Here is a 55,286-nt window from a genome sequence, read left to right on the forward strand (position 1 = left end):
TCGTCTACGTCTCCAACGCCCCCTTCACCGAGGTCCAGAAGGTCCTCTCCGTCTTCTCCACCGTCACCGCACCGGTCTCGGCGGCGGCATCGGTCTACAGCGTCTCGCGCTGACACGAAAAAGGGGGCGCTCGCTGCGCCCCCTCCCTTCGTTCGCCGACGTACCCGATCCTAGAAGTAGGACTTCAGCGTGCCGCGGCGGCGGACGTCCAGCGTGGCGCAGTGGAACGAACCACCGAACGGGCCGTAGGACAAGAACGGCGCCGGGATCGGATCGAACCCCCAATCCTTGAGCGCCTTGATCAGTGTCGGCTGGCTCGCGTCGACAACGATCTTCTTTTCGTCGAGCGCCAAGACGTTGATCGACGTCCAGGGCGAGCACATCGAGATCTTGCTCATGAAGCCCTCGACGGGATCGGGCCGGGGCGCGATCAGCACGTCCCACTTCTTCAGGACGGCGGGCAGCTTCTCGACGTCGATGTAGTCCGGGTTGACCAGCACCTTGCCGGGCGCCAGCGGCATGAACGACGAGTCGATGTGCATCGGCTGCGGGCAGCGGCTCTCGATCTCATGGACCCGGAAGCCGGAGCCGAGGTGGCGGCGCAGCCACTCGATGCCCATCAGGTTGGTCACGTTGGAGCGCGTCACGAAGATGTCGCGGCCGCAGCGCACGAAATCGGCGGCGTCGAAGACCGGCTCGAACTCATTGACGGTGAACTGCATCGGTTCGCCGGCCTTCAGGTTCGGCACCCGGTAGTCGTAGTTGTAGAGTTCGTCCGTGAGCTGCGGCCGGGGCGCCGAGGTCCAGCGCGCACCGTTCCGGAAGTACTCCTTGAACAGCGAGCGGTAGGCATCACCCTCGAAGTAGCGCGAGCGCCAGCACATCGGGCTCTCGATGATCTCGTCGCCGATCACGAGGTACGGATCGCGTGGGCAGGCGACGCAGAAGCCGCGGGAGGACCAGCGCGGCGCCTTGTACTTCCGCGAGAAGTCGAGCGAGTCAGGACGGCGGATCCTCACGCCCTCGCCGGCCAGGATCGAGATGAAGTTGTCGAGCTCCTTCTGCGCGAGCGTCTTCATGAACTTCGGGTACCGGAACCCGGACGCGAAGCGATAGAACGGCTGGGCCGCTCGCGGAAGGTTGAAGATGACCGTCAGGTGGTGTGTCGGAATGGTCGCACCGTCGAGACTTCCGACGATGACCTCCTCCAGCGGGTCCCACTCGTTCCAGGCCATCACCGGAGAGCTCGGCGCGGGATCGCGGGTCGCCCCGTAGGCGCTTCCGGCGTAGCGCTCCATCTGCGCGTCGTCGTGCACGACCTCACCGGTCGTGATGTGTGATTCGCGGTCCATCGAATTCCGTTCCCCTGTCCGCCCCGACGGCTGATTCTCGGGCCTTCCGCCCTGTGCCGCTTTGGTTCTGACTGTGTCTCCGGGGTGATAGACAACGGTTCCCAAAGCTGCAACTTCCGGAGACGTTCACCGTTTCCGACGGTTTTTTCCGGTCGGAAACACGGCGGATCTAAGCTGCGATTCGCTGTGCTGCTGGCCGAAAGGGGCCCATGAAACGTCTCACGACATTGGCCCTGATCGTCGGTCTCTGCACGGTCGTCGGCCTGTTCCTGTCCTCGGGACTGGAAGACGTCGCGGCTGCTGTGGTCAGCGCCGGTTGGGGTGCCCTGATCGTGGTCGTCGCACGCGCCGTCGCGGTGGCCTGGGCCGGCCTCGGCTGGTTCGTGATCTTTCCGGCAGCGGCGCGCCCGACGCTCTGGGACTGCATGACCCTGCGCTTCGTGCGTGAGGGCATCAACACGCTCCTCCCCGTGGCCCAGGTCGGCGGCGATTTCGTCGGTGCCCGGCTCCTGACCAAGCGCGGTGTGCCCGGCGGAATCGCGGGCGCCAGCATGTTCGTCGACCTGATGACCCAGGCGGTCACCCAGTTCCTGTTCACCGTCGCGGGCGTCCTGCTCCTGGTCTGGATCGCCGGCGATGGTCCGATCGTCCGGACGGTGGCGGGCGGTCTCGCCCTCGCGGCGCCCGCTCTCGGCGCTTTCTACCTGATCCAGCGCCGGAGCGGCCATCAGGTCATCCAGGCCCTGGTCAGCCGCTTCGCCGGCTCGCGCGAATGGCGGGCCCTCGGCGCCATCGACGTACTCTACGACAGCCTGAAGCGTCTCTACGGCAACCGCGGCCGCGTCGCCGGTGGCCTCGGCATCCATCTGATCGGCTGGTTCATCGGCACGGTCGAGGTCTATGTCGCCCTGCATTTCATGGGCTATCCGGTCAGCATCGTCGAGGCGGTGGTGATCGAGAGCCTCGCCCAGGCGGTTCGCGGCGCGGCCTTCGCGGTCCCGGGCGCCCTCGGCGCCCAGGAGGGCGGCCTCATCGCGCTCTGCGCCATCTTCGGCATCCCCGCTGAGGCGGCCCTGGCGCTGTCCCTGGTCAAGCGTCTCGCCGACCTTCTGGTGGGTGTTCCCGGCCTCTTCGCCTGGCATGCGCTGGAGGGCACCCAGGCCGTCGAGCCGGTGGCGGCGGAGGCGCGGGCCGAACCCGCCCTGCGGCACGACCTTCTCGTCCCGGTGCTCGCCAATGACTTCGGCAGCCGCGCTCGCGCCGAGGCCGATCTGGGAGATCTCAAGAAGTGCGCCTGAATCGCGTCGTTCTCGCAGCCCTCCTCTTCGGCCTGCTGCACCTGAGCCCGACCGCGCGCGCGGCGGACGATGCCGCGGTGGAGTCGATCAGCAAGGTCTATACGACCTTCGAAGCGGCCCTGAAGGAGGCTCCGAAGGATGTCGGGGCGCGTGCGGCCAGCATTGGTCCCACCCTGAGCGAGACCTTCGATTTCCCGGCCATGATCCGCCTGGCCGCCGGACCGAAGTGGAAGACGTTCACGCCGGAGCAGCAGGGCGCGCTGACCGAGGCCTTCGGCCGATACTTCACCGCGACCTATGCCACACGACTCGCGCAGGCGGCCGGCGGCAAGTTCACGGTGAAACCGCAGAGCGAAGCGCGGGGTGCCAACCGCGTCGTCCAGACCGAAGTCGCCAACAAGGACGGCGACACCTCCCAGGTCGATTTCCTGGTCGGTTCCGGTAACCGGGTGCAGGACGTCTATCTCAACGGGAACGTCAGCGAAGTGGCGAGCCTGCGCGGCAGTTTCGCCGAGCCGCTGAAGACCGGCGGTGCGGACGGCCTCCTCACATTCATGCGCGATCGCACCACGGGAATGCTCGCCGTCAAACCAGCGCCTTAGAGTCGGGTGAAACACGCCGGACTTTGTTCCTCTCCCCGCCTTCGACGATTCGCGCCGCTCGCTACCGCGGCACTCTCACGAGACCCGTGACCGAGCGATGCCCTTCATGGACCTGACCTGGCTCTCGCACCTTCTGCCGCTGATCGCCCTGGTCGGCTGCTTCTACGGCCTGACGGCGGCTGCCCTGGCCACGCGGTTCGCGCGGAAGCCCGAGCCGAAGCTCGGATCCACGGTCCCGACGGTCACGATCCTCAAGCCCCTCTGCGGGATCGAGCCGAACCTCTACGAGAATCTCGAGACGTTCTGCCAACAGGCCTATCCGGCGCCGGTCCAGATCGTGTTCGGTGTCCAGAACGCCGCCGATCCGGCGATCCCGGTGGTCCGCCGGCTGCAGGCCACCTATCCGGCGGCTCGCCTGGATCTTGTGATCGACGCCCGCCAACACGGTTCGAACCGCAAGGTCTCGAATCTGATCAACATGTCGGCCCGCATCGCCCATGACGTCGTCGTCCTCGCCGACAGCGACATGGTGGTGAAGCCGGATTACCTCGCCCGCATCGTCGCTGCGCTGGGCCAGCCGGGCGTCAACGGCGTCACCTGCCTCTATCACGGTGTACCGGCGCATCGGGGCATCTGGGCCCACCTCTCTGCGCTCGCCATCGATGTCCAGTTCCTCCCCAACGTGGTGATGGGGACGTCCCTCGGCCTCGCCAACCCGTGCTTCGGCTCGACCATCGCCTTCAGCACGAAGGCGCTGGCGGCGATCGGCGGCTTCGAGGCGTTTCGGGACGATCTCGCGGACGATTATGCCATCGGCGAGGCCTTGCGCGCGCAGGGTGGCCTCGTGGCGATCCCGAGCTTCAGCATCGGGCACACCTGCGTCGATACCGACTTGGCGAGCCTGTGGAGCCACGAGCTGCGTTGGAACCGCACCATCCGAAACGTCGATCCGGCCGGATACGCCGGTTCGTTCGTCACGCACGCCTTTCCGCTGGCCCTGATCGGCGCGCTGATTCCCGGGGCTGGCACCACTGCCCTCGCGGTCGCCGCCTTTGCACTCGCCTGCCGCATCGTCCTCTGCGTCCGGTTGGAACGTGCCTTCGGCCTCGCCGCGCACCCCTACTGGCTGTTGCCGATACGTGACATCCTCTCCTTCATGAACTTCACCTGGAGCTTCGTCTCAGGTGCGGTGACATGGAAGGGCCACGATTATCGCGTGGTTGCAGACGGTACCTTGATCCCGGAGACGACGCTCGGCCGCGATGCTGGTGCATCGTCGCTCTGATCTTCGCCTCGACCCTCGTTTCATCTTTCCCCTGATCTCGCTGAGGCCTTGAACCCCATGCGCACCCTCTTCCTGCAGGCCCCCACCTTCGACGGCTTCGATGGCGGCGCCGGCTCCCGCTACCAGGCCAAGCGCGAGATCAAGTCGTTCTGGTATCCGACCTGGCTCGCTCAGCCGGCCGCTCTGGTGCCGAACTCGAAGCTGATCGACGCCCCGCCACACAACATCAAACTCGACGAAATCGTCGCGCAGGCGCACGATTTCGATCTCGTGGTGCTTCACACCTCGGTTCCGTCGTTCAAGTCGGATGTGAAGACCGTCGAGGCGCTGAAGGCCGCCAACCCGAAGCTCATCGCCGGCCTGATCGGCGCGAAGGTGGCGGTGGACGCCGCCGGCTCCATGGCGCAGGCCCCCTGCATCGATTTCTGTGCCCGCAACGAGTTCGACTTCACCGTCAAGGAAGTCGCTGATGGCACCCCGATGTCCGAGATCAAGGGCTTGTCCTATCGTGATGCCAATGGCGTCGTGGTCCATAACGAGGACCGCGAGATCATGACGGACATGGATCAGCTGCCGTTCGTGACGTCGGTCTACAAGCGCGACCTCGAGATGGAGAAGTACTTCATCGGTTACCTGAAGCACCCCTACATTTCGTTCTATTCGGGCCGTGGCTGCAAGTCGCGCTGCACCTTCTGCCTCTGGCCGCAGACGGTCGGCGGCCACACCTATCGGACCCGCTCGGTCGCGCACGTGATCGAAGAGATCAAGTACTGCCTGAAGGAATTCCCGCAGACGAAGGAGTTCTTCTTCGACGACGACACCTTCACGGACAACCTGCCCCGCGCCGAGGAGATCGCTCGCGAGCTCGGCAAGCTCGGCGTGACCTGGTCGTGCAACGCCAAGGCGAACGTGCCCCGCGAGACCCTGAAGGTCCTGAAGGATAACGGCCTGCGCCTGCTGCTGGTCGGCTACGAGTCCGGCAACCAGAAAATCCTGAACAACATCAAGAAGGGCATGCGCGTCGAGGTGGCCGAGAAGTTCACGAAGGACTGCCACGAACTCGGTATCGCCATCCACGGCACCTTCATCGTCGGCCTCCCGGGCGAGACGAAGGAGACGATCCAGGAGACGATTGCCTTCGCCAAGCGCATCAACCCGCACACGATCCAGGTCTCGCTGGCCGCGCCCTATCCCGGTACGTTCCTCTACAAGCAGGCCGTCGAGAACGGCTGGCTCGACGTCGAGAATGCTGAACTGGTGGATGAGAACGGCGTTCAGATCGCGCCGCTTCACTATCCGCACCTGTCGCATACGGAAATCTTCGCGGCCGTCGAGGAATTCTACAAGAAGTTCTATTTCCGTGCGCCGAAGATCGCCTCGATCGTCTCCGAGATGGTTCGGTCCCCCGACATGATGAAGCGTCGCCTGCGCGAGGGCGTGGAGTTCTACCGCTTCCTCAAGGAGCGTCAGACCAGCGCCGCCGCCTGAGCGCGACGCCAGTTCGATGTGAGACGGCCGGGCTGGAAAGCCCGGCCGTTTCGCGTTTCGGGGTTCAGGTCCCCAGCCGCGGACGGGGATCTCGTCCGCCAACCGGAGCCGCTGTATGAAGCGATTGGTTGTCACGGCCGATGACTTCGGCCTCAGCCTTCAGGTCAATGAGGCGGTGGAGCAGGCCCACCGCGACGGTATCCTCACTGCCGCGAGTCTGATGGTCTCGGCGCCGGCCGCCGCTGATGCAGTGGAACGGGCCAAGCGCCTGCCGTCCCTGCGGGTCGGTCTGCATCTCGTGATGGTGGAGGCTTGGCCGACTCTGCCGCCGGCCGAACTGCCGGATCTCGTCGGGCCGGACGGGCAGATTCGCAGCGATATGGGCCGGCTGGGTCTGGATCTCGCGCTGAAGGCATCGGCGCGCCGACAGCTCGCTGCAGAGATCGAGGCGCAGTTCCGCGCCTATGCGGCGACGGGCCTGTCCCTCGACCACGTCAACGCCCACAAGCACTTCCACGTGCACCCGCTGATCGCCGGGCTCGTCCTGGCGGCCGGCGCTCGGCACGGCATGCGGGCGATCCGCGTCCCGCGGGAGACCCGGGCGGTCCTGCGGGCGGCCGAGCCGGGGACGCAGGCGAAGGCGGCCCTGGACACGGCACCCTGGGCCGCGCTCCTCGCGGTCCGCGCACGCCAGGCCGGCCTCCTGATCCCCGATCGGACGCTTGGTCTCGCTTGGTCGGGAGCAATGACGCCGGCCCGTGTGGCGGGCCTTCTGACACATCTGCCGGACGGTCTCACCGAACTTTATACCCACCCGGCGACCGGGGGCGGGTTCCCGGGCGAGGCTCCGGGTTATGCCTACGCGGCCGAGCGCGACGCGCTCATCGCTCCGGAAAGTTCGGCGGCCGTCGCCGGGATCCCGCGTGGCGGGTTCTCGGACTTTCTGACGTGAGGGTTCGAACGGCCCGTCGCCGATCGCGCTTCCGGATCGGAAACGGGCGCGGATTCGATCCGCGCCCGTTTTTCGTTTTGCTTTGAAAGTAGCGGCCTACTTCGCGGGAACGGCTTCCGCCGTCTGAGCCCGTGCGGTCGGCGGCAGGGCTGCGTCGCCTTCGGGGCGCTTCGGATCGGGGTGCTTGGGCGGTGGGCCAAGGAAGGCCGGGACCACGAAGAACGCGGCTACCAGGGTGAAGAACAGCGACAGGGCAAGGAGCTTGCCCATGCTGGCCGTGCCCGGATGGCTGGAAAGCACCAGCGAGCCGAAGGCGGTGCCGGTGGTCAGGGCCGAGAAGAAGATCGCCCGCGTCAGGCTGGAGGCCAGCATGTCGGTGACGCCGGCCCGCCAGGCGATGACGTAGTAGATGTGGAAGGCCACGCCGACGGCGAGCATCAACGGCATCGCAATGATGTTGGCGAAGTTCAGCGGCATCCCGACGATGTGCAGCGCCATCAGCGTCCACAGGGTCGCCAGCACCAGGGGCCCCAGGGTCATCGCCACGTCCCACGGCTTCCGGAGCGCCACCGACAGGATGATGAAGATCAGGACCAGGGCGGTGATCGCGGCCTGCAGGAACGCGCCGAGGATGGTGTAGCTCGACGAGGTCGTCGCGACGGGAGCCCCGGTCGCGTGCGGCGCGACGCTCTGGACCTCCTTGGCGAAGTTCCGCAGGACGCGGTTGTCGTTGGCGTCACCGCTCGGGTGGACCTCGATCCGCGAGCGTCCGTCGGCGGCGACCCACTCGGCCTTGAGCTTCGGCGGCAGGTTGTCCAGCGTAACTTTCTCGGGGTTCAGGAGCCCTGAGAGGCGGGTCAGCAGCGTCTTCAGGTCGGTGGTGAGCGCGACGCTGGCGGCCTCGCGGGTGCCGACCGGTGCGGCGGCGAGCTTGTCGAGGTCGGTGGCGAGGTCGCCCGCCGCCTTCGCGCCTGGTGCATCGGAACCTGACGCGATGCCCCGCAGGGCCGTGACCGCCTCCTTGATCGCCTTGACGTTGTCCGCATCCGTGGGCGGCGGCGGCTTGCGGCCCGGATTCAGCACGGGACCGAGGAGCTGCGCCGTCTCGGCGATGGTCGCGAGCTTCTGGTCCTGATCCGGCGGCACGAAGGTGTTGATGTCGATCACCTTGGCCACCGACTTCAGCTTCGTGAGCTTGTCGGCCAGGGCCGGGACAGCCTCCACGGAGGGCGCCATCACGTCGATGATGTTCGGGCTGGTCGCCGGATCTTTAATCAGGTCGAGATAGGTCGAGATCGACTCCACCTTCGGGCTGCGCAGGTGCATCGGGTTGGAGTCGAAAGGCAGCTTGAAGAGAAGCGGAGTGCCCGCCAGCGTGATCACGCCGACGCCGATCAGGATCGGCTTGCGGTTGCGGATGATCCACGGGTCGACGCCGGCGAGCCAGGTGGTCTCGACGGCCTCGCGCTCGCCCTTCGGCTTGAACACCGCGATGAGCGCGGGCAGCAGCGTGAGGGCAAACAGATAGGCCACGATCATGCCGACACCGGCGATGAGGCCGAGCTCGGAGACGCCGCGGAACGCGGTGGGCAGGAACGCGAAGAAGCCGGCGATCAAGGAGATCGCCGCCAGGGTCAGCGACCAGCCGACTCCGTGCGCCGCGGCCCGCATGGCCGAGAGGAGGTCGGGCTGCTCGAAGCGGTCGGCACGGTAGCGGACCGCGAACTGGATGCCGAAATCGATGCCGAGGCCGACGAAGAGCGCCGCGAACGCCACCGAGATCGGGTTCAATTCGCCCACCATCAGCAGGCCGAGGCCGGCGGTGACGATGAGGCCCGCAAAGGTGGTGATCAGCACGGCGCCGATCAGTGGCGCGGAGCGCAGGGCGAGCCAGAGGAACAGGACGATCGCCCCGACCGTGACGCTATAGTTCAGGAGCGCATCTTCGGAGAGGGTGGCGAATTCGTCATCCGCCACCGCCACGGGACCGGTCAGCCGCATGCGTGGCGCACCGGCGAATTCAGGACCACCCAGGGTGTTGATCTTGAGATCGGAAGCGACCTTGCGCACCACCTCGGTGGCGTTCGCGCCGGGCTGCAGAGCGTTGTAGTCCAGCACCGGCTGGATCATCACGAACTTGCGCAGGTCAGTGCTCTGCGTCTGCCCGTTCGACAGGAGCATCTGCCAGGACATCCGCGCCGGCTCGCCGGCCAGCACCTTGCGCACGGTCGCGTCGATCTGCGTCATCGGCCGCTCGAGATCCTCGAGCTTGGCATCGCCGCTCTTGATGCCGCGTGCGCCGAGACCCAGCACCCGCATGATACCGCGCAGGGACGGATCGGCGGCCAGCGGACCCAGCAGACCCTGCTGCTGCACGAGCTGCTCGGTGGTCTTGGTCAGCTCCTCCTGCGACATCAGGAGGAAGCCGTTCTTCTCGTAGAAGGCACCGCCGTCCGGACGGTAGACCGACTCGATCATGTCCTTGTGGCTGACGAGGGCCGCCGAGAACTCGGCCGCCGCTTCCTCCGCCTCCTCGGGCGTCTTGCCGTCGATGACCGCGACGAGGGTGCCCGTGCGTTGCGGAAAGGCCTTCTCGTAGTTGATCTCGTCCTGTCGCCAGGGCACATCCTTGTCGATCAACCGCTCGACGTCGGTATTGATCTTGAAGAGGTGAGCCGCCACACCGGCACTTGCCACGGTGACGAGTGCGACGAGAGCTATGACCAACCAGCGACGCTGGACGGAAAACGCGACGAGCCGTTCGATCACGAGTATCCTACCTGCCTGAGCGATCCGATTGCCGCCCGGCCGCGCCACATGTGGGCGCCGAGGCCAGTACGGCCACGGGACGGGAATCGATCTGTCTTGTGACGCCGGTTATCACCTGTTGGTGCAAAACCCGAATCCGGCGCGCGATCGGCCGGAGAGCGACGGTCCTCGGATCATCGAACGAATCGCATCGCTCACACGAATTTGCTTCACCGTGGCGCTCACCTAGCGAGCAAATGTCTGTAATGCAACGCGAACGGATCGATCAGTCTCCGGTTCGTCCAGGCGTGCGCTTTCGCACCGCACTTCTCCACGACCCAAGCTTTGCTGGATCGAAGAAGCGGTGGCGAACAGCCAAGCTGCGGCCCAGGCATGCAGCCAAGGACTAGGAATAAGCGCTTCCGGCGGAGCTATATGCCGCCGGAGCGTTCCGGCTGACCGAAGGGTCCGGGTCACCGTCTGTGGCCGGATTGTTGCAGCACCCGGAGAACTTGCGCGAACGGCATCCATTCGGAGCCTTTCGGATTGGTTCCAGTCTAGCTCGCTGGAATTTGGCCTTTTTTCACGCTAAGCAGCCCGATACATCGGGGCCAACAACAAGGAGCCGCGTCTTGGGCATCCCTATCCGGTACGTCGCGAAGATTGGCGGCTACATCCTGAAGCAGCACCTCACCGGTCGCAAGCGCTACCCGCTCGTGATGATGATGGAGCCGCTGTTCCGCTGCAATCTTGCCTGCGCCGGCTGCGGGAAGATCGATTACCCCGACGAGATCCTGAACAAGCGGCTGCCGGTCGCCGACGCGCTGGAATCCGTGCGCGAGTGCGGTGCGCCCGTGGTGGTGATCGCCGGCGGCGAGCCTCTGCTGCACAAGGATCTGCCCCAGATCGTCGAGGGCATCATCGCGCAGAAGAAGTTCGCCATCGTCTGCACGAACGCGCTTCTGCTCGAGAAGAAGATCAAGGAGTACAAGCCCAGCCCGTACTTTACCTGGTCGATCCATCTCGATGGCGACAAGGAGATGCACGACCAGTCGGTGTGTCAGCGCGGCGTCTACGACAAGGCGGTGGCGGCGATTGCGAAGGCCAAGGAGATGGGCTTCCGCGTCACCATCAACTGCACCTTCTTCAACAACTCGTCCGCCGACAAGATCGCCGATTTCTTCGACAGCGTGACGAAGATGGGCATCGACGGCATCACCGTCTCGCCGGGCTATGCCTACGAGCGGGCGCCCGATCAGAAGCACTTCCTGAACCGCAAGGCGACGAAGGAGCTCTTCCGCGGCGTGTTCCGGCACGGCAAGGAGAAGGGTCGCGAGAAGTGGACCTTCCAGCAGTCGGGCCTGTTCCTGGACTTCCTGGCCGGCAACCAGACCTACCACTGCACGCCCTGGGGCAACCCGACCCGCACCGTGTTCGGCTGGCAGAAGCCCTGCTACCTCCTCGGCGAGGGCTACGCGGCGACCTTCAAGGAGCTGATGGAGGAGACCGACTGGGACTCCTACGGCACCGGCAACTACGAGAAGTGCGCCGACTGCATGGTCCATTCGGGCTATGAGGCCTCTTCGGTCGTCGACTCCGTGAAGAAGCCCTGGAAGCCCCTGGTGCACGCCCTCCGCGGCATCAAGACCGAGGGCGAGATGGCCCCCGAGGTCAGCCTGGAGAACCAGCGTCCGGCCGAGTTCGTGTTCTCGCGCAACGTCGCCCAGAAGCTGTCCGAGATCAAAGCCTCGGGTGTCGACACCAAGCGCGAAGCCCGCAACCGCAGCGCCGCCTGACCCAGGTTCGGCGCCGCCATCCGCGAACAGCGAAAGCCCCGCTCTGCTTCGGCAGGGCGGGGTTTTTCGTTGTCGTCCGGGTGCTGGCTGCGCGGGGAATCTCGCGGCAGGCGCCTTAAAAGGCCGAGATGCCGCGCTTCCGGGACGGGACGCCGATTCCGCCGCTGGCGATCTCCTCCGGGGTGGGGATGTCTGTCTGGGCCGCCGGCACAGGCACGGCCGCTGTCGTGACGGATGTGGGTTGCGGCAGCTTGCCCACGCGCTCGATGCGCACGCCGACATAGTCGCCGCGCCGCCAGGCGATCCGGACGAGGCAGAGGAAGTCCCGCCCGATGATCCGGAGCAGGAAGACGGGCGGGAGCGCCTGGCTCGCACCGACGCAGATTCGTGCGCCCGATTTCGAGACGTCCTTCACGCTGCACGGAATCTCGGTGCCGTCCCGAAACCGGATCGTCGCGATCCAGTTTGTCGGGCTGCGCTCCTCGCGCCGCGGGATCGGCGCCGCTGATTCGGGTTGCTCCATGCGGGTCGTCACGGGGTTCCGTCTTTGCGCACCGTGCGCGTCGGCGCATGCTAGCAGCAGAAGTCTTTACAGACGGATATCGCCCGCCGCACGCTCCGCTTGGCGATAAGTCGGCGGCGCGTCGCGGGCGGTCACGGCCGGGGAGGGCGGCGACGGTGCGCGGAGCGCAACCCGACCACGATCGGGCCTCCACGCGGCCTGAACGGCCCATTCCCGCGAAGCTTCGATCCGAATAGGGCGGGACGCCTTGCCTTGCCGGCGCGAATCCTGATAAGGCAACCGCCTTTCCGCGATGCATCGACACATCGCCGAGGCCGCCGTCAGGTGCCTCGTTCCCGAGACCCTATGGACAGGCGGCGGGCTCGTTCCCGACCGACGTGAGACCGATGAAGATTCGCAACTCCCTCAAGTCCCTCCGTGGCCGTCACCGCGACAACCAGATCGTGCGTCGCAAGGGCCGCGTCTACGTCATCAACAAGACCCAGAAGCGCTTCAAGGCCCGCCAGGGCTGAGGCCACGGGGTGCTTGGCCGCCAGACGCGGCAAGCGCGCACGTTGACGTCGCGATCCGGGGCGAGGAAGCTCCGACCATGTCGCGACCCTCTCCGCATCGATCCTGCCTGAAAGCCGCGCTCGTCGCGGCTTTCTGTGTTTTCCTCGCTGTCCCCGCCGGAGCCCGGCCGACGCCGGAGGCGCCGCCGCCGAAGAAGGCGCAGCCGCTGACCCTCGACGACCTCTACGCGCGCCTGAAGGCGGCGGGCGACGAGGCCGAGGCGAAGGGCATCGCGCGGCTGATCGAGCAGCGCCTGGGCCGATCCGGCAGCGCCACGGCCGACCTGCTCACCGAGCGGGCGCGGCAGGCGATGTCCAGTCAGGATCTCCCCCTGGCGATCGAGCTGATGGACCGGGCGACGACCCTGGAGCCCGGATGGTCGGAGGGCTGGAACCGGCGCGCGACGGTGTTCTGGATGCTGTCGGACCCCTCCGCGGCGATCGCGGACCTGCAGCGCACCCTCGTGCTGGAGCCGCGTCACTACGAGGCCTGGGCGGCCCTGGGGCGGATCTACCAGACCCTCGACGACAAGCGCCGCGCCCTGGAGGCCTTCCGCCGGGCGGCGGCGCTGTATCCCCGGATGGACCGGCTGCAACAGGCCATCGACCGGCTGTCGCCGGACGTCGACGGCCGCGACCTGTAGCCGATCATGCTCCTGCTCAAGCTGATCGCCGGCCTCCTGGCCGGCGGGGTCGTCCTCGCGCTCGTCGCCGCGGGCGTCACCCTGCTGATCGCAGCGCGGATCGACGCGCGCTATCCCCCGGCCGGACCGTTCGCGTCGGTGACCGGCGGGCGCATCGCCACGATCCAGGCCGGTCCGAACCCGTCCACCCTGGGCACGGTCGTCCTGCTGCACGGGGCCTCGGCCAACGCGGCCGACCCGATGGCGGATCTCGGCCGCCGCCTCGCCGCGGAGGGGTTCCGCGTCGTCGCCCTCGACCGGCCGGGCTTCGGCTGGAGCGACCGCCTGACCGGCGGCGCCATGGCGACGCCGAAGGCCCAGGCCGCGGCGATCGCCAAGGCCCTGACGAACCTCGGTGTCGGGCCCGCCCTCATCGTCGGCCATTCCTGGGCCGGTGCCCTGGCGACCGCGCTTGCCCTGGATCATCCCGATCGGGTCGCGGGCCTCGTCCTCCTCGCGCCGGCGGTGATGCCGCTGCCCGCGCTCGGACCGATCCCCTGGTATTACCGGCTGGCCCTGCTGCCGCCGGTGACCTGGCTCCTCAGCCGGACGGTGGCGACGCCGATCGGGCTCTACTACCTGGCGCCGGCGGGCCGGTCGGTGTTCCGGCCCCAGGAGGCGCCGGCCGGCTACCTGGAAGCGAGCCGGGCCGCCCTGGTCCTGCGTCCGGCCACGATGCTCGCCAATGTCCAGGACCTAATGGCGCTGCCGGAGGCCCTGACGCGCCAGAGCGCCGCCTACGACCGCATCACCGCGCCGACCGTCATCATCACGGGCGACCGCGACGGCATCGTCCCGGCGGACCGGCACGCGAGGCCGCTGGCGCACCTGATCCCGGGGGCCCGGCTCGTGGTCCTGCCCGGGATCGGCCACATGGTCCACGTCGTCGCCACGCAGGCCGTGGTCGACGAGGTCGTGCGCCTCGCCGAATCGCTGCCCGCTCCCTGAGGCGCGTCGGGCCCGGAGCCCGGCGCGCCCCCGGCCGGGTCAGGCCTTCGCGGCGTGCTCGCGGGTGACGAAGGCGATGCGCACGAGGTTCGTCGCGCCGGGCGTCCCGAACGGCACGCCGGCCACCACGATGATCCGGCCGCCGATCTCGGCGAAGTTTTCGCGCACGGCGAACTTCGCCGCCCGGAACGCCATGTCGTCCACGTCGCTCGCATCCTTGGTGACGATGGGGTGCGTACCCCAGCACAGGGCGAGGCGGCGCGCCGTCTCGCGCTTGGGCGTCAGCGCGATGATGGTCGCGTTGGGCCGAGAGCGGGCGAGGCGCAGGGCGGTGGAGCCGGAATGCGTCCAGGCCATGATGGCCGTGAGGTTCAGGGCGTCGACCATCTGGTGCGCCGCCGCCGCGATGGCGTCGGAGGCGGTGGCGTCGGGCTCGGAGCGCTGGGCCGTGAGGATGGTCCAGTAGAGGGCATCCCGCTCCACCTGCTCGGCGATCCGGCTCATCATCGAGATGGCCTCGATCGGGAAGGTGCCGGAGGCGCTCTCGGCCGAGAGCATCACCGCATCCGCGCCCTCGTAGACGGCGGTGGCGACGTCGGAGACCTCGGCGCGGGTCGGCACCGGGGCGGTGATCATCGATTCGAGCATCTGGGTCGCGACCACGACCGGCTTGCCCATGCGGCGCGAGGCGCGGGTGATGCGCTTCTGCACGCCGGGCACCTGCTCGAGCGGCATCTCGACGCCGAGATCGCCGCGGGCCACCATCAGGCCGTCGGAGATCTCGATGATCTCCTCCAGGCGGGTCAGGGCCTGCGGCTTCTCGATCTTGGCCATCACCAGCGCCCGGCCGGCCGCGACCTTCTTCACCTCGGCCACGTCCTCGGGACGCTGCACGAAGGAGACGGCGATCCAGTCGGCGCCTGCCGCGAGGCCGGCTTCGAGGTCGCCCCGATCCTTCTCGGTCATGGCGGCGACGGGAATCACCGTGTCGGGCAGGGAGACGCCCTTGCGATTCGAGATGCGGCCGCCGATCTCGACGCGGGTCACGGCACGGCCCTCGGACACCTCGGTCACCGTCAGCCGCAGCTTGCCGTCGTCGATGATGACGACGTGGCCGGGCTCCAGGGCCGAGAGGATCTCCGGATGGGGCAGGTAGACCCGCGAGACGTCGCCGGGCGTCGGGTCGCTGTCGAGCACGAAGGTGGCGCCGTTCTGCAGGATGGCGGCGCCCTCGGCGAAGGCGGCCACGCGCAGCTTCGGCCCCTGGAGGTCGACGAGGATCGCGATCGGATGCTTGAGCTCGCGCTCGATCGTGCGGATGACCTCGATCTTCTCGGGCAGCTTCTCGCGGGGCAGGTGGCTCATGTTGAGACGGAAGACGTCCGCGCCGGCGCGAAACAGCTTCTCGATCATCTCCGGCGTGTCGGAGGCCGGGCCCAGGGTCGCGATGATCTTCGTGCGGCGTGAACGTTTCACTGTGGTCTCCATCCCCAATACCAGCCTCGCCGGTTTCGGACGACCGGCGTTGAGCGAAGGGCCACAAGCACCGATGGGGCCGGCGCGTCAAGAACGCCGGACCGTGCCGGCGCCCGACGGACGCCGTCGCACTGCGCTGCCTGCATGCGCGCGCGGCCCCGCCGCCGGTTCCGGCGCGGGGGCTCCATGGCGGGAGACGCGGGACGCCGCGAAACCACGGGAACAGAACGAAAGCCGGTTCCCCGGCGTCCCTGGGCCCGGCCCCGGAGGCCCGAACCCGTCACGTCACGGCGTCTGTCTACGGCGTTGGCGACTCGGCTTGTGGCGGCCCCCCTCCGGTGCCCCGATCCCTTGCGGGATCGACGGCCCCGGCGGCCGGCTGATCATGGCCCAAGGCCCCGGACCCGCCTCGTAGTGGGCGGGCCGTCCGTTGTCTGGGGATGCCCCAGATGCCGGGCCGCCGAAACGGCCCTCCATCCGGAACACCTTGCGTCGCGCGGTGCCGCCCGGGGCGATGGCGAAACCGGGCCATCGACGCGGGCGCCGTCTCCTCCTCCCAAACCCGCCGACCCGGTCCGCCAGCGGGCCTCCCATCGGGGGAGGCGAGTGACGGCAAAAGAGCATACAATAGGAATATTGTCAAGAAATTCGTGCGGCCTCCTGGCCGTGATCGATGGCGGACGCTTGTCGCGATACCGTCGGTGGGCAGCCTGATGGCGGCCCGTACCGGGGTGGGATCGATCGAGTCGTGTCCTGCGACTCAACGGACCCTTCCCGGATGGGCACTGTCATGGGCCGACGCTTAGGCTCGTCTCAACCCGCTGCGCCCCGGAAAAGTCGGCTTCATGGCAATGGGGTAGAGTCAGAACCTCAGGCTGGAGTCGGTCGCTCTCCGCCGGTCTGCTTCGAAACGTGGGACAGCTGGACCGGACGTTCGACCTGCGCGGAAGTGCGCCGCCTAACGAAGCGCTTCCGCGATCCGGAGCAGCGTCGCGGTGACGATACGGGGGTCGAGGGGCGCCACGGCAGTCCGGATGCGAAATTCCGTATCGGCCACGATCCCGGAAGCCCTGTCCAAGATGCCACGACCCGACGCCGTCAGTTCGGTCTTCAGAACGCGCCCGTGCTCGGGGTGGGCCGTCCGCACGATGAAGCCGTTGCGCTCGAGCGCGACGAGGATCGCCTGCATCGTCTGCGGGGTGACGAAGGCGGTCCTCGCGAGCGTGGCGTTCGACGCGCCCGCCTTGCCCTGAAGGCAGGCGAGGACCGCGTATTGCGGCATGGTCAGCCCGATTTCACGAAGCTCGGCGTCCAGGCGGATGCGGAGCGCGTGCTGGGCCTGCTTCAAGGCGAAGCCGACGGTCTTGTACGGATCACGCATGCCGGACACGGCGGCCTCGCTTGACATATCAGCGCCCTTATACATATCAGGACCCTGACAATATCGTCGAACGTCGGCTTAGGGAAGACCCATCGTGCCCCATCTGATCGGACCGGATTTCATCGGTATCCAGGTCGTCGACATCGAGGCCGCGCGGGCCTTCTACACGAACGTCGTCGGGTTGAAGGCGGCCGCCCAAAACCCGCCCGGTGCCGTGGTCTTCGACACCAAGCCCATCCCATTCGCCGTCCGAACCCCCGTGATCGACCTGGGGGACACGGAAGACCTCGGCCGGGGCATCGCCATCTGGTTCGGCTGCGACGACGCCGACGCCCTGCACGATCACCTTGCCCAGCGGGGCACGACGATCGTCTTCCCGCCCAAGGACGGGCCGTTCGGCCGCTACTTCGCGTTCCGTGACCCGTTCGGCTACACGATCACGCCGCACACCGTCGCGCGGTCATAGCCGGATCGCGCCATCCGAACGCCCGACCGTCGCGGACGGTACGGGCGGACGGGAGTGGTTCACGCCGTCCCGCGGGCGTCATCCATCGCGTCGAGGTCGGCGATGAGGCCCCTGCCGTTCGGCTGCCAGCCCAGGCGGGACCGCGTCAGTGCGCTTGACGCCGTCATGTCGGCCCCGACGAACCCCGCCAGCCATCCGAAATGCGCGGCGGCCGCGTCGGGCGCCACGGAGACCGCCGGGACGCCCAGGCCCCGGCCGACGGCTTCCGCGATGGCCCGGAGCGGGACGCCCTCCTCGGAGACGGCATGGTACCGGGCCCCCGCCTCGGCACGCTCCAGGGCCATCACGTAGAGGCGGGCGACGTCGCGCCTCGGCCCCGCCGCCCAGCGGTTCGCGCCATCCCCGACATAGGCGGAGACGCCCTTGGCCCGGGCATGGGCGACGAGGTAGGTCACGAGTCCCTGTTTGACGGTGTCGTGCACCTGCGGGAGCCGCATCACCGACACGTTGACGCCCGCGTCCAGCAACGCCGCACCCGCCCGCTCGGAGGCGACCCGGGGGTTCGGGTGGTCCAGGTCGAAGACGTCCTCGGTGGCCGGACGGCCGGGCGCCGGGCAGCCCATCGCCACGCCGGACGTGATGAGCAGGGGCCGGTCCGAGCCCTGGAGCGCAGAACCGAGGGCCTCGATGGCCCGCCGGTCCTTCTCGCAGTTGGCGACGAAGTCCGAGAAGTCGTCATGATCGAACGCGGCATGGATCACACCGTCGGCCCGGGCGGCTCCCTCGCGCAGGCTGTCCGAGTCCGTGAGGTCGCCCCGATGCGGCCCGACCCCCGCCGTCCGCAGCGCCGCCGCACCTGCCTCGGACCGCGTCAGCCCGATGACCTGATGCCCGGCGGCGACGAGTTCCGGGATGAGCGCCGAGCCGATGAAGCCGGTGGCGCCAGTGAGAAATACGCGCATGTGTGTTCGTCCGCGTCATGAGGGAGACCCTCTTTCCCGCAGCGCCCGACACCATAAAATACGTGACCGTATCAGGGTATAATTGCTCACAGGATCGCCATGCCGGCTGGCTCGGAGAACCCCCTCGGCGCCTATCTGCGGGACCGTCGGTCAAAGCTGGACCCGTCCTCCTTCGGGTTCGCGGGCCGCAGGCGGACGCCGGGCCTGCGCCGGGAAGAGGTCGCCCAGCGCTCGAACATCAGTGCGACGTGGTACACGTGGCTTGAGCAGGGCCGCGGCGGCGCGCCCTCCGCGGACGTGCTGAACCGCATCGCCGCGGGGCTGATGTTGACCGATGCCGAGCGCGAGCACCTGTTCATGCTCGGCCTCGGACGCCCGCCGGAGGTCCGCTACGCGGCCGCCAAAGGGATCACGCCCCGGCTGCAGCGGCTGCTCGACACGCTGGAGACCAGCCCGGCACTGATCAAGACCGCCACCTGGGACGTCGTCGCGTGGAACCAGGCGGCTGCCGCCGTGCTGACCGATTGGGACACGGTCCCGCCGGGCGAGCGCAACATCCTGCGCCGCATGTTCGGCTCCAGCCATGTGCGCGCGATCCAGCACGACTGGGACAGCGTGGCCCGGTACGTGGTCGGAGCGTTCCGTGCGGACGCCGCCCGCGCCGGCGCGGCGTCCGAGGTCGGCGCGCTGGTCGAGGAACTGTGCCGGACGAGCGAGGACTTCGCGTCGCTGTGGCGCGAGAACGATGTGCACCATCACGGTGAGGGGACGAAGCGGCTGAAGCACCCGATCCTCGGTGCCATCGAGCTGGAATATTCGTCCTTCGCCGTCGACGGTCGCCCCGATCTCGGCCTGATCGTCTACAACCCCACCACGCCATCCGTCAGGGAGCAGATCCGCAGGCTGGTCGATGCCCGGTCCGGTGAGAGCATCTCCGCAGACCCGTCACGGTAGCTGCGCAGTCGACATCGACTGTTGGGTCAGAGGCGGAACGTCCGCTTCGAGGAGAAAGGCCAGGGTCTGCTGACGACCCCGAACCGAAGCAGCCGGACGTCCGGCGAATCACCGCTTTCGGGAAGCACCGACGCGGGCCCGTACGACTGGGGTGGGTCGAAGACGGACCGTCCGCTCATGGCCCCCGAAGTCGCCGCTCGCTGTCGATCCCAGCCGAACCAGCAGCAGGAGGCTTGGAAAAAAAGGCCATACCCCCCGAGACGAACCGGATCTCCAGCGTGAGACCGGAACCCGCCACAGCCGAACCCCCGCCACGCCTCAGGGCGTCGGCGCCACCGGCTGGTTCGGGTCGGTGAGTTGGATCGTCCAGCTCTTCTGCTCGCCGGTATCGACCTCGTAGAAGCCGTTGCGGTCGAGGCCGCGGGCGAGGCAGTCCTCGACGCCGCGGATCGTGAACTCGCGGTCCTTGGTGCACATCAGCGAGCGGCCGTTCCACTCGCCGCCGCGCGTGTAGTCCACCGCATAGACGTAGTAGAACCGCGCCGCGAGGGAGCCCTTCAGGAGCGTCTCGCAGACCTTCGGCGCCACGTCCCACCAGCCCTCCGTCACCCAGCCCTGCGGATCGCGGTAGCCCAGCGCGATGCCGACCTTGCTGGCGGTCTGGTTGCACATGCGCAGGTCGGCCCGGGCGGGCACCGGGAGCAGCGTGACGGCCAGGAGGGACGCGCCCGCGAAGGCCCGCTGCGCGCTGCCGACGCGCCGGGGGCGGTCCATCGGAGCGCGGGCATCGAGCCGAACAGGGCTCCCGCTCCGGTCAGGCGAGCCGTTCGGCGCGGTGGGATCCATTTCCGACGAGCGCCGGTCCAGGCACGGGTTCGTCCCTCTCCCCTCGGCGGGGGAGGGTGCCTGCGGGGCAGGCGGGAGAGAGGGCGCCCCCTCCGAGTCAGGCGCTCTCCTCACCCGATCCCCTTCGCGGGCCACCCTCTCCCGCGAAGGGGAGAGGGGAACGCGCGCGGGTCGGGACTGGAAACGCGTGCGTCCCATCAAGCGCGCGAACGCCCTAGCCGACGAGGATGATGCGGCAATCGTTGACATTGGTGCGTGTCGGACCCGGCTGAACGAGGTCGCCGATGGTGGCGAAGAACTTCGTCGAATCGTTGTCGGCCAGCATCGCGGCGGGATCGAGCCCGGCGGCGCGGGCGCGCGCCAGCGTGGTCGGGTCGACCAGGCCGCCGGCCGGGTCGGTGGCCTCGCCACGGCCGCCGTCGGTGCCGTCGGTGTCGGCGGCGATGCCGAGGATGCCGGGCGCGCCCTCCAGCGCGAGCGCCAGCGCCAGGGCGTATTCCTGGTTCGGGCCGCCATGGCCCTCGCCGCGGATCGTCACCGTGAGCTCGCCGCCCGAGATGAGCGCGACCTTGCGGCCGGCGCCCGCGAGGTCGAGGGCCATGCGGGCATGCTCGGCGGCGACCTCGCGGGCCTCGCCCTCGAGGTCGGGCCCGAGCATCACGGGCTCGTAGCCGGCCGCGGCGGCGGCGGCGGCCGCCGCCTCCAGGGCGTCGATGGGCCGGGCGATGATGCGGTACTCGGCCCGGGCGAAGGCGGGGTCGCCGGCCTTCGGGGTCTCGTTGGCGGGATCGTTCAGCAGCGCCTTGGCGGTCTCCGGCAGGGGGATGCCGCGGCGCTCGCAGATCGCGCGGGCATCGGCCAGGGTCGTCGGATCCGGCACGGTGGGGCCGGAGGCGATCACCGCCGGGTCGTCGTGGGGCACGTCGGAGACCGCCAGCGTCAGGATCGAGCGGGCGTTGCGCGCCATCATGGCGAGGCGGCCGCCCTTGATCCGCGAGAGGTGCTTGCGCACGCAGTTGATCTCGTTGATCGGCGCACCGGAGCGCAGCAGGGCCTTGGTGATGGCCTGCTTCTCCGTGAGGGTCAGCTCCCCGGCCGGGGCGATCCAGTTGGCCGAGCCGCCGCCGGAGAGCAGCACCAGCACGTCGTCGTCCGGCCCCGCATCGGCGGCGATCTTCAGGGTGTCGATGGTGGCGTCGATGCCGGCCTGGTCCGGCACCGGATGCCCGGCCTCGACCATGCGGATCATCGGCGCCTCCTCGCCGTAGCCGTGGCGGGCGACCGCCAGGCCGACGATGCGGCTCGGATCGACGCCGTGCTCCTCCCGGTAGAACCGGCTCGCCACCGCCGCCATGCTGCCGCCGGCCTTGCCGGCCCCCAGGATGATGAGGCGACCCTGTCCGGGCGCCGGCAGGTGCGGCACGAGGCAGCGCGCCGGGTGGGCGGCGGCGATGGCCTCGTCGAGGCAGTGGAGGAGGAGGGCGCGGCGGGCGTCGGTCGAGGCGGTCTCGGTCGAGGGGGAGTCGGTCATGGCGTTTCCGTATTCCGGTGGTCGATCGCGAAGGCGGCCCGGTGGTTCTCCTCCGGAGTGTTGTGCCCCCGGCATGGTGCCGGATTGTTGCCGTCGCGGCGCGATCCGCGATACGTGCTGTGCCCGACGCTCGCCGCCTCGGCAAGCCGCGCGTGCGCGGGCATCCCCCGCGATGCGGCCGGAGCCTTGCGTCCCGCCTGGTACAACGATGCCGCCCGCGCTCAACCGGACCGTGCCTCCCCATGCAGACACCGCATCCCGTCGAGACCCTCCCGGGCGATCCCGCCCGGGGCCTGCTCCTGATCTGCGACCACGCCTCCAACCACGTCCCCGAGGATTTGGACCAGCTCGGGGTGCCGGAGCACGAATTCGCCCGCCACATCGCCTACGACATCGGCGCCGCCGCGGTGACGCGCGCCTTGGCTGCGGCCCTCGGGGTGCCGGCGATCCTGACCCGGTTCTCGCGCCTGATCATCGATCCGAACCGGGGCCGGGCCGACCCGACCCTGGTGATGCGCCTCTCCGACGGGGCGGTGGTGCCGGGCAATGCCCGCATCGACGAGGCCGGCAAGGCCGAGCGCATCCGGCGCTTCTACGAACCCTTCGACGCGGCGATCGACGCCGGGGTCGCCGAGGCCGAGGCCACCGGCACGCGCCCGGCCATCGTCACCATCCACAGCTTCACGCCCTACTGGCGCGGGGTGCCGCGGCCCTGGGAGGTCGGCATCCTGTGGGACCGGGACGACCGCATGAGCGCACCCTTGATCGCGGGCCTGCGGGCCGATCCGGCCGGGCTGACGGTGGGCGACAACGAGCCCTATGGCGGGGGCCTGCCCGGCGACACCATCGACCGCCACGCCATGGCGCGCGGCCTGCCGAACGCGCTGGTGGAGATCCGCCAGGACCTCATCGCCGCGGAGGCGGGACAGGCCGCGTGGGCGGAGCGATTCGCGCGCCTCCTCCGGCCGATGCTGCCGATCCGCGCTTGACGGGAGGCTTGCGCGCGCCGACCTCAGGTGGAGATTGGGAGACCCAGCATGACCGAGATCGACGACGCCACCCGCACCGAACTCGAGGCCGCCGTGTTCCGGCGTCTCGTCGCCCACCTGCAGACCCGCACGGACGTGCAGAACATCGACCTGATGACCATGGCCGGGTTCTGCCGCAACTGTCTCTCGAACTGGCTCAAGGACGCCGCCGACGCCAAGGACCTGCCGATGACCAAGGACGAGAGCCGCGAGGCCGTCTACGGCATGCCCTTCGCCGAGTGGAAGCGCCTGCACCAGTCCGAGGCGACGCCCGAGCAGCAGGCGGCCTTCGCGAAGGCTGCGGCGGAGCCACACTGAAGCCGCAGCGGGGCCGCACTAAGGTCCCGGTAAGCTTGACGGCTTATCGAGGCGGTTCCGGCGCAGCCTCCCGCGCTTCGCAGATCAGGGACTTGAGACGACCATGGCCGCATCCGCCGCACCCGCCGTCGACGCTTCCTCCGTCGCCGCCGACCAGCTGAAGAGCTTCATCGAGCGCATCGAGCGCCTCGAGGAGGAGAAGGCCGGCCTCGCCTCCGACATCAAGGATGTCTACGCCGAGGCCAAGGGCACCGGCTTCGACACCAAGGCCCTGCGCAGGATCATCTCCCTGCGCAAGAAGGACCATGCCGAGCGCCAGGAAGAGGAAGCCATCCTCGAGCTCTACATGCAGGCCCTCGGGATGGTCTGACCCCCGCCTTCGACTCCGGCGCGGGCCGCGGGGCGGACGTCCCGATCCGGCCTCGCCCGGCGGCGGTCCCGTCCGGGGCGGCGAATTGCGGCCCGGGCGTTTTCGGAGCATTGCGGAGGCCATGCCCTCCGATGCTCCGACGCCAAGGATCGCCATGCGCACGAATGCCGGTCTCGCCCTCGCGCTCTTCCTCGCCTCGGCGCCCGTCCCGGCCCTGGCCGCACCGAACGAGGCCGTGCTCGCCGCGGCGAAGGCGCAGGACGGACCCTATCGCGAGACCCTGAAGGGTCTGGTGGACGTCGATACCGGCACCGGCGACGTTCCCGGCCTGTCCACCGTCGAGGCGATCCTGACGGCGCGCCTGAAGGCTTCGGGGCTCACGGTCGGCACCCGGGCCGCCCCCGCCTTCGGCGGCAACACCCTGATCGGCACGCGCGCGGGCAAGGGCACGCGCAGGATCATGATGCTGGTCCACTACGACACCGTCTTCGGCACCGGAGACGCGGCCAAGCGCCCCTATACCGAGCGGGACGGCCGGGCCTATGGACCCGGGGTGGCCGACGCGAAAGGCGGCGTCGCCATGATCCTGCACGTCCTGGCCGCCCTGGAGGCGCTGCACTTCGACGGCTACGGCACCCTCACGGTGGTGCTGAACCCCGACGAGGAGCGCGGCTCGCGCGGGTCGCGCGACGCGATCGCCGAAATCGCCCGCGACCAGGACGTGGTCCTGTCCTTCGAGCCCTCCTTCGCCGAGGCCGGCGTCGATGCGGTCACGGTGGCGACCAAGGGAATCAACTACGCCAGCCTGACGGTGAAGGGCCGCGCCTCCCACGCGGGCGGCGCGCCGGAGGCCGGCCGCAACGCGGTGGTCGAGCTCGCCCACCAGATCCTGCAGCTGCAGGACCTCGGCGATCCGGGCAAGGGCACTAGCCTGCACTGGACCGTGGTCCAGGGCGGCACCAAGCCGAACATCATCCCCGAGGCGGCCCGGGCGGAGGGTGACATGCGCTACTTCGTGCCGAGCGAGTACGAGCGGGTGCTGACCCAGGCCCGCCGGATCATCGGGACGCACCGCGTTCCCGACACGCAAGTGAGCTTCGACCTTGCCAAGGGCCGCCCGCCGCTGCCCCAGAACCCCGCGACGCGGGCGCTGGGCGAACGGGCGCGGGCGATCTACGGCGAACTCGGCTCCGCGCTCGCCCTCGCCGAGATCGGTGGGGGCACCGATGCGGGCTACGCCTTCCAGCCCGACAGTCCGGCGAGGCCCGCCCTCCTCGAATCCCTGGGCATCGTCGGCGGCCACTATCACAGCGCCGACGAGTTCGCCGTGCTCGCCAGCATCACGCCGCGCCTCTACCTGGCGACCCGCCTGGTGATGGAGGTGTCGCGCGATCCGGCCCCCTGAGCCGGCCGTGTCCCCCGATCCGCCGCATGCCGTGACGGCTCCCCCGGGGAGGGCGCCGAGCGGATGGCCGGGAGGTGCCGGACGGCCCGGGCGCGCTCGGGCGAGGCCCGGGCCGCCCCTTGCGGCAGATCAAGGCGCGCCGCCGACAGGCGCCGTCAGATGCCCGTGAAACAAGAACGGGCGCGACCATGCCGAAGCACACGGGACCGGTGCTCGTCGTCGATGACGATGCGGCCGTCCGCCACTCCCTCCAGTTCATCCTGGAACTCGAAGGCTACGCCGTCCGCCTCTACGCGGATGGCGCCGACCTCCTCGGCGACGCCGCCCTGCCGTCCGCCGGGTGCCTGCTGGTCGATTACTGCATGCCCGGCATGGACGGCGTCCAACTCGTCGGGCGCCTGCGGGACCGCGCGGTCGATCTTCCGGCGATCCTGATCACCGGCTGCCCGACGGACGACCTGCAGCGCCGGGCCAAGGCCGCCGGCTTCCGCCGTGTGGTCGACAAGCAGTTCGAGGACGGCTCCCTCCTGGACGGGATCCACGAGGCCCTCGCGGCATCGTCCCGAGGCGGGGAGCGCGTCCGTAAAGCCCCTTGAGCCAAGACCCGGAATTTTGCCGTCCCTCCCGTGAGCCCAGTCAGGGAATCACGACCCGTTCTCCGGAGGTGTCCATGCAGACCGCTCTCGCCGCCATCGGCCTCACGCCCGTCTTCGTTCCGTAGGAAACCGATTCCATCGTTCCGGCAGCGACGCGCGATGCGGTGCAGGGCATGCGCCGCACCGTCGCCGCCGACGCGGAGATCTTCGCCGAAGGCGACCGGGCGACGACCTTCCACAAGGTCGTCTCCGGGGTGGTGCGAACCGACAAGCTCCTGTCGGACGGGCGCCGGCAGAATTTCGGCTGGGCGACGGATCACCTCCTCGCCCTCGCCGAGCGGGTCTGCGGCGGCCGCCTCGTCTCCGTGCTGGAGGGGGGATACGATTTCGGCGGCCTGTCGCGCGGGGTCCAAGTTCATGTGGCGGCCCTGCAGGAAGCGGGGAGCGTTCGAACCCGGGGCCTCTCCGAGGACGCACCGGACCTTTCGGACCCGTACCGGATGAATGGGTCGGGGCCGTTTCAGGCCCCGGCTCCCGTCGCTTCCCCGGACGGTCGGGCCGGTCTGTACCGGGCCCCGGCGTCGTCGGGTCTCGAGCCCCCGCGGAGCGGACCGGTCATCACGGCGATTCCGGTCCTTGTACGCCGCCAGGCGCACCGGCCGGAACCGGGTCTGCTTCGCGGAACGCGCCCCCTGACCGAGGGGGCAGCGCCTCCGACAGCCTGAGCGCCTCATGAACGATTTCCCGGCATCTCGGCCGCCGCGCGGGCACCGATCCAGGAATGCTCTGTTTTTCTTCGGAAACACGTCGGTCGGGAAGCCGGGTTTGGATAATCGCTTTCAGACTCTCTTAGGAGGCGCAAAAAGATAATCATCGAAAGTCAACGTAATCTTGGATCACATCGAGACGATGATTTTCGGAGCTGAGATCCAGTTGTCAGAGCCGAGGTCCAGCGATCTCAGTCTTTCCGGTATCGGAGATCTTACCGCAAAAACCTGGTCTGCGCGGCATGCGGCTTTTGCGATCCCCGGCGATACGCTTCGGCGATGAGACGGAACCCGACCCGGAGCGACATTCGAAACCGCCCCGGCACCGCGAAGACCCGGTCCGGCCTTGCCATTTTCCCGATCATTCACCGCGCACCGCGAATTCGACATGGCACAGATCATCGCATTTCCGCCAACCACGACGTCGGACGGGCTCTCTCGTCTGAAGGCGCAGCTGGAGCACGACTTCGCGGCCGGCGTGGATCTCGGATCGCGGCGCGCCCAGATCGCGGCGCTCTCCGCTTCCCTCGCTCACCTGCTCGGGGCGCTGGAGCGGACGACCGGCGAAGTCTTCCGCGACGGGCCCGAACCGGATCCCGATGCCCTCCGGACACGCAACGCCGTGGCGAACCTGATCGCCTGCGTGAAGGATCTGATCGCCACGATCGACGGGCTGTTCCTGCGCAACCGCGCCATCTCCGAGACCCCACGCGCTCCAGTCGGTCACAACGACGACCACGGCGCGGTCGCGCGTTCCGGCCGGTGCCGGGTCAGCCCGTCTCTCCCTGCCTGAAATGCGCGGCCTCCTGCGCGGGGCGCTTCGACACCCGGATCCTGCTTCGCGAGAGAGATGATGACGAAAACGTCGGTGCGCCATTCCTGGGGGCAGGGCGAGGTCTACGAGAGCCTTTGCCTTCTCTCCATCGGGACGAGTTTCTGGATGATCTGCGTGTCCCTCGGCCTGTTCGACACGCTGACCACCTTCGTCCTCGCGCACAACCTGCTCGAGTTCCTGATGCTGGCGACCTTCATGGGCGCCGCCCTCATGGGGGCTTTCGTGCGGAAATCGATCATCCTGCGACGGACGATGGCCGAGCGCGACGCCGCGGCCTCCCAGGCCGAACAGGTCGCCCGCCATGACGCCCTCACGGGGCTCGCCAATCGCAGGCTCTTCCTCGAAACCCTCGGATGCTGGCAGACGAAGCCCGAGCCGGGACCACCCTCGGCCGTGCTCCTGATCGACCTCGACCGATTCAAGCCGGTGAACGACCTCTACGGACACGCGGCCGGCAACGCCGTCCTGTGCGCCGTCGCCGACCGGCTGCGCGCCATCCTGCCGCGTCACGGCATGGCCGCCCGCATGGGCGGCGACGAATTTTCCATGCTGCTTCGGCTGGAGGGCGGCAGCGAGGGCCTGCTCCGCCTGGCCGAACGGGTGATCGCCAGCCTCTCGGCGCCGGTCCTGTGGAACGGCAACGAGCTGAAGGTCGGCGCCACGGTGGGCATCGCCTTCGTGACGGGCGAACTCGCCGATGCCGATGCCGTGCTGCACGCCGCCGACCTCGCCATGTACCAGGGCAAGAAGGACGGCCGCGGCGTCGTCCGGGTCTTCAAGAGCGCCATGGACGAGGAGTTGCGGGCCCGCGCGCAGCTCGAGATGGAATTGCGGGCCGCCATCGAGAACGGCGAGATCGAGCCCTTCTACCAGCCCGTCGTATCCTTGCCCGGCCGCAAGCTGATCGGCGTGGAGGTGCTGGCGCGCTGGCGGCACCCGATCCGGGGCCTGCTCGCGCCATCGGAGTTCATTTCGGTGGCCGAGGAAACCGGTTCGATCGCGGATCTCTGCTACAGCCTGATCCGCCGCGCCTGCCTCGACGCCCGGGAATGGCCGGCCGAGCTGACCCTGGCGGTGAACATCGCCCCGCAGCAATTCCTCGACGCCTGGATGGCCGAGCGCATCCTGGCGATCCTGACCGAGACCGGGTTTCCGCCGCACCGGCTGGAGGTCGAGATCACGGAATCGGCCCTGATCCAGGATCTGGACGGAACCCGCAGAACCCTGACCTCGCTGCAGAATCTCGGTGTCCGGGTCGCTCTCGACGATTTCGGGACCGGGTATTCGAGCCTGTATCACCTGCGGGAACTGAAGTTCGACAAGCTGAAGATCGACCGCAGCTACGTCGACAGCGTCACGATGAGCGCCGAGCGCGCCAAGCTCGTCGACGCCATCATCAAGCTCGGCGCCAGCCTCGGCCTCGTCACCACGGCGGAGGGGATCGAGACGGAGGACAGTTCCAGCTGGCTCTCGGACCAGGGCTGCGCTTTCGGACAGGGCTACCTGTTCGGCAAGCCGATGCCGAAGGACGAGATCGACCGCGTGATCGCCCATCCCGCCTGCGATCCGGCGGATTGCGCCGCCCCGCGGTCGACGCAGGCCGCCTGACGTTCCGGGGGCGAGGCCGGCCTCAGGCCTCCCGGAGACCGGGCTTCGCGCCCGGCTCGAAGGTGAACGCGACCCCGGCCTGCTCCAGGACGCGCCGGACGGCCTGAAGCGTCTCCGATCGCGGCCGGACGCCGGAGGCCGCATCCTCCAGCCGCATGATCGTCGAGACGGAGACCTCGGAGCGGCGGGCCAATTCGTCCTTCGACATGCCGACCATGCCCCTTGCCCCGCGGATCTGGGCCGGGGTGATCACCGGACCCGCGCCCGGGCCGGTCTCGGCCGGCTTGTCCGGCATCCGCGGGGCGCCGAAGCGGTTCTGCCCCGGCACCGTGAGGCAGACGCCGACCCATTCGCGGATCGAGCCGTCCCGGTTCAGGACGGGAACGCCCCGCGAGTTGAACCAGCGGAAGACGCCGTCCGCGCAGAGCACGCGGAAGTCGGTGTTGTAGGGCGCCACGTGCGAGACGGCGGTGCGCCACGCGGCGGCCGTGCGCTCGCGGTCCTCCGGGTGAATGGCGTCGAGCCAGCCCTGACCCTGCATGGCCTCGTGGCTCTGGCCGGTCAGGGTCTGCCAGAGGGGCATTTCCAGCGCTTCCCCGTCGGGGCTGACGATCCACACCACCGCCGCCGTCGCGGTGATGAGGGCGTTGTAGCGGTCGAAGCGCTGCTCGACCGCCTTACGGGTGTCGTGGCGCGCCGTGACGTCGAAGACCACGCCCAGTCCCTGATGGGGCTCGCCCTGCGGCCCGAGGAGCACCTCGGCGCGGTGGTGGATCCAGCGCTGCGTCCGGTCCGGCCGGATGATGCGGAATTCGCGGCTGATCGGCTGCCCGCTGCGCAGGACCGCGATCTGGTCGCCGTGCACCGCCCGGTCCTCCGGGTGGATCATGTCGAGGGCGAAGCCGAAGGTGAACTCGGTCGAGGGATCGAGGCCGAGAATGCGATAGAGGCCGATCGAGGCGTCGAGCCTGTCCCTGCGCAGGTCCGCCGACCAGAAGCCGACCTCGCCCGCATCCTCGATCATCTTCAGGAAGTGGCGCGAAGACATGCCCCGAAAGCCGCCGTGTCCGGCGGCAGCGTTGCTGCGCATCAGGGATCGGGTCGGCATCGGTCTTTCCACGCGGCTCCGAACGAGCTCTCAAATGCGAGGATATCGAGCATGGTGCCGGGAAACCATTCGCCAGAAGTCCAATACCGGTCATGCGACCGCGACCGCATCCCGTCGATACCCCGGCGATTCCGGACTGCCTTTCACGACTCTTTGAGAGCAGCCGTCTAAGGTTCGACCAGATCGAATTCGGGAACGACGAGGAATTCGTGAGATCCGTTGTCCTGCTCACCAACTCGCCGGCGCGAAGTCAGAGACTGAACGACCTCAGCTTCGGTCGTTGGCAGATCATCGTCGTCGATGTACTCGATCCGGACTTGGCACCGACGGCGATCGATCCCGCGTCCGTGGCGGCCGTGATCAGCGACGTGCCCCTCGCGAATTCCGTCGAGGTGGGCTCGGTCCGCCGGTACCTGACGCGGTTCGGCGCCGGCGATCGCCCCTACCTCTGCATCCTGCACGAGGAATCGCCGCGCGCCCATGCCCAGGCCCACGCCCTCGGCGCGAGCCGGGTCATCTCGGCCCGCGATCCCTTCGAACGGATCGCCGCGCTCCTGGCGGAGATCGTCCCGTCCCCCAAGCCGGTCGCCGAGCCTGCCCCCGCGCCGGCGGTCGCGACGGCCGCGGCGGGGGCCGCGCAATCCCTGACGCGCCTGTTCGATCTCGGCCGGGCGGGCCAGGCGCCGAACCCGGCGCTTCTCGCGGAGGGCGCTACCCTCGTCCTCGGCGCCCTCGACCAGGCCGACATCCGGGGCTGGCTCGACGTCGTCTGGCGCTTCGACGACGCCACCCACCAGCACTGCCTGCTCGTGGCCGGTCTGGCAGCCGGGTTCGGGCGCCATCTCGGCCTGAACATGGCCGATTGCCGGGCACTGACGGAAGCCGCCCTCCTGCACGACCTCGGCAAGGCGCAGATCCCGCACGCGATCCTGAACAAGCCGGGGCGCCTGGATCCTGCCGAGCAGGCCGTGATGCGGACCCACCCCGCCCTGGGACACGCGATGCTGCTGGAGCAGGGCGGTTTCCCCGAGATCATGCTCGCCGTGGTCCGCTCGCACCACGAGGCCCTCGACGGATCGGGCTATCCCGACGGGCTCGAAGGGCCGGACATCCCGGATCTCGTCCGGCTGGTGACCATCTGCGACATCTACGGCGCCCTGATCGAACGACGCCCCTACAAGGCGCCCCTCGACCCCGGCGAGGCCTACGGCATCCTCGCCGGCATGGTCGGCAAGGTCGACAGGGACCTCGTCAGAGCCTTCGGGGCCCTGGCGACGGCATCGGGTCCGGGGCATCCCGTGCCGGTCCGGCGCTCCGATGCGGCGTGATCGGCGTGACCATCGTCGGCCGCTTTTCCCCCGGCGCCGGGGATGCATGAGACCGGGGCGACCGATCGCCCCGAAACCCCGAACCCTCGAAGGCTGCGGCGTGAACGGTCCCTTTCTGACGAAGCTCGAGCACAGCGGCCACACCGATGCGGCGGATCGCGCGGCCATCGCGTCGATCGTCGCGCATCATCGCGTCGTGGCCGCCCGCCAGGACCTCTCGGCCGAGCCGGGGCGCAGCACGGTGCTCGTCCTGCTCCAGGGCGTGATGTGCCGGTATCGGGTCATGGACGGCCGCTCGCGGCGGATCGCATCGTTCGTCCTGCCGGGGGATCTGTGCCGGCTCCCCGAGGCGCCGCCGAAGACCTCGGATTGGAACATCGGGGCCTTGAGCCGATGCGCGGTCGGGGAGATCCCGATCGAAGCCCTGACGGCCCTGGCCCGGGAACGGCCGAACATCAACCGCGTCCTCTGGTGGATGACGCTGAATGAGCTCGCGCGGGCCCGGGAATGGCTCGTCACGGGCACCATGCCGGCGCCGCAGCGAACCGCCCATCTGTTCTGCGAGCTCCACGCCTGCCTGCAGGCCGCGGGGCTGGCGGAGGGCGGCGCGTTCCGCCTGGAGATCGGACAGGCCGCCCTCGCGGATGCGGTCGGGCTGTCCACCGTCCACCTGAACCGCACCTTGCGGATCCTGCGCGAGGCGGGACTCGCGTGCCTGTCGCGCGGCCGGGTGGAAATTCCCGATCTCGCGCAACTGCGCGCGTTCGCCACCTTCGATGGCGGCTATCTCGGCCTGAACGGGCCGGTCGCCCGCACCGGGGGCGCGCTCCACCTCGGGACCTGAGGCCGGCGGGTCGGTTCCGCGTCCGGCATCCCCACGGAGGGCGAGACGGGTCCCGCCCGGGCTCGGTCGGGGCGGGTGGCGGCCCGTCCCGGGGTCAGTGGGAGAGCAGGCAGCAGACGGTGGCCCGCGCCAGCAGATCGCGGGTGACCCCGCCGAAGAACCACTCGCGCAGGCGGCTGTAGCCGTAGGCTCCGGTCACGATGAGATCCGCCCCGAAGGCGCCGGCGGCGCCCTCCAGGGTTTCGGCCACGGACCAACCCGCGGGCGCCATCGCCTCCGCGGTCGCCGGCACGTCGTGCAGGGCAAGGTAGGCGGCAACGTCCTCGATCTCGGAACGGTCGCGGGTCTCGGCCACCCGCACCACCTGGACGGCGTCCGCACGACGCAGGAGGGGCAGGGCGTCCGACAGGGCCCGGCGGGTCTGGAGCGTGTTCTTCCAGCCGACCACGATCCGGCGCGCGGCGAGGTGCTCGAGACCCGGCGGGACGGCGAGGACCGGGCGACCGAGGCCCATCAGCACGTCGCCGACCGGGACCGCCATGCCGGGCGACACGCCCGCCTCCTCCCCGTCGCGCCCGACCACGACGAGGTCGGCGGCGCGGGATTGCTGCTCCAGGAAGGGCACCGGGGCGGCGAGGTCGGAGCGCCAGGCGACCCGGTCGTTCAGGCAGGATGCCTGCCGGAAGACCCGCTCCGCGCCCGCGAGCCGATCGAGGGCGGCCTGGCGGATCTCCTCGATGGCCATGCCCGCCGGCACGATGCTCTCCCCGAACCCCTGCGGATATTCCGGCAGGCAGCCGGCCGCGCCGATCAGGCGGGCGCCGAAGCGGTGGGCGAGTTCCGCCGCCAGGCGGACCCGCGCCGCGGCGTGACGCCCGTCATCCACCGCGACCATGAGGCTTGCATAGGACATGGGATCCGCTCCTGGGCTCGACCGCGAGAGGCCGTCAGGGTGCGGCCCGCGGCGAGGCCCGGCCTTGATCTGTCTCAACCGCATGCCGGTCCCGGCCCGGGCTGTCGCCGGACGAGCCACGGACGGGACCGATCGCTCGCACGCGAGACCTTCTCGGCGTCAGCGCTCCAGGGACTTCAGGTAGGCGATCAGGGCCGCGGCCTCGTCCGGATCGAAGCGGAATTCCGGCATGCTCGGGTGACCCGTGCGGATTCCCTCGGCCAGGGCCTCGCCGAGATTCTCGACGGGGTAGCGGGCGTGGAGTTCGCGGAAGGGCGGTGCGATGCGCAGCGGGCTCGCTCCGGTTCGCTCGACCGCATGGCAGCGGGCGCAGTCGGTGCGTGCGATCGTGGCGCCCCGCTGTACCGCCCGGTCCCAGGCCAGCGCGGGGCCGCCGAGGGCGAGGGAGGCCAGCAGGAGGTGCCCGGCGGCGGAGGGGGCTGTCCGGCGCATCAGTGGCTCATCAGGCAGCAGAGGGTGGTCGCCTGCAGGACGTCGCGGGTGGCCCCGCCGAAGATCCACTCGCGCAACCGCGTATGCCCGTAGGCGCCCATCACGATGAGGTCGGCGTCGGCGCGCCGCGCGAACTGCAGGACCGCCTCCGCGGCCTCGGCGCCGGGGCTCGGGAGGAGATGGGTGGTCACCGCGGCTCCATGCCCGGACAGGTAGGCGGCCACGTCCTCCGCACCCTCCTCGTGGGCACCGGGCCCCGCCACCACGAGGTGGACGGCCTCGGCCCGGCTGAGGAACGGCAGGGCGTCCTGCACCGCCCGGCGGGATTCCCGCGTGTCCTTCCAGGCCACCACGATCCGTTTCGCCGTCAGGCGCTCGACGCCCGGCGGCGCCACGAGCACCGGGCGGCCGACCGCCATCAGGAGGGCGCCCGCGGCGATGCCCATGAGACCGGGATCGCCGTCGACGGGCCCGTGACGACCCACCACGACCATGTCGGCGGCGCGCGCCTGGGTCGTGAGATAGGCCGTGGGTTCGGCGAGCGCCGCCCGCCAGGCCGTGCGGATTCCGCGGCCAGCCTCGCGCAGGAACACTGCCCGGGCTTCCGCGAGCTGCTCCCGCGCACGCCGGTCCTCGATCTCGTAGATGCGTTCGGATTCGCGGACGTCGCTGACGGCGATGAGGGCGGGCACCTGCCGCGCGGCGACGCCGGTCAGGGTCGCGTCGAAGCGTTCGGCCAGGCTCGCGGAGAGCTGGACCCGATCCGCGGCGGCCGCGCCGAGGTCCAGCGACACCATGACGTTCGAAATCTTCATCTCTGCCTCCCGTGGTCCGGCCGTCCGGACCGGACGGGACATCGTGGGGCGCGCCCTCCGCCCGGTCCTTGATCCATCGCAAGGGGTGGGGTGTGGCGTGGTGGTGCCGGCCTGTTCGCGACCCCTAATCGCGCAGGCGTCTCGCCAAGGGGACCGGACCGGGACCGAACCCGTCGGCGGCCACCGACCGAACGACCCGGAGCAGGGCTGCGACGTCCATCGGACGGTCCGTCCCTGCGTCCGGCTGCGGCGCTGCCGGCTCGGCCGGCCCCTGGCCCCGCGGCCCGGCGTGCCCTTGGCCGTCGACGGTCGTCCGCCGCCGCCGGGACAGCCGCGCCCGCAACCAGCGCGGCAGGGGGCGTCCGGACCGGCCCCGCGATCCCCAGACTCGCTCGTCGTCGACAGCCATGCGGCGTCTCCCGTATCCTCTCGATCGTCGGTGCCGCCCCGCGCCGTCCGCATCGGGGCCGCGGCCCCCTTCGCCTTCACGTTGGACGGGCCAGCACGAGCCGGAGCGGCGTGGGGGTCACGACCACGGAAAGGAGCGCGAGACCGAGCGCCTGGAGGCTGCCGATGCTCCGGTGGCGAAAGAGGTCCGCGACGATCGGAGCCGCCGACGGTCGCGCTCCGAGGATGTGCGGCACGCCCGTCGCTTGGACCGACCGGACGGAAGCGGATCGCAAGACGATCGTCACCGGAGCCTCCTGTTCCCGTTTGCGGTCGCGATGATGACCGCGGGGCCGGCGCGCACCTTGCGGTGGATCAATGTGACGCCACGGGGACTCCGGACCCCCCGCTTCCGGTCGCGGCGACGGGACGGGCCGCGGCACGGAAGCGAAGGCGTGGCGGGCGTCCGCCCGGGGCGGGCCGACGCGACAGGACCTCCCCGGCCGTCCACGAAGGTCGGCCGCGCCGCCGCCGCCTCAGCGCAGGATGCGGGGTGCCGGCGTTCCGGCCGATGGGTCGGGCCCATCCGCATCGCACAGGCCGGCCCAGAGCTTCCACTCGGTCCAGGCCTGCTCCAGGGCCGCCACGGCCGCGTCCCGCGAGGACACGGTCGCGCCTCGCCGGAACGGAGACGCCCCAATGTCGAGGTGCAGGCCCCAGGTCCATTGCGCGGCGGGCGGGGGATCGTCGCGGATGCAATCCACCCGCCCGACGATCAGCGCCCCGCTCGTGATGACGTAGGTCTCGCGCGGGTGGTCCTCGAGGCGGGTGTAGATGAGCTGCGCCACGATGCGGTGTGCCTCCGTCCCCCTCGGGCGTCGTGCCTCCGACGACCTCGCCCCGGCATCCTACCGCAGAGACCGCGCGCGCGAAGCGGCCGGTTTTCCATCCGAAACGGCCCTGCGGGGGCGGGTCGGTCGCTCGGACACGAAAAAAGCCCCGGCGGCGCAGCGGCTGTCCGGGGCTCGATCCTTGGCGGGCGGCGCGGCCTTCAGAGGCGGGCGGTCTCGCGGCGGTTGAAGGCGAGGGCGCAGAGCGTCGCGGCCGCGCCGGAGAGCAGGTAGACGCCGACCCAGGACAGGCCGAAGCGGCTGGAGACGCTGAGCGCCACCAGGGGCGCGAAGCCCGCGCCGATCAGCCAGGCGAGGTCGGAGGTGAGGGCGGCGCCGGTGTAGCGGAAGCGGGTGCCGAGATTGGCGGTCACCGAGCCCGAGGTCTGGCCGTAGGAGAGGCCGAGCAGGCCGAATCCGATCAGCACGTAGATGGTCTGGCCGAGCTCGCTGTCACCGAAGATGATGGGCGCGGCGATGCTGGCCAGGGCGAACAGACCGATCAGGCCGGCCGCCACGCCAACCAAGGTCCGCCGGCCGATGCGGTCGGCCAGGACGCCGGAGAGCACGATGGTGCCGGCGGCCAGGAAGGCGCCCGAGCACTGCACCAGCAGGAACTCGCCCGCCGAGCGGCCGGTGAAGAGGTGGATCCAGCTGATCGGGAACACCGTCACGAGATGGAACAGGGCGAAGCTCGCCAGCGGCACCACGGCGCCGATGAGCACGAACCGGCCGTGCGTGCGCAGGAGCTCCAGCACCGGGGTCGGCTCCAGCTCCTGCATCTGCAGCATCCGCGAGAATTCCTCGGTGGCCACGAGCCGCAGGCGGGCGAAGAGCGCCACGACGTTGATCGCGAAGGCCACGAAGAACGGGTAGCGCCAGCCCCAGTCGAGGAAGTCGGCGTTGGAGACGTTGCCGAGGAAGAACGCGAACAGGGCGCTCGCCAGCATGAAGCCGACCGGCGCACCGAGCTGCGGGATCATCGCGTACCAGCCGCGCTGCTTCTCAGGGGCGTTCAGTGCCAGCAGGGAGGCAAGTCCGTCCCAGGCGCCGCCCAGGGCGAGGCCCTGGCCGAAGCGCAGGGCGGCCAGGATCCAGATCGAGAGGGCGCCGAGCTGGTGGTAGTTCGGCAGGAAGCCGATCGCCATCGTCGAACCGCCGAGCAGGAACAGCGCGATCGTCAGCTTCGCCGCGCGCCCGTGACGCCGGTCGATCTCCATGAAGATCACCGAGCCGATCGGGCGGGCGATGAAGGCCAGGGCGAACAGCGCGAAGGCATAGAGCGTGCCGGTCAGCGGATCGGCGAAGGGAAAGAACACGCCGGGGAAGATCAGAACCGAGGCGATGCCGTAGACGAAGAAGTCGAAATACTCCGCGGCGCGCCCGATTACGACGCCGATGGCGATCTCGCCCGGCGCCACTTTGTGATCGCTCGACGCCTCGTGCGCGTCGCGCTCCAGCGATGAGGAGGAGGGCAATGCGGAGTCTGCGCTCATCAAGGAAACCGTGCTCGCTTCATGCGTTCGAGGCCGAATCAGGCGCGGGGCGGCGCGTGAGGCCCTGGGATATGGGACACGTGTACGCCCTGCCATTTGTCTGCGTCAAAGCGCAGCGTGACGCGCCCCGGGACAAAGAGCGCGGTGTTTTGGCGCGATCCGTGAAATCGTGGCAGGGTCCATAGCGTGCTTTGTCCTGCATCGGCTATGCCCGCAGCGCTGATCAGACGCGCCGCATGCGACTTGTCAGATTGATGCAATGCAGCGAATTGAGACCCGACGATAACGCCTTCGGCCAATCGGGGCCGTTGGACGTCGCTCATCCGAGATGGTGCCAGACGAGTCCATGCCGGTCAAAACCCTTCGTACGCTCGCGCTCCTCCCGCTGTTCGGACTCCTGTCCGGCTGCAACATGGTCCTGATGCAGCCCTCCGGCGACATCGCAACGCGCCAGCGCGACCTGATCCTGGCCTCCACCGGCCTGATGCTGCTCATCATCATCCCGGTCATCGCCTTCACGCTGCTGTTCGCGTGGCGCTACCGGGTCTCGAACACCAAGGCCGAGTACGATCCCGACTGGCACCACTCGACGCAGCTCGAAGTGCTGATCTGGTCGGCGCCGCTGGTCATCGTCATCGCCCTCGGGGCCCTGACCTGGATCAGCACCCACACCCTCGATCCCTACCGTCCCCTGAGCCGTCTCGACGCAGACCGGCCGCTGCCGGCGGGGGTCAAGCCGCTGACGGTCGAGGTCGTCGCACTCGACTGGAAATGGTTGTTCTTCTACCCAGATCAGGGCATCGCCACCGTCAATGAACTGGCGGCTCCGGTCGATGTGCCGATCTCCTTCAAGATCACCTCCGCCACCGTCATGAACTCGTTCTTCATCCCCGCGCTCGCCGGGCAGATCTACGCCATGGCCGGCATGGAGACGAAGCTCCACGCGGTGATCAACAAGGCCGGCACCTACGAGGGCCTCTCGGCCAATTACAGCGGCTCCGGCTTCTCGCGGATGAACTTCAAGTTCCACGGCCTCGACCAGGCCGGGTTCGACCAGTGGGTCGCCAAGGTGAGGGCCGAGGGCAAGCCCCTCGACCGCCAGGGCTACCTCGCCCTGGAGAAGCCGAGCGAGCGCGAGCCGGTGCGCTACTTCTCCACCGTGGAGAACGGCCTCTACGGCGCGGTGCTCAACATGTGCGCCGTGCCGGGCAAGATGTGCATGAACGAGATGATGCACATCGACGCCATGGGCGGGGCCGGCAAGGAGAGCCACGCCAACCGCGAGCGGCTGGAATACGACAACCGCTACGCCGAGCAGGGCATCGAGGCGCCGGGCGCCACGGTCGGCGGCTCCGGCCGCGAATCCCACAGCCGGGAGCAGCCCGAAGGCATGAAGCCCAAGAGCATCGCACCGGAGGTGAAGCCGGACTCGGCACCGGAGCATTCCGGGCACGACCACGGCGGTCACCACGGCGGCCCGGCCGGTGACGGCAAGGATTCCAAGGGCTCGGACTCCGTCGCGCCCGGTCAACTGAATCGATAGTCGCGGACGCTTCGGTCGCCCGCACCCCCATTCGGCACACTCCTCTCACGAGTAGGTCCCATGTTCTCCAATCCGGATCTCCAGAAGCTCCTGTTCGGGCGGTTGACGCTCGACGCCGTGCCGCTTCATGAGCCGATCCTCCTCATCACCTTCGCGATGGTCGGCCTCGGCGGCGTCGCGGTGCTTGGTGCGCTTACCTATTTCCGCCTCTGGGGACCCCTCTGGCGCGACTGGTTCACCTCCGTCGATCACAAGAAGATCGGCATCATGTACATCGTGCTCGCGCTGGTCATGCTCCTGCGCGGCTTCGCCGACGCGCTGATGATGCGCGCCCAGCAGGCGATGGCCTTCGGGCCGAACGAGGGCTACCTGCCGCCGCACCACTACGACCAGATCTTCACCGCCCATGGCGTGATCATGATCTTCTTCGTGGCGATGCCGCTGGTCACGGGCCTGATGAACTTCGTCGTGCCGCTGCAGATCGGCGCCCGCGACGTGGCCTTCCCGTTCCTCAACAACTTCAGCTTCTGGATGACGGTGAGCGGCGCCGTGACCGTGATGGCCTCGCTGTTCGTCGGCGAGTTCGCCCGCACCGGCTGGCTGGCCTATCCGCCTCTCTCGGGGCCCGCCATGAGCCCGGGGGTCGGCGTCGACTACTACATCTGGGCGCTCCAGATCGCCGGCATCGGGACCCTGCTGTCGGGCATCAACCTCATCGCCACCATCGTGAAGATGCGGGCCCCCGGCATGACCATGATGAAGATGCCGGTCTTCACCTGGACCGCGCTCTGCACCAACATCCTCATCGTCGCCGCCTTCCCCATCCTCACGGCCGTTCTCGCGCTGCTGTCGCTCGACCGCTACGTCGGCACGCACTTCTTCTCGAACGACCTCGGCGGCAACCCGATGATGTACGTGAACCTGGTTTGGATCTGGGGTCACCCGGAGGTGTACATCCTCATCCTGCCGGCCTTCGGCGTGTTCTCGGAGATCGTCTCGACCTTCTCGAGCAAGCGCCTCTTCGGCTACGCCTCGATGGTCTACGCCACTGTCGTCATCACGATCCTGTCCTACCTCGTGTGGCTGCACCACTTCTTCACGATGGGCTCGGGCGCCAGCGTGAACTCGTTCTTCGGCATCACGACGATGATCATCTCGATCCCGACGGGTGCGAAGATCTTCAACTGGCTCTTCACCATGTACAAGGGCCGCATCCGGTTCGAGGTCCCGATGCTCTGGACCGTCGGCTTCATGGTGACCTTCGTCATCGGTGGCATGACCGGTGTCCTGCTCGCGGTGCCCCCGGCCGACTTCGTGCTGCACAACTCGCTGTTCCTGATCGCCCACTTCCACAACGTCATCATCGGCGGCGTGCTGTTCGGCATGCTGGCCGGCATCACCTACTGGTTCCCTAAGGCCTTCGGCTTCAAGCTCGACGACTTCTGGGGCAAGGTGTCGTTCTGGTTCTGGCTGACCGGGTTCTGGGTCGCCTTCATGCCGCTCTATGTCCTCGGCCTGATGGGCGTCACCCGCCGCGTCCAGCACTTCGACGACCCGTCCCTGCAGATCTGGTTCATCATCGCGGCCTTCGGCGCCGTGCTGATTCTCTGCGGCATCGCCTCCTTCGCGATCACCCTGGTCGTCAGCGTCCTGCGCCGCGAGCAGCTGCGCGACACGACCGGCGACCCGTGGGGCGGCCGGACCCTGGAATGGGCGACCTCCTCGCCGCCGCCGGACTACAACTTCGCCTTCACGCCCGTGATCCACGATCACGACGCGTGGTGGGACATGAAGAAGCGCGGTTACGCCCGGCCGCTTCAGGGGTTCAAGGCCATCCACATGCCGAAGAACACCGCGGCCGGCATCATCCTCGGCGTGCTGAGCATCGTCTTCTCCTTCGCGATGATCTGGTACATCTGGTGGCTTGCGGCCTTCAGCTTCGCAGCGATCGCGGTCGTCGCGATCGGCCACACCTTCAACTACAACCGCGACTTCTACATCCCGGCCGACGAGGTCGTCCGGACGGAAGGCCAGCGGACGTCCCTGCTGGCGGAGCGTGTCTGAGATCATGGCAACCCAGTCTTCCGCTGCCATGAACTTCGAGCCCGGCCGAAGCCCGTCGGTGACGATTCCCCAGGTCGATCCGACGGCCTTCTACGACGCCAAGGGCGAGCATCACCCGGAAGGGAGCACGATGCTCGGCTTCTGGCTCTACCTGATGAGCGACTGCCTCATCTTCGCGGCGCTGTTCGCCACCTATGCGGTGGTGGGCCGGAACTACGCCGCGGGGCCCTCGCCGAAGGATCTGTTCGACCTGCCGCTGGTGGCGTTGAACACCTCGATGCTGCTGTTCTCCTCCATCACCTACGGCTTCGCCATGCTGGAGATGGAGAAGGGCGACCTCAGCCGCGTGCAGATCTGGCTGGCGATCACCGGCCTGTTCGGCCTCGCCTTCGTGGGGCTGGAGCTCTACGAGTTCCACCACCTGATCCACGAGGGCGCGACGCCCCAGCGCAGCGCCTTCCTGTCGGCCTTCTTCACCCTGGTCGGCACCCACGGCCTGCACGTCAGCCTCGGCATCGTCTGGCTGGTGACGCTGATGGCGCAGGTGCACAAGCGCGGGCTGGTGCCCGAGAACAAGCGTCGGCTGCTCTGCCTCAGCATGTTCTGGCACTTCCTCGACGTGATCTGGATCGGCGTCTTCACCTTCGTGTACCTGATGGGAGTCCTGCAATGAGCGCCGCGTCGAAGGCAGGACACGACGATCACGGGCACGGACACGGGCATGCCGACGGCGGCAGCCACGGGACCTTCAAGGACTACATGACCGGCTTCGTGCTGTCGGTCATCCTGACGGCGATCCCGTTCATCCTGGTGATGGGCAACGTACTCGGCAACGACCGCATCACCGGCATCGTCATCATGGGCTTCGCGGTGGCGCAGATCGTGGTGCACATGATCTACTTCCTCCACATGAACACGAAGTCCGAGGGCGGCTGGACCATCCTGGCTCTGATCTTCACCCTGACGCTGGTGATCATCACGCTCGCGGGCTCCCTGTGGGTGATGTACCACCTCAACACGAACATGATGCCGCAGCACATGCACATGGGCTGATGGCCAGCCCACGACCGGGGGCGCGGCGCTCCACCTTCGCGCTCGCGGCTCTCGCCGTCACGGGGCTGATCCTCGTGGCGGCCCTCGCGGCTCTGGGGACCTGGCAGGTCCAGCGCCGGACCTGGAAGCACGATCTGATCGCCCGGGTCGAGGCCCGGGTCCATGCCGATCCGGTCGCGGCGCCGGGCCCCGGAACCTGGGACGGGCTGACGGCGGATGCCGACGCCTATCGCCGGGTGCGGACGAGTGGGCACTTTCGCAACGACCGCGAGACTCTCGTTCAGGCCGTCACCGATCTCGGCGCCGGTTTCTGGGTGCTGACGCCCGTGGAGCGCAGCGACGGTACCGCGATCCTGGTCAATCGCGGCTTCGTCCCCGCGGACCGCCGAGACCCGGCCGCGCGGGCGGCCGCACAGATCGCTGGCGAGACCACCGTCACCGGGCTCCTGCGCCTGAGTGAACCGGGCGGGGCCTTCCTCCGCAGCAATGCCCCCGAGGCCGGGCGCTGGTACTCGCGCGACGTCGCCGCCATCGCGGCGGCGCGGGGGCTCGCCGACGCCGCCCCGTACTTCATTGATGCCGACGCCACCCCGAATCCCGGCGGCTGGCCGGTGGGCGGGCTGACGATCGTGCGGTTTCCGGACAACCACCTCGTCTACGCGATCACCTGGTACGTCCTCGCCCTGATGGTCCTGGGCGCGGTCGGCTACACCCTCCTCGATGCCCGCCGCGGCGCGGGGCGGGCATCGGCCTGAGGTCAGGCCGCGGCGAGGCGCTGCAGCCAGGGGCCCGCTCGCACGACGTCGGCCTGCGAAAGGCCGTGCCCGACGGGCAGGGTCTCGTGCGTGACGGTGGCGCCGGCAGCCCGCAGGCGTTCGGCGAGCGACCCCACATTGGCCGCAGGCACGATCGGGTCGGCGGCGCCCGAGAGCATCAGCACCGGCCGGCCGGCGAGATCGGCCGGCGGCGTCTCCCGCAGGGGCACCATCGGGCGCAGGAGCACCGCGCCGGCGAGCACCTCCGGGTGCAGGAGCAGCAGGGCCGCGGCGATGTTCGCCCCGTTCGAGAACCCGACCGCCACCGGCGCGGCGAGGCCGTAGGCCGTCCGCGCCGCGGCGACGAAGCCCGCGAGGTCGGCGGCGCGCCGGCGGAGATCGGCCTCGTCGAACACGCCCTCCGCGAGTCGGCGGAAGAAGCGCGGCATGCCGTTCTCCAGCACCGCGCCGCGGGGGGAGAGCAGGGCGGCGCCGGGCAGCAGGGTCCGCCCGAGGGGCAGGAGGTCGGTCTCGTCGCCGCCCGTCCCGTGCAGGAGGAGGAGCGGCGGCAGCCCGGCCTCGGTGGCGGGCTCGAAGCGATGGGTGAGGCGCTGGGCTCCGCCCCAGGATGGTTCGGTCATGGCAATCTCGCGACGATCGGTTGGAGCGCGCCCGCTCCGGACGGAGCGAGCGCTTGTCTTCGGCCGGTATCGTTCAGGCCACTTCGGGCAGGTGCCCCTCGATCTGGGCCCGGTGGGGTTCGAGGAAGGCCGGCAGCTTGAGGTCGCGGCCCAGGGTCTCCACCGGCTCGTCGACGGCGAAGCCCGGGACGTCGGTGGCGATCTCGAACAGCACCCCGCCCGGCTCGCGGAAGTAGACCGAGCGGAAGTACTGCCGGTCGCGCTGCTCGGTGACCCCGAGCCCGTAGGTGCGGGTCAGCGTCTCCACCATCCGCGCCTGCTCCGCGTCGTCCGCCGCCCGGAAGGCGATGTGGTGCACGGAGCCCGCGCCCTGCCGGCCGCGGAGGAACTCGCCCACCGCCCGCAGGGTGACGAAGCCGCCCGCGGGCGCACCGCTGGCGTAGCGGGTCGCCGCCCCCTCGCGTCCGGCCTCGTGGAAGCCGAACACCTCGGTCAGGATCGCCGCCGTGCCCTCCGCCTCCTTGAGAAGCAGGGTGACGCCGTGGAACCCGCGGATGGCGTGCTCCGCCGGAACCTCGGCGCCCGTCCAGGGCGCATCGGTCTCCGCCGCCTCGGTGCCAACCAGGGCCAGCATCAGGCCGTCGGGGTCGCGGAAGCGCAGGGTCGGCTCGCCCAGCACCGGGGCCAGGGTCTCGTGGGCGACGCCCTTCTCGATGAAGCGGTGGGTCCACCAGCCGATCGAGGCGCGCGGGACCCGGAAGGCGGTCTCCTGGGTCTCGCCGATCCCGACCCGGCCGGGGGCCGCATGCGCGATCGGGAAGAAGGTCAGGATCGTGCCGGGGCGGCCGGTCTCATCGCCGTAATAGAGGTGGTAGGTGCCCGGATCGTCGAAGTTGACGGTCTTCTTGACCAGTCGGAGGCCGAGCACCTGGGTGTAGAAGTCGACGTTGCGGGGCGCGGCGCCGGAAAACGCGGTGACGTGGTGGATGCCGTTCTGGGACATGGGACGATCTCCTGGGGGCCGCACCGCGCCGGGACCGGCCGTGCTGCGATGACCGGAAGATGCGCCTTGCCACCGCGTTCGAAAATGGAAACGATGGAAACGCATCGTTTCTGAAAGACCATCGATGAAGCTTCCCGATTTCGAAGCCTGGGCCATCTTCGCCAAGGTGGTCGAGACCGGATCCTTCGGCCGTACGGCCGCCGAGCTGGGCATCACCACGGGTACGGTTTCCAAGGCGGTGACCCGCCTGGAAGTGCGGATCGGGGCGCGCCTGTTCCACCGCACCTCGCGCAAGCTCGCTCTCACGGAGGCCGGCGCCTCGGCCCGGGAGGCCGCCGCGCGCATCCTCGCCGAGGGCGAGGCGGCCGAGGCCCGGGCGCAGGACGCGGCGGCGCAGCCGCGCGGGAAGGTCCGGCTCGCCGCGCCGATGTCGTTCGGGGTGCTGCACGTGGCGCCGCTCCTGCCGGATTTCCTTGCGGCACATCCGGGCCTGAGCATCGACCTGCATCTGGGCGACGATCTGATCGACCTCGTCGGCCGCGGCTTCGACTGCGGCCTGCGCATCGCCGCGCTGACGGATTCCTCGCTCCGGGCCCGGCGGCTCTGCGCGATTCACCGCTCGCTCGTCGCCACGCCGGCATACCTCGCCCGGCACGGATGGCCGGCCCATCCGCACGATCTCGCGGGCCATGCCTGCCTCGGCTACGCCTACCTGCCGAGCCCGGATCGCTGGCGCTTCCTGGGGACCGGCGGCGCGGAGGCCACGGTGGTGCCGGATGGCCCCCTGCGGGCGAACAATGCCGATGCCCTCGCGCCCGCCCTGCGTGCCGGCCTGGGCCTCGCAGTCCAGCCGGACTTCATGGTGTGGGAGGACCTGCGCGACGGGCGCCTGGTCCGGGCCCTGCCGGGATGGACGCCGCCGCGGATCGACCTCCACCTCGTCACCCCGCCGGGCGATCCGCGCCCGGCCCGGGTCAGCGCCCTGATCGCCTATCTGGCCCACGCCCTCTCGGCCGCGCCCTGGGCGGCCGGGACCAGCACCGTCCCGGCGTGAGCCGCCGGCTCAGGCCTCGGCGATCTCAAGGGTCAGGCCGCGTCCGCGCAGCACCTTGTCGAGGCGCTGGCGCATTTCGGGGCAGAGGTGGTCCACGCGCAGGTGCAGGGTGTCGCCCTGCGGCGTCCCGGTGACCCACAGGCGGTAGCGCAGGCCTTCGTCCCGGAGCTGCTCCAGCAGGCGCTCGGAGGCGATTCGGTTGGCCTCGTTGTTCATCGCGATGAGGCGTGCATCCATCTCGGTCTCTCCTGCTTGCAGAAGGGCAACGCGCGACGGGGCCTTTTTCGTCCCTGCGACCTGACTTCGTGGTGAAGCGGAGCGTGTTCGGGCGCCCGAGAGGGGACGGCTGATCTCCCGCTCAACCGGAACACGGGGCCGATGCCGAGGTTCACGGGCATGAGATCGCTGGAGGAGGGTGTGATGACACGCAGGGCCATGATCGCCGTCGCGGCGCTGCTCGCGGGACCGGCCGCGGCGCAATCGGTGAGCGAGAAGACGGGGGTGAATGCGCTGATCGGGGTGAGCCCCTCCACCGCCGATTTCGTGACCCAGGCCGGGGTCAGCGACCTCTTCGAGATCCAGACCAGCCGGCTCGCGGCCGAGCGCAGCGACGGGCCGACCAAGGCCTACGCTCAGAAGATGATCGCCGATCACGAGAAGACCACGGGCGAGCTGAAGGCCATGGTCCAGGGTGGGAAGGTCCAGGCCACCCTCCCGACGGCCCTCGACAGCACGCATCAGGGCAAGCTCGACACCCTGAAGGGCCTGCAGGGTGAGGCCTTCACGAAGCAGTATCACAGCGATCAGGTGAAGGCGCACAAGGATGCGGTCGACCTGTTCCAGCGCTACGCGAAGGGCGGCGACAATCCGGACCTGAAGGCCTGGGCGGCCAAGACCGAGCCGGCCCTCGCGCATCACCTCAAGATGGCGCAGGATCTCGATAGGTAAGTCCCGTCCCCCCCGGGGAGCGGTACGGCGGAGACCCGTCCCAACCCGCCGCCGGATCAGAAGACCTCGTCCGTGTGGACGTCGAAGCGGGCGAGGTGCGCGTAACCGAAGTTCGTGGTGATCGCCACGTCGGTCGCGTCGCGCCCGCGGGCCATGACGATCCGGCCGATGCGCGGCGTGTTGTGGCGCGCGTCGAAGGTGTACCAGGTCCCGTCGAGATAGACTTCGAACCAGGCCGAGAAATCCATCGGGTCGGGCACCGGCGGGATGCCGATGTCGCCGAGGTAGCCGGTGCAGTAGCGCGCCGGAATGTTCATGCAGCGGCAGAACGCGACGGCGAGATGCGCGAAATCGCGGCAGACGCCCTGGCGCTGCATGAAGCCGTCCCAGGCCGTCCGGGTGGCATCGGCGCACATGTAGTCGAAGCGGATGCGATCGTGCACGTAGTCGCAGATCGCCTGTACCCGGCCCCAGCCGAGGGGCGTGCCGCCGAACAGCGACCAGGCCGTCTCGGACAGCTTGTCGGTGTCGCAGTAGCGGCTGCCCAGGAGATAGACGAGCACGTCGTTGGGCAGGTTCTGCACCTCGATCTGCTGGGCGTTGGGCGCATAGGCGTCGGGTAGGCCGGAATCCTGGACCACGAAATCGGCCGAGATCGTCAGGCGGCCGGGGGGCGTGACGATGCGGGTGCAGATGTTGTCGAAGACGTCGCGATAGTCCTGGGACGGGATCGGCGGATCGAACTGGATGACGTGGGGGGTCAGGACGTCCGGCATCCGTGAGGGGTGCACGCTCAACGCGAGGATCATCGGCGTTGGCTGAACCGATTCGAAGGCGATGTCGAACCCAGTCCTGATCTTCATATCCACCACCTGATCCTGTCGAGAAACACACGCTCTTCACTTGCGACCGGGCGGCGGTTACCGCGCCGGTGCGTCAACGCGCCAGATCCGGATCCGTCGCCCGAGGCCCCCCGGCCCCCGGCTCGACTTCCTGGACATCGACGCTCACCGTCATGCCCAGATCGTCCGCCGGAAACCCGAAGAACGACCCGTGCAGCGGGACTGCCTGGCGCGGGTCTCGCGCCACCGCGACCCGGATCAGATCCCGGTTTCCGACGATGCCGTTCGTCGGATCGAACTCGATCCAGCCCGCGCCGGGCAGGTAGACCTGCACCCAAGCATGAGTCGAGCCACCGCCCACGTGCCGGTCGCGATCCCCGCGTGGGTTGTAGAGGTAGCCCGAGACGAAGCGGGCCGCCATGCCGAGGGCCCGCACGGCCTCGATCATCAACACCGCGAAATCGCGGCAGCTTCCGCGCTTCAGACGCAGCGTCGTCACCGGATCCTGCACGCCCTTCTCGGAGCGGGCCAGATACGCGAAGTTGCGCCGGACGCTGCGGGTCATCTCGGCCAGAAGGTCCTGGGTCCCGATCCGTCCGGCGGGGGGCACGAAGCTGCGGGCCCAGGCGTCGACCTCGTTGCGCGGATCGGAGTATTGCCGCTCCATCGAGCGGCTGAGATCCGGGATGTCGTCGGCTCCGTAGCCGAACGGGTAGAACGCCGCATGGGCGGCGATGGGGAAGACCGGCGCCGATTCCGGCGTGTGGTCGAGGGTGATCGCGCATTCGAAGGTGAGCTGCGCGGCCCGCCCCGTGAAGGTGGCCACGGCCACGCAGTTGCCGAAGACGTCGTGAAGCCAGCGCAGGCCGCTCGGCTCCGGCGTGATCTTCAGGGTCGCCGAGATCAGGCGCTGGTCGTAGCTGTCGCGAGGCCGGAACAGGATGCGGTGTTCACCGAAGGCCACCGGCTGCCGGTAACGGTAGGTGGTGCGGTGGCGGACGGACAGGATGGGCAAGGCGAGGGGCTCCACCGCGCCGGATCGGCGTGGTCTGGTCGGCGCGGACGCTGGGTTCGGCGATGCAAGTCGTGCGCCGGAGCGACCCGTCGCGGTAGCGGCGGAAACGCCTCTCGGCGGGGCGATCCGACCGGGTCAGGGCACGATGGGCTGGGGCACGGTGGTGGCGATCTCCGCCTCGCTCAGGAGATCGAACGGGCGCCACGGCTTCGGAATGAACACTGCCTGCTCCGGCAGGGTTCCGGGTCGTTCGGCCCGCCGGCCCGAGGTGACCACCATGCGGGCCGCCGGCCAGAGCAGGGCGACCGCGGAGGCGAGCTGGACCCCGTCCATCGCGCCGGCCAGGCTGACATCGGCGAAGACCAGGGCGACGTCGCCGCCGCGCTCGCGCATGATGGTGAGCGCGGCCTCCGCGCTGTCGCAGCCGATGGCGGTCAGGTCGGTGTCGCTCAGGAGCGCTTCGGCCAGCGCCCGCGTGGCGGCGTCGTCCTCGACCACGAGGGCGAGCTTGGATGGGCGGGGCTTGGCCGGATTGGGCTTGGCCACCGGTTCCGGTTCGACCTTGCGCACGAGGATCGCGAGGTGTTCCGGCACCCCCTCGGCGATCAGGTCGTCGTAGAAGGCGGCGAGGGCCTGGCCGATCCGGTCGAGCGACATCCCGGGACTCAGCGTGTCCGCGAGCGATGTCCGGCTGACGGCGGACGGGTGGTCCGCGTTCGTACCTTTCGGGTCCGGCAAGCAGGGCCTCCGCGGTGTGTGTCTCGAGGCGAGCCAGAAGGGCTCGCCGACATTAAAGCCGGGAGATCACGGTCAGTTGCGGGAAATCATCCCGGACGCTGTCCGCCCTGTGCGTTTCGTCAGTCCGCCGTCGCGTCGGCATAGGCCAGGATGCCGGCCATGGAGCGCACGTCGCGGTAGCGTTCGCCGCGGGTGCTCATCATCGCCTCGAACTTCTCGTGCACCTGCGCCACCGACAGGCTGACGGCCTTCCGGCGCCCGCGCTGGGCGGCAAAGAAGATCGTCTTGTTGGCCCGGGCCGGGCCGGGCAGCATCTGCGCGGCGGCGGCCTTCGGCGTGTCGACCACGGTGGCGAGGAAGTCCTCGGCGTCGTCCGGGCCGAGGAAGTGGGCGAGGTAGACCTCGCCCAGGGTGAGTTCGCGGCCGATGCGGAGCGCGATGCGGGCGGCGTCGCGCTTCAGCATCTCGCCGGCCATCAGCGCGGACAGGTAGGGGTCGCGGCGCATCTCGAGAATGCGGGTCCGGTCGGCCGGATCGAGGACGGTGGGGCGTCCGTTGTCGCCCGCGACCACGAGGGCGGCATCCGTGGCGAGGCCGTATTTCGGCCCGAAGTCGCGCACCACGCCGAGCCAGGTCCGCTCGATGAACTGGAACAGGCCGGTCGCGGAGGACGTCTGGGCCTGGACCTCGGTCTTGAAGCTCGATTCCTTGTCGGCCACCGCCATCAGCAGGACGGGGTCGGTTTCCACCGCCTGCGCGGCGCGGACGATCTTCTGCACGAGGTGGCGCCGGATCTTCATCGGCCCGAATTCGAGGACCTCGTTCGGGTCGCCGACCGAGCTCTCGGTCAGGAGGTAGTCGTAGGAGACGCGGTCCACCGCATTGGAGCCGAGCTCGGTGTCGAGGTCATGGACCGGGGCAAAGGCGGAAGCGGCGGTGATCACCGCGCGGGGCGCGCTCGCCTGGGCGGAGGTCTGCAGGATGACCGGGACCGGCTGGATGCGCGGACGCGGCATGGTGATCTCGGTCATCGCCTGAGCCGACTGCACCACGCCGGTGTCCGGCCCGACGCCGTAGACCAGGACTCCGCCGAGGCCACCCGCCAGCAGCACCATGGAGAGCACGGAGCGGGTCAGGGCGGGGCGGCTGCCGTGATCGCGGCCGATGCGGCCGCCGAGGGTGAGGGCATCCGATGACGACGGAGCGGCGCCGAGGCCGGAGCGCGGTGCGAGCGAGCCCTTGACGGGCGCACCCTTGGCGATGGGGCCCTTGGCGAAGACGGTCCGTGACGATCCGACGTTTCGACCCTGCATCTGCGCGACCCAACCCCGTTCCCAAGCGACGGATTGAGATTAGCTTGACAGATGTGGCGACAACACGGCCCAGTTTGGGGCAATCCCGTGGCAAGATTGGCACGGTGTCCAGAGCGTTTTCGCACATCGCAACCGGACGGGGCGGGACGCGAAACGCCGAACGCGGACATGCCGGAGCACGACCGCCAAACAAATCTCATCGAGAAGGAATGGTACCACTGCCCCGGCTCGAACGGGGGACCTCTTGATCCACAATCAAGCGCTCTAACCAACTGAGCTACAGCGGCACTGCGGGCGATCTATCCCGACCCGCGCCGCATTTCAAGCCGCCTTCGGCCGATCGTCGGCAAAAGTGTGGACCATTCTCCCGTCGAGCCCGAGGCGCCGGGCGGGCGACGGCGCCGAGCGGTCGACGCCGGGGCCGCCGACGGGCTAAGCAGGGCGCGGGTCCATCTCCCTGCGCGCGTTCCTCCCGGCGCACGCTCCCGTTCACCGGTCGATGCCACCGCACGCCATCCCCTCCCGACCGCCGCTCGCCCAGCGGGTGCTCGTGCAAGCGCCCGGCCAGCTGCGCGCCCTCGTGCGCGGCAGCGAGATCGGCCTGATCGTCCTGGCCGCCCTGATCGGCTGCTGCGGCGGCGTCGCGGTGGCCGGAATGAACCGCGCGACGCAGGCCCTGCGGGAGCTGCTCTACGGTCTGCCGCCGGGCTTGCGCCTGAGCGCGGCCACCGATCTCCCGGCCCTCGTGGTTCTCCTGGCGCCGGCCTTCGGCGGCGTCCTGCTCGCGCTCTTCACCCTGGCCCTGCGCTGGCAGCGACGGCCCCGGCGCCCGGTGGTCGACCCGATCGAGGCGAACGCGCTGCATGGCGGACGGATGTCGATCCGCGATTCCCTCATCGTGGTGATTCAGAACACCATCTCCAACGGTAGCGGCATCTCGGTGGGAATGGAGGCGGCCTACACGCAGTTCTGCGCCGGACTGGCCTCGCGCCTCGGCCTCGCCTTCGAGCTGCGCCGGGCCGATCAGCGGACCCTCGTCGGCTGCGGCGCGGCGGCGGCCATCGCGGCGGCCTTCGGGGCGCCGCTGACGGGGGCGTTCTACGCCTTCGAGCTCATCATCGGCACCTATTCCATCGCCACGCTGACCCCGGTCGTGGTCGCCGCCCTCTGCGGCAGCGTCGTCGCCCGCGCCCTGGTGGCCCAGACCTCCCTCGTCACGGTGGAACGGGCCGATGCCGTGACCACGACGGTCCTGACCACCCTCGACACGGTTCCGAGCCTCGCCCTCGGACTGATCTGCGCCGGCCTCGGCATCCTCATCATGCGCGGCGTGACCCTGGTGGAAGCCGGCTTTCGCGCCACCCGCCTGCCGACCCTCTGCGTCCCGATCCTCGGCGGCCTGTGCGTCGGCGGGCTGGCGCTCATCGCCTCGCCGCAGGTCCTCTCCGGCGGACACGGGGCGCTGCACCTGCACCTCGACGCCCACGGCACCACCCTCGGCCTCTCGGCCCTGATCGTGCTGTTCGTCGCCAAGGCGACGGCCTCGGCGGTCTCCATCGGGTCGGGATTCCGCGGCGGCCTCTTCTTCGCCTCGCTCTTCCTCGGCGCGATCGTGGGCGAGATCTTCGCCGCCGGCATGCCGATGATCCTGCCCGGCTTCGCCGCGTTCGGGCTGACCCCGCTCGCCTACGCGGTGATCGGCATGAGTGCGCTCGCCGTGGCGGTGATCGGCGGACCGCTGACCATGACGTTCCTCGCCCTCGAACTCACGGGCAGCTTTCCGATCGCCGGCCTGGTGCTCGTGGCGGTGATCGCCTCGTCGCTGACCGTGCGGAAGACCTTCGGCTATTCCTTCGCGACCTGGCGCTTCCACCTGCGCGGCGAGAGCATCCGCAGCGCGCACGATGTCGGTTGGATCCGGACCCTTACGGTCGGCAAGCTGATGCGCCGCGAGGTGCCGACGGCCGCCCTCGACCAGAGTCTCGCCAATTTCCTGCGCAAGCACCCCCTGGGCTCGCCCTCCCGGGTGGTGATGGTGGACGGGCAGGGGCGCTATGCCGGCATCATCCTCGTGCCGGAAGCCCACGCGGCCCTGCTGGAGGCGGAGGCGGAGGCGCCGGGTCTCCCCGGGCTCCTGCGCCACACCCACGACGTCCTCACCGCCGACATGAACGCCAAGATCGCCACGGCGATCTTCGACCGGACGGAGAGCGAGGCCCTGGCGGTGGTGGAGGACCTGAAGAGCCGCAAGGTGATCGGCCTCCTCACCGAGAGCCACACCCTCAAGCGCTACAGCGAAGAACTGGACCGGCAGCGCCGGGCGGTGCTGGGGGAGACGAGCTGAATTGCTGGCCGGGCGGAAAAGCGCCGCGCGGTCACGGACGCCCCGTGGCCCGGCGCCAGCCGGCATAGCCGAAGGCGAAGAGGCTGGCCCCGCCCATCATCAGGAGGCTCCAGCCCCAGTCGCTCGGCACCTGCCCGTCGACCGGATGACCGGCGAGGCCGGCGGCCAGCACGAGGCCGAAACCGGTGACGACGGCGGAGAGCAGAAGCCCGAGGCTGATCCCGATACTCATCACGAAACGCCTCCCACGCAGGAGATCCGGGCGCCGCGCCGCGGCCGCGCAAGGGCCGACGCCGGGTCCTGGGCGGGACGCGGCGCCGGCAGGGTCGGATCAGGGGATCACTTGATCGAAGGGTCCCTTCGTCGAGGGCCCCTTTATCAGGGGTCACTCGAGTGAAGGATCACTTGGGCGCAGCGGTCGAACCCGTCGTCGCCGCGGATGCCGGCGCTTTCTGCGGGGTTCCGAGCACGTTCACCACGTCGAAGCGCACGCCGTCCTCCACCTTCTTCAGGAGGGCGTTGCCCTCGTAATACTTGCCTTGTCCGATCAGGCTCGCCGCCTGATCGACATCGGTGGTCGTCTGGTTCAGCGGCACGACGGCCAGGACAAAGTTCATGTCGACGCCGGCGAGCTTGAGCTGGTCGATGGCCGACTTGCGGTCACCCTTCTCAAGGCTCTTGTTCGCGGTGGCCACGGCGGCTGCCTTGGTCGGCGTGGCGACGAAATCCTCGCCGAGCGTCAGCTGGCCATCGACGGGCAGCCAGGCCGTGGGCTGCGTGGATGCCTTCGCCTCCGCGGTCTTGGCGTCGGCCGCCTTGGCATCGGCCGCCTTCGCATCGGAAGCCTTCGCCATCGCGGCGTGCTTGTCGGGGCTCCGCAGGTCCGCTTCCGCCTTGGTGTAGATCGCCTCGTCGGTCTTGGCCTTGGCGAGCGACGCCTGCGCCTTGCCGATCAGGGTCTTGGCGAGGGTCGGATCGGCGTCGAAGATGGCGATGCGGGCGAGGTGCAGGTCGCGGAAGGCCTGGGCGCCGTCCTTCGACAGCTTGCCCACGTCTCTGTCCGCCGCCTGCTGCGCGGCCGTCACCGGCGGAGCCGTCGCGGGCTTCACCGCATCGTTGGCCAGTGCCACACCGCTGAGGAGCGAGGTTGCGGCAAGGAAAGCGGCAACTGTTCTTGTCTTATTCATCACACTGCCTCCGAAGAAGAGCCGCGCCTGGATCGTGGATCGAACTGATCTCCCTGCGCCGGCGATCTCTTCTGAAGCAAATGTGGTCTTGGCCAATCGAGATGTCATCTTAAAGTTTGGTCAGGTTCAGTTCATCAAATATTCGTTGACAGCAGCCCAGGCGCGGAGGTGCATCAAGCCGTTTCCGAGTCGGATGCCGGCGGCACAAAAAAGCACGCGGTGATCGCTCACCGCGTGCCGGTCGTTCGCCCGAGGAGGAAACGGCTCAGGCGGCCGAGAGGCGGGACTTGCGGGTCAGCGCTTCCTCGACGGTGCCGTCGCCGTCGAGGTAGCCGTGACGCTTCGGGTTCGGCATGATCAGCGAGCCGATGAAGGCGACGCCGAGCATGACGGTCACGTACCAGAAGAACGTGCTCTCGGAGCCGACCTGCTTCAGGTAGAGCGCGACCATCTCGGCGGTGCCGCCGAACAGCGAATTGGCGATGGCGTAGGAGAGGCCGACGCCCAGGGCCCGCACCTGCGTCGGGAACAGCTCGGCTTTCACGATGCCGCTAATGCCGGTGTAGAAACTGATCACGATCAGGCCGACCATGATCAGCGCGAAGGACAGGACCGCGTTCTGCGTGGACCCGATGGCGGTCATCAGCGGCACCACCATCAGGGTCCCGAGGCCGCTGTAGAGCAGCATGTTGGCCTTGCGCCCGATCCGGTCCGACAACCAGCCGAAGAACGGCTGGATGATCATGTAGACGAACAGGGCGGCGGTGGAAATCTGCGAGGCCGTGACCTTGTCGATATGCGCCGTGTTAAAGAGGTACTTCGGCATGTAGGTGGTGAAGGTGTAGAAGCTCAACGAGCCGCCGGCGGTGTAGGCCAGCACCACGCAGAAGGCGCGCCAGTGCTTGAACAGGGCCGCGAAGGTGCCGGAATCCTTCTTGGCCATGTCTTCCTTGGTCGCCGTCTCGGCCAGCGACGAACGCAGGTAGAGCGCGACCACCGCCGCGATGGCGCCGATGACGAACGGGATGCGCCAGCCCCAGGCCGTCAGTTCCTGCGCGGTGAGGAAGCTCTGGAGGATGATCAGCACCAGCGAGGCGAGGAGCTGGCCGCCGATCAGGGTGACGTACTGGAAGGAGGCGAAGAAGCCGCGACGGCCCTTCACGGCGATCTCGCTCATGTAGGTGGCGCTGGTGCCGTACTCACCGCCCACCGACAGGCCCTGGATCATCCGGGCGAGCAGCAGCAGGGCCGGCGCGAGCTGCCCGACCGTGGCGTAGGTCGGCAGCACCGCGATCATCAGCGACCCGGCGCACATCATCAGCACCGAGATCAGCATCGAGGTCTTGCGGCCGAGGCGGTCGGCGATGCGGCCGAACAGCCAGCCGCCGATCGGGCGCATGAAGAAGCCCACCGCGAACACGGCGGCCGATTGCAGGAGCTGACTGGTGCTGTCGCCGGCGGGAAAGAACACCGGTGCGAAGTAGAGCGCGAAGAACGCGTAGCAGTAGAAATCGAACCATTCGACGAGATTGCCCGACGAGGAGGCGACGATCGCCTTGATCCGGCGTCGGTTGTCGGCGGCGTCCTCCGCCTTGGTCGGAATGGTCCCGGCCCCACCTGTCATACGTCTCATCCCTGTGATCTGAACAATGCCGTTCCGCGGCTTGCTTGACGGGGACGTTATCGCCTCGAACGCGATTTCCAAAGGGCGATCAGCGGGTTGTCGGACACGGCCAAGATGACG

53 protein-coding genes and 1 tRNA gene are annotated in these 55,286 nt (G+C 69.1%); 29 read left to right on the forward strand and 25 right to left on the reverse strand.

Translation table 11 applies throughout. The annotated features are described in order from the left end of the window. Positions 1-170: 170 nt before the first annotated feature. A complete protein-coding gene (locus AC6EUL_RS10855) occupies positions 171-1,298 on the reverse strand; it encodes an amidinotransferase (protein ID WP_499870153.1) in 1,128 nt (375 codons plus the stop codon). Between the two features lie 263 nt (positions 1,299-1,561). Between AC6EUL_RS10855 and AC6EUL_RS10860 the strand changes: the two genes are divergently transcribed. The 5 genes from AC6EUL_RS10860 (at position 1,562) to hpnK (ending at position 6,977) form a co-directional block, all read left to right on the forward strand. Then, positions 1,562-2,650, forward strand: coding sequence for a flippase-like domain-containing protein (locus AC6EUL_RS10860; protein ID WP_056380797.1), 1,089 nt, complete (start codon positions 1,562-1,564; stop codon positions 2,648-2,650). After that, the gene (locus tag AC6EUL_RS10865; RefSeq protein ID WP_056274857.1) at positions 2,641-3,252 is read left to right on the forward strand and encodes an MlaC/ttg2D family ABC transporter substrate-binding protein; all 612 of its coding nucleotides are present in this window, start codon (positions 2,641-2,643) and stop codon (positions 3,250-3,252) included. The genes AC6EUL_RS10860 and AC6EUL_RS10865 overlap by 10 nt, the downstream gene beginning before the upstream one ends. Before the next feature lie 106 nt (positions 3,253-3,358). After that, positions 3,359-4,537 carry a bacteriohopanetetrol glucosamine biosynthesis glycosyltransferase HpnI gene (hpnI, locus tag AC6EUL_RS10870; RefSeq protein WP_499870059.1) on the forward strand — a complete coding sequence of 393 codons (1,179 nt, stop codon included), beginning with the start codon at positions 3,359-3,361 and terminating at the stop codon, positions 4,535-4,537. A gap of 57 nt (positions 4,538-4,594) precedes the next feature. Beyond that, entirely contained in the window at positions 4,595-6,025 is a 1,431-nt protein-coding gene (gene hpnJ / locus AC6EUL_RS10875; RefSeq protein WP_055951775.1) for a hopanoid biosynthesis associated radical SAM protein HpnJ, read from the forward strand. 115 nt (positions 6,026-6,140) lie between these two features. After that, positions 6,141-6,977, forward strand: coding sequence for a hopanoid biosynthesis-associated protein HpnK (gene hpnK / locus AC6EUL_RS10880; protein ID WP_056222915.1), 837 nt, complete (start codon positions 6,141-6,143; stop codon positions 6,975-6,977). 96 nt (positions 6,978-7,073) lie between these two features. Here the strand turns inward: hpnK and AC6EUL_RS10885 are convergent, their stop codons facing one another. Further along, positions 7,074-9,746 (reverse strand): MMPL family transporter, encoded by a 2,673-nt coding sequence (locus AC6EUL_RS10885; protein ID WP_499870060.1) that lies wholly within the window; start codon positions 9,744-9,746, stop codon positions 7,074-7,076. A 611-nt stretch (positions 9,747-10,357) separates the two neighbouring features. On the opposite strand from AC6EUL_RS10885, the gene hpnH reads away from it, so the two are divergent. Further along, positions 10,358-11,521: an adenosyl-hopene transferase HpnH gene (gene hpnH / locus AC6EUL_RS10890; protein WP_055951783.1), complete on the forward strand. Its 1,164-nt coding sequence runs from the start codon at positions 10,358-10,360 to the stop codon at positions 11,519-11,521. A gap of 115 nt (positions 11,522-11,636) precedes the next feature. Here the strand turns inward: hpnH and AC6EUL_RS10895 are convergent, their stop codons facing one another. Next, positions 11,637-12,056: a PilZ domain-containing protein gene (locus AC6EUL_RS10895; RefSeq protein WP_244479615.1), complete on the reverse strand. Its 420-nt coding sequence runs from the start codon at positions 12,054-12,056 to the stop codon at positions 11,637-11,639. A gap of 374 nt (positions 12,057-12,430) precedes the next feature. Between AC6EUL_RS10895 and ykgO the strand changes: the two genes are divergently transcribed. The 3 genes from ykgO (at position 12,431) to AC6EUL_RS10910 (ending at position 14,226) form a co-directional block, all read left to right on the forward strand. Beyond that, positions 12,431-12,556, forward strand: coding sequence for a type B 50S ribosomal protein L36 (ykgO, locus tag AC6EUL_RS10900; RefSeq protein ID WP_056222898.1), 126 nt, complete (start codon positions 12,431-12,433; stop codon positions 12,554-12,556). Between the two features lie 77 nt (positions 12,557-12,633). Beyond that, complete coding sequence (locus AC6EUL_RS10905) at positions 12,634-13,239, forward strand: tetratricopeptide repeat protein (protein ID WP_056222895.1); 606 nt, start codon at positions 12,634-12,636, stop codon at positions 13,237-13,239. A 6-nt stretch (positions 13,240-13,245) separates the two neighbouring features. Beyond that, positions 13,246-14,226 (forward strand): alpha/beta fold hydrolase, encoded by a 981-nt coding sequence (locus tag AC6EUL_RS10910; RefSeq protein WP_499870061.1) that lies wholly within the window; start codon positions 13,246-13,248, stop codon positions 14,224-14,226. 39 nt (positions 14,227-14,265) lie between these two features. Here AC6EUL_RS10910 and pyk read toward each other — a convergent pair whose 3' ends face one another. Beyond that, on the reverse strand, positions 14,266-15,702 hold the full coding sequence (gene pyk, locus AC6EUL_RS10915; protein ID WP_056223036.1) for a pyruvate kinase: 1,437 nt from the start codon (positions 15,700-15,702) through the stop codon (positions 14,266-14,268). 958 nt (positions 15,703-16,660) lie between these two features. Then, positions 16,661-17,083 carry a MarR family winged helix-turn-helix transcriptional regulator gene (locus AC6EUL_RS10920; RefSeq protein WP_499870155.1) on the reverse strand — a complete coding sequence of 141 codons (423 nt, stop codon included), beginning with the start codon at positions 17,081-17,083 and terminating at the stop codon, positions 16,661-16,663. 94 nt (positions 17,084-17,177) lie between these two features. On the opposite strand from AC6EUL_RS10920, the gene AC6EUL_RS10925 reads away from it, so the two are divergent. Beyond that, the gene (locus tag AC6EUL_RS10925; RefSeq protein WP_499870062.1) at positions 17,178-17,549 is read left to right on the forward strand and encodes a VOC family protein; all 372 of its coding nucleotides are present in this window, start codon (positions 17,178-17,180) and stop codon (positions 17,547-17,549) included. A gap of 59 nt (positions 17,550-17,608) precedes the next feature. On the opposite strand, the gene AC6EUL_RS10930 is transcribed toward AC6EUL_RS10925, so the two are convergent. Continuing rightward, positions 17,609-18,511 carry an SDR family oxidoreductase gene (locus tag AC6EUL_RS10930; RefSeq protein WP_499870063.1) on the reverse strand — a complete coding sequence of 301 codons (903 nt, stop codon included), beginning with the start codon at positions 18,509-18,511 and terminating at the stop codon, positions 17,609-17,611. Positions 18,512-18,610: 99 nt separating this feature from the next. Between AC6EUL_RS10930 and AC6EUL_RS10935 the strand changes: the two genes are divergently transcribed. After that, positions 18,611-19,465: a helix-turn-helix transcriptional regulator gene (locus AC6EUL_RS10935; protein ID WP_499870064.1), complete on the forward strand. Its 855-nt coding sequence runs from the start codon at positions 18,611-18,613 to the stop codon at positions 19,463-19,465. A 318-nt stretch (positions 19,466-19,783) separates the two neighbouring features. Here AC6EUL_RS10935 and AC6EUL_RS10940 read toward each other — a convergent pair whose 3' ends face one another. Together AC6EUL_RS10940 and AC6EUL_RS10945 are read right to left on the reverse strand one after the other, a co-directional pair. Further along, positions 19,784-20,239, reverse strand: a complete 456-nt coding sequence (locus tag AC6EUL_RS10940; protein WP_056222876.1) for a DUF1036 domain-containing protein — start codon at positions 20,237-20,239, stop codon at positions 19,784-19,786. Positions 20,240-20,525: 286 nt separating this feature from the next. Further along, positions 20,526-21,842 carry a glycerate kinase type-2 family protein gene (locus AC6EUL_RS10945; RefSeq protein WP_056380783.1) on the reverse strand — a complete coding sequence of 439 codons (1,317 nt, stop codon included), beginning with the start codon at positions 21,840-21,842 and terminating at the stop codon, positions 20,526-20,528. A 242-nt stretch (positions 21,843-22,084) separates the two neighbouring features. On the opposite strand from AC6EUL_RS10945, the gene AC6EUL_RS10950 reads away from it, so the two are divergent. From AC6EUL_RS10950 to AC6EUL_RS10985, 8 genes are all read left to right on the forward strand, one after another. Then, the gene (locus AC6EUL_RS10950; protein WP_056380780.1) at positions 22,085-22,831 is read left to right on the forward strand and encodes an N-formylglutamate amidohydrolase; all 747 of its coding nucleotides are present in this window, start codon (positions 22,085-22,087) and stop codon (positions 22,829-22,831) included. Positions 22,832-22,879: 48 nt separating this feature from the next. Continuing rightward, on the forward strand, positions 22,880-23,188 hold the full coding sequence (locus AC6EUL_RS10955; protein WP_056351209.1) for a DUF1244 domain-containing protein: 309 nt from the start codon (positions 22,880-22,882) through the stop codon (positions 23,186-23,188). A 103-nt stretch (positions 23,189-23,291) separates the two neighbouring features. After that, on the forward strand, positions 23,292-23,558 hold the full coding sequence (locus AC6EUL_RS10960; RefSeq protein ID WP_055951813.1) for a DUF2312 domain-containing protein: 267 nt from the start codon (positions 23,292-23,294) through the stop codon (positions 23,556-23,558). Between the two features lie 154 nt (positions 23,559-23,712). Next, positions 23,713-24,963, forward strand: coding sequence for a glutamate carboxypeptidase (locus tag AC6EUL_RS10965; protein ID WP_499870065.1), 1,251 nt, complete (start codon positions 23,713-23,715; stop codon positions 24,961-24,963). Between the two features lie 188 nt (positions 24,964-25,151). After that, complete coding sequence (locus AC6EUL_RS10970; RefSeq protein ID WP_499870066.1) at positions 25,152-25,559, forward strand: response regulator transcription factor; 408 nt, start codon at positions 25,152-25,154, stop codon at positions 25,557-25,559. A 173-nt stretch (positions 25,560-25,732) separates the two neighbouring features. After that, complete coding sequence (locus AC6EUL_RS10975) at positions 25,733-26,284, forward strand: hypothetical protein (protein WP_499870067.1); 552 nt, start codon at positions 25,733-25,735, stop codon at positions 26,282-26,284. Between the two features lie 430 nt (positions 26,285-26,714). Then, complete coding sequence (locus AC6EUL_RS10980) at positions 26,715-27,119, forward strand: hypothetical protein (protein WP_499870068.1); 405 nt, start codon at positions 26,715-26,717, stop codon at positions 27,117-27,119. 57 nt (positions 27,120-27,176) lie between these two features. Beyond that, positions 27,177-28,769, forward strand: a complete 1,593-nt coding sequence (locus AC6EUL_RS10985) for a putative bifunctional diguanylate cyclase/phosphodiesterase (RefSeq protein ID WP_499870069.1) — start codon at positions 27,177-27,179, stop codon at positions 28,767-28,769. Between the two features lie 22 nt (positions 28,770-28,791). On the opposite strand, the gene AC6EUL_RS10990 is transcribed toward AC6EUL_RS10985, so the two are convergent. Then, positions 28,792-29,877 (reverse strand): PAS domain-containing protein, encoded by a 1,086-nt coding sequence (locus AC6EUL_RS10990; RefSeq protein WP_499870070.1) that lies wholly within the window; start codon positions 29,875-29,877, stop codon positions 28,792-28,794. A gap of 209 nt (positions 29,878-30,086) precedes the next feature. Here AC6EUL_RS10990 and AC6EUL_RS10995 point away from each other — a divergent pair, with 209 nt between their 5' ends. Continuing rightward, positions 30,087-31,205 carry an HD-GYP domain-containing protein gene (locus AC6EUL_RS10995; RefSeq protein WP_056380770.1) on the forward strand — a complete coding sequence of 373 codons (1,119 nt, stop codon included), beginning with the start codon at positions 30,087-30,089 and terminating at the stop codon, positions 31,203-31,205. Between the two features lie 100 nt (positions 31,206-31,305). After that, positions 31,306-32,049 carry a Crp/Fnr family transcriptional regulator gene (locus AC6EUL_RS11000; protein ID WP_499870071.1) on the forward strand — a complete coding sequence of 248 codons (744 nt, stop codon included), beginning with the start codon at positions 31,306-31,308 and terminating at the stop codon, positions 32,047-32,049. Between the two features lie 94 nt (positions 32,050-32,143). Here AC6EUL_RS11000 and AC6EUL_RS11005 read toward each other — a convergent pair whose 3' ends face one another. From AC6EUL_RS11005 to AC6EUL_RS11025, 5 genes are all read right to left on the reverse strand, one after another. Continuing rightward, complete coding sequence (locus AC6EUL_RS11005) at positions 32,144-32,962, reverse strand: universal stress protein (protein WP_056274828.1); 819 nt, start codon at positions 32,960-32,962, stop codon at positions 32,144-32,146. 159 nt (positions 32,963-33,121) lie between these two features. Then, on the reverse strand, positions 33,122-33,454 hold the full coding sequence (locus AC6EUL_RS11010) for a c-type cytochrome (RefSeq protein WP_056380764.1): 333 nt from the start codon (positions 33,452-33,454) through the stop codon (positions 33,122-33,124). After that, positions 33,454-34,269, reverse strand: coding sequence for a universal stress protein (locus tag AC6EUL_RS11015; RefSeq protein ID WP_056380762.1), 816 nt, complete (start codon positions 34,267-34,269; stop codon positions 33,454-33,456). The genes AC6EUL_RS11010 and AC6EUL_RS11015 overlap by 1 nt, the downstream gene beginning before the upstream one ends. A 923-nt stretch (positions 34,270-35,192) precedes the next feature. Continuing rightward, positions 35,193-35,504 carry a hypothetical protein gene (locus tag AC6EUL_RS11020; RefSeq protein WP_056222827.1) on the reverse strand — a complete coding sequence of 104 codons (312 nt, stop codon included), beginning with the start codon at positions 35,502-35,504 and terminating at the stop codon, positions 35,193-35,195. Positions 35,505-35,707: 203 nt separating this feature from the next. Beyond that, complete coding sequence (locus AC6EUL_RS11025) at positions 35,708-37,042, reverse strand: MFS transporter (RefSeq protein WP_499870072.1); 1,335 nt, start codon at positions 37,040-37,042, stop codon at positions 35,708-35,710. 346 nt (positions 37,043-37,388) lie between these two features. Between AC6EUL_RS11025 and cyoA the strand changes: the two genes are divergently transcribed. The 5 genes from cyoA to AC6EUL_RS11050 are packed head-to-tail and all read left to right on the forward strand — an operon-like array spanning position 37,389 to position 42,457. After that, a complete protein-coding gene (cyoA, locus tag AC6EUL_RS11030; RefSeq protein ID WP_056222822.1) occupies positions 37,389-38,585 on the forward strand; it encodes a ubiquinol oxidase subunit II in 1,197 nt (398 codons plus the stop codon). Between the two features lie 60 nt (positions 38,586-38,645). After that, entirely contained in the window at positions 38,646-40,649 is a 2,004-nt protein-coding gene (cyoB, locus tag AC6EUL_RS11035) for a cytochrome o ubiquinol oxidase subunit I (RefSeq protein ID WP_056222817.1), read from the forward strand. Between the two features lie 28 nt (positions 40,650-40,677). Then, positions 40,678-41,322, forward strand: coding sequence for a cytochrome o ubiquinol oxidase subunit III (cyoC, locus tag AC6EUL_RS11040; protein ID WP_156389669.1), 645 nt, complete (start codon positions 40,678-40,680; stop codon positions 41,320-41,322). Then, the gene (gene cyoD / locus AC6EUL_RS11045) at positions 41,319-41,702 is read left to right on the forward strand and encodes a cytochrome o ubiquinol oxidase subunit IV (protein WP_056222804.1); all 384 of its coding nucleotides are present in this window, start codon (positions 41,319-41,321) and stop codon (positions 41,700-41,702) included. Before cyoC ends, cyoD begins: the two co-directional genes overlap by 4 nt. Then, complete coding sequence (locus AC6EUL_RS11050) at positions 41,702-42,457, forward strand: SURF1 family protein (protein WP_499870073.1); 756 nt, start codon at positions 41,702-41,704, stop codon at positions 42,455-42,457. Before cyoD ends, AC6EUL_RS11050 begins: the two co-directional genes overlap by 1 nt. A gap of 2 nt (positions 42,458-42,459) precedes the next feature. On the opposite strand, the gene AC6EUL_RS11055 is transcribed toward AC6EUL_RS11050, so the two are convergent. Further along, positions 42,460-43,098 (reverse strand): alpha/beta hydrolase, encoded by a 639-nt coding sequence (locus AC6EUL_RS11055; protein ID WP_499870074.1) that lies wholly within the window; start codon positions 43,096-43,098, stop codon positions 42,460-42,462. A gap of 73 nt (positions 43,099-43,171) precedes the next feature. Then, positions 43,172-44,101, reverse strand: coding sequence for a ring-cleaving dioxygenase (locus AC6EUL_RS11060; protein ID WP_499870075.1), 930 nt, complete (start codon positions 44,099-44,101; stop codon positions 43,172-43,174). Positions 44,102-44,225: 124 nt separating this feature from the next. On the opposite strand from AC6EUL_RS11060, the gene AC6EUL_RS11065 reads away from it, so the two are divergent. Further along, positions 44,226-45,155 (forward strand): LysR family transcriptional regulator, encoded by a 930-nt coding sequence (locus tag AC6EUL_RS11065; protein WP_499870076.1) that lies wholly within the window; start codon positions 44,226-44,228, stop codon positions 45,153-45,155. A gap of 9 nt (positions 45,156-45,164) precedes the next feature. On the opposite strand, the gene AC6EUL_RS11070 is transcribed toward AC6EUL_RS11065, so the two are convergent. Then, positions 45,165-45,392 carry a hypothetical protein gene (locus AC6EUL_RS11070; RefSeq protein WP_056274809.1) on the reverse strand — a complete coding sequence of 76 codons (228 nt, stop codon included), beginning with the start codon at positions 45,390-45,392 and terminating at the stop codon, positions 45,165-45,167. A 183-nt stretch (positions 45,393-45,575) separates the two neighbouring features. On the opposite strand from AC6EUL_RS11070, the gene AC6EUL_RS11075 reads away from it, so the two are divergent. Beyond that, positions 45,576-46,103, forward strand: coding sequence for a DUF4142 domain-containing protein (locus AC6EUL_RS11075; protein WP_499870077.1), 528 nt, complete (start codon positions 45,576-45,578; stop codon positions 46,101-46,103). Positions 46,104-46,159: 56 nt separating this feature from the next. On the opposite strand, the gene AC6EUL_RS11080 is transcribed toward AC6EUL_RS11075, so the two are convergent. From AC6EUL_RS11080 to AC6EUL_RS11100, 5 genes are all read right to left on the reverse strand, one after another. Then, on the reverse strand, positions 46,160-46,966 hold the full coding sequence (locus tag AC6EUL_RS11080; RefSeq protein WP_056222782.1) for a transglutaminase-like domain-containing protein: 807 nt from the start codon (positions 46,964-46,966) through the stop codon (positions 46,160-46,162). A gap of 73 nt (positions 46,967-47,039) precedes the next feature. Further along, positions 47,040-47,960: a transglutaminase family protein gene (locus AC6EUL_RS11085; protein ID WP_499870078.1), complete on the reverse strand. Its 921-nt coding sequence runs from the start codon at positions 47,958-47,960 to the stop codon at positions 47,040-47,042. Positions 47,961-48,095: 135 nt separating this feature from the next. Next, entirely contained in the window at positions 48,096-48,617 is a 522-nt protein-coding gene (locus AC6EUL_RS11090) for a response regulator (RefSeq protein ID WP_056274808.1), read from the reverse strand. 200 nt (positions 48,618-48,817) lie between these two features. After that, a complete protein-coding gene (locus tag AC6EUL_RS11095; RefSeq protein ID WP_056274806.1) occupies positions 48,818-50,011 on the reverse strand; it encodes a transglycosylase SLT domain-containing protein in 1,194 nt (397 codons plus the stop codon). Positions 50,012-50,221: 210 nt separating this feature from the next. Then, positions 50,222-50,298 (reverse strand) — tRNA-His (locus AC6EUL_RS11100). Positions 50,299-50,510: 212 nt separating this feature from the next. Between AC6EUL_RS11100 and AC6EUL_RS11105 the strand changes: the two genes are divergently transcribed. Continuing rightward, entirely contained in the window at positions 50,511-52,355 is a 1,845-nt protein-coding gene (locus tag AC6EUL_RS11105) for a chloride channel protein (RefSeq protein WP_499870079.1), read from the forward strand. Positions 52,356-52,386: 31 nt separating this feature from the next. On the opposite strand, the gene AC6EUL_RS11110 is transcribed toward AC6EUL_RS11105, so the two are convergent. The 3 genes from AC6EUL_RS11110 to AC6EUL_RS11120 form a co-directional block, all read right to left on the reverse strand. Next, positions 52,387-52,587 carry a hypothetical protein gene (locus tag AC6EUL_RS11110; RefSeq protein WP_056380748.1) on the reverse strand — a complete coding sequence of 67 codons (201 nt, stop codon included), beginning with the start codon at positions 52,585-52,587 and terminating at the stop codon, positions 52,387-52,389. A 169-nt stretch (positions 52,588-52,756) separates the two neighbouring features. Beyond that, positions 52,757-53,542, reverse strand: coding sequence for a YfdX family protein (locus tag AC6EUL_RS11115; protein WP_499870080.1), 786 nt, complete (start codon positions 53,540-53,542; stop codon positions 52,757-52,759). A 265-nt stretch (positions 53,543-53,807) separates the two neighbouring features. Further along, positions 53,808-55,166: an MFS family transporter gene (locus tag AC6EUL_RS11120; protein WP_056351165.1), complete on the reverse strand. Its 1,359-nt coding sequence runs from the start codon at positions 55,164-55,166 to the stop codon at positions 53,808-53,810. Positions 55,167-55,286 lie beyond the last annotated feature (120 nt).

This window comes from Methylobacterium sp. 001424705, from assembly GCF_059816145.1.

Excerpts from the sequence above, each read along its gene's own strand:
- cyoD (WP_056222804.1), top strand. The coding sequence starts at position 41,319 with ATGAGCGCCGCGTCGAAGGCAGGACACGACGATCACGGGCACGGACAC.
- AC6EUL_RS10980 (WP_499870068.1), top strand. The coding sequence starts at position 26,715 with ATGGCACAGATCATCGCATTTCCGCCAACCACGACGTCGGACGGGCTC.
- AC6EUL_RS10910 (WP_499870061.1), top strand. The coding sequence starts at position 13,246 with ATGCTCCTGCTCAAGCTGATCGCCGGCCTCCTGGCCGGCGGGGTCGTC.
- AC6EUL_RS11080 (WP_056222782.1), bottom strand. The coding sequence starts at position 46,966 with ATGAAGATCAGGACTGGGTTCGACATCGCCTTCGAATCGGTTCAGCCA.
- AC6EUL_RS11090 (WP_056274808.1), bottom strand. The coding sequence starts at position 48,617 with ATGTCGCTCGACCGGATCGGCCAGGCCCTCGCCGCCTTCTACGACGAC.
- AC6EUL_RS10930 (WP_499870063.1), bottom strand. The coding sequence starts at position 18,511 with ATGCGCGTATTTCTCACTGGCGCCACCGGCTTCATCGGCTCGGCGCTC.
- AC6EUL_RS11065 (WP_499870076.1), top strand. The coding sequence starts at position 44,226 with ATGAAGCTTCCCGATTTCGAAGCCTGGGCCATCTTCGCCAAGGTGGTC.
- AC6EUL_RS10990 (WP_499870070.1), bottom strand. The coding sequence starts at position 29,877 with ATGCCGACCCGATCCCTGATGCGCAGCAACGCTGCCGCCGGACACGGC.
- AC6EUL_RS11095 (WP_056274806.1), bottom strand. The coding sequence starts at position 50,011 with ATGCAGGGTCGAAACGTCGGATCGTCACGGACCGTCTTCGCCAAGGGC.
- AC6EUL_RS11115 (WP_499870080.1), bottom strand. The coding sequence starts at position 53,542 with ATGAATAAGACAAGAACAGTTGCCGCTTTCCTTGCCGCAACCTCGCTC.
- AC6EUL_RS11110 (WP_056380748.1), bottom strand. The coding sequence starts at position 52,587 with ATGAGTATCGGGATCAGCCTCGGGCTTCTGCTCTCCGCCGTCGTCACC.
- AC6EUL_RS10905 (WP_056222895.1), top strand. The coding sequence starts at position 12,634 with ATGTCGCGACCCTCTCCGCATCGATCCTGCCTGAAAGCCGCGCTCGTC.
- ykgO (WP_056222898.1), top strand. The coding sequence starts at position 12,431 with ATGAAGATTCGCAACTCCCTCAAGTCCCTCCGTGGCCGTCACCGCGAC.
- AC6EUL_RS10955 (WP_056351209.1), top strand. The coding sequence starts at position 22,880 with ATGACCGAGATCGACGACGCCACCCGCACCGAACTCGAGGCCGCCGTG.
- AC6EUL_RS10985 (WP_499870069.1), top strand. The coding sequence starts at position 27,177 with ATGATGACGAAAACGTCGGTGCGCCATTCCTGGGGGCAGGGCGAGGTC.
- AC6EUL_RS11015 (WP_056380762.1), bottom strand. The coding sequence starts at position 34,269 with ATGAAGATTTCGAACGTCATGGTGTCGCTGGACCTCGGCGCGGCCGCC.
- AC6EUL_RS11105 (WP_499870079.1), top strand. The coding sequence starts at position 50,511 with ATGCCACCGCACGCCATCCCCTCCCGACCGCCGCTCGCCCAGCGGGTG.
- AC6EUL_RS10975 (WP_499870067.1), top strand. The coding sequence starts at position 25,733 with ATGCGCCGCACCGTCGCCGCCGACGCGGAGATCTTCGCCGAAGGCGAC.
- cyoB (WP_056222817.1), top strand. The coding sequence starts at position 38,646 with ATGTTCTCCAATCCGGATCTCCAGAAGCTCCTGTTCGGGCGGTTGACG.
- AC6EUL_RS10970 (WP_499870066.1), top strand. The coding sequence starts at position 25,152 with ATGCCGAAGCACACGGGACCGGTGCTCGTCGTCGATGACGATGCGGCC.
- AC6EUL_RS10935 (WP_499870064.1), top strand. The coding sequence starts at position 18,611 with ATGCCGGCTGGCTCGGAGAACCCCCTCGGCGCCTATCTGCGGGACCGT.
- AC6EUL_RS10860 (WP_056380797.1), top strand. The coding sequence starts at position 1,562 with ATGAAACGTCTCACGACATTGGCCCTGATCGTCGGTCTCTGCACGGTC.
- AC6EUL_RS10965 (WP_499870065.1), top strand. The coding sequence starts at position 23,713 with ATGCGCACGAATGCCGGTCTCGCCCTCGCGCTCTTCCTCGCCTCGGCG.
- hpnI (WP_499870059.1), top strand. The coding sequence starts at position 3,359 with ATGGACCTGACCTGGCTCTCGCACCTTCTGCCGCTGATCGCCCTGGTC.
- AC6EUL_RS11075 (WP_499870077.1), top strand. The coding sequence starts at position 45,576 with ATGACACGCAGGGCCATGATCGCCGTCGCGGCGCTGCTCGCGGGACCG.
- cyoC (WP_156389669.1), top strand. The coding sequence starts at position 40,678 with ATGAACTTCGAGCCCGGCCGAAGCCCGTCGGTGACGATTCCCCAGGTC.
- AC6EUL_RS11005 (WP_056274828.1), bottom strand. The coding sequence starts at position 32,962 with ATGTCCTATGCAAGCCTCATGGTCGCGGTGGATGACGGGCGTCACGCC.
- AC6EUL_RS11010 (WP_056380764.1), bottom strand. The coding sequence starts at position 33,454 with ATGCGCCGGACAGCCCCCTCCGCCGCCGGGCACCTCCTGCTGGCCTCC.
- AC6EUL_RS10960 (WP_055951813.1), top strand. The coding sequence starts at position 23,292 with ATGGCCGCATCCGCCGCACCCGCCGTCGACGCTTCCTCCGTCGCCGCC.
- AC6EUL_RS11055 (WP_499870074.1), bottom strand. The coding sequence starts at position 43,098 with ATGACCGAACCATCCTGGGGCGGAGCCCAGCGCCTCACCCATCGCTTC.
- AC6EUL_RS10920 (WP_499870155.1), bottom strand. The coding sequence starts at position 17,083 with ATGCGTGATCCGTACAAGACCGTCGGCTTCGCCTTGAAGCAGGCCCAG.
- cyoA (WP_056222822.1), top strand. The coding sequence starts at position 37,389 with ATGCCGGTCAAAACCCTTCGTACGCTCGCGCTCCTCCCGCTGTTCGGA.
- AC6EUL_RS11060 (WP_499870075.1), bottom strand. The coding sequence starts at position 44,101 with ATGTCCCAGAACGGCATCCACCACGTCACCGCGTTTTCCGGCGCCGCG.
- AC6EUL_RS10940 (WP_056222876.1), bottom strand. The coding sequence starts at position 20,239 with ATGGACCGCCCCCGGCGCGTCGGCAGCGCGCAGCGGGCCTTCGCGGGC.
- AC6EUL_RS11050 (WP_499870073.1), top strand. The coding sequence starts at position 41,702 with ATGGCCAGCCCACGACCGGGGGCGCGGCGCTCCACCTTCGCGCTCGCG.
- hpnK (WP_056222915.1), top strand. The coding sequence starts at position 6,141 with ATGAAGCGATTGGTTGTCACGGCCGATGACTTCGGCCTCAGCCTTCAG.
- AC6EUL_RS10950 (WP_056380780.1), top strand. The coding sequence starts at position 22,085 with ATGCAGACACCGCATCCCGTCGAGACCCTCCCGGGCGATCCCGCCCGG.
- AC6EUL_RS11025 (WP_499870072.1), bottom strand. The coding sequence starts at position 37,042 with ATGAGCGCAGACTCCGCATTGCCCTCCTCCTCATCGCTGGAGCGCGAC.
- AC6EUL_RS11120 (WP_056351165.1), bottom strand. The coding sequence starts at position 55,166 with ATGACAGGTGGGGCCGGGACCATTCCGACCAAGGCGGAGGACGCCGCC.
- AC6EUL_RS11070 (WP_056274809.1), bottom strand. The coding sequence starts at position 45,392 with ATGGATGCACGCCTCATCGCGATGAACAACGAGGCCAACCGAATCGCC.
- hpnJ (WP_055951775.1), top strand. The coding sequence starts at position 4,595 with ATGCGCACCCTCTTCCTGCAGGCCCCCACCTTCGACGGCTTCGATGGC.
- AC6EUL_RS10945 (WP_056380783.1), bottom strand. The coding sequence starts at position 21,842 with ATGACCGACTCCCCCTCGACCGAGACCGCCTCGACCGACGCCCGCCGC.
- AC6EUL_RS10855 (WP_499870153.1), bottom strand. The coding sequence starts at position 1,298 with ATGGAGCGCTACGCCGGAAGCGCCTACGGGGCGACCCGCGATCCCGCG.